At 39.0% G+C, this 57671-nt stretch carries 52 protein-coding genes (2 of these 52 cut by a window edge); 36 read left to right on the top strand and 16 right to left on the bottom strand.

Features of this window, described 5'->3' with window-relative positions:
• The 3 genes from AC1M86_RS13040 to AC1M86_RS13030 form a co-directional block, all read right to left on the bottom strand.
• On the bottom strand, window positions 1–513 hold the start of the coding sequence (locus AC1M86_RS13040; RefSeq protein ID WP_481587755.1) for a solute carrier family 23 protein. 783 nt of this gene lie to the left of the window's left edge; the window shows 513 of its 1296 coding nt (coding positions 1–513); it begins with the start codon at window positions 511–513; its stop codon lies beyond the left edge, outside the window.
• 303 nt (window positions 514–816) lie between these two features.
• Complete coding sequence (gene ppc / locus AC1M86_RS13035; protein ID WP_481608139.1) at window positions 817–3507, bottom strand: phosphoenolpyruvate carboxylase; 2691 nt, start codon at window positions 3505–3507, stop codon at window positions 817–819.
• A gap of 116 nt (window positions 3508–3623) precedes the next feature.
• Window positions 3624–4241: a TetR/AcrR family transcriptional regulator gene (locus AC1M86_RS13030; RefSeq protein ID WP_481608138.1), complete on the bottom strand. Its 618-nt coding sequence runs from the start codon at window positions 4239–4241 to the stop codon at window positions 3624–3626.
• Between the two features lie 142 nt (window positions 4242–4383).
• On the opposite strand from AC1M86_RS13030, the gene AC1M86_RS13025 reads away from it, so the two are divergent.
• The 4 genes from AC1M86_RS13025 to dnaJ all read left to right on the top strand — a co-directional run bounded on the left by AC1M86_RS13025 (window position 4384) and on the right by dnaJ (window position 10353).
• The gene (locus tag AC1M86_RS13025) at window positions 4384–5499 is read left to right on the top strand and encodes an efflux RND transporter periplasmic adaptor subunit (protein ID WP_481590647.1); all 1116 of its coding nucleotides are present in this window, start codon (window positions 4384–4386) and stop codon (window positions 5497–5499) included.
• Complete coding sequence (locus AC1M86_RS13020) at window positions 5496–8630, top strand: efflux RND transporter permease subunit (RefSeq protein WP_481608137.1); 3135 nt, start codon at window positions 5496–5498, stop codon at window positions 8628–8630. Before AC1M86_RS13025 ends, AC1M86_RS13020 begins: the two co-directional genes overlap by 4 nt.
• Before the next feature lie 135 nt (window positions 8631–8765).
• On the top strand, window positions 8766–9143 hold the full coding sequence (locus AC1M86_RS13015; RefSeq protein WP_035268802.1) for a hypothetical protein: 378 nt from the start codon (window positions 8766–8768) through the stop codon (window positions 9141–9143).
• Window positions 9144–9237: 94 nt separating this feature from the next.
• On the top strand, window positions 9238–10353 hold the full coding sequence (gene dnaJ / locus AC1M86_RS13010) for a molecular chaperone DnaJ (RefSeq protein ID WP_481608136.1): 1116 nt from the start codon (window positions 9238–9240) through the stop codon (window positions 10351–10353).
• Between the two features lie 247 nt (window positions 10354–10600).
• On the opposite strand, the gene AC1M86_RS13005 is transcribed toward dnaJ, so the two are convergent.
• Genes AC1M86_RS13005 through ubiG form a run of 3 tightly spaced genes read right to left on the bottom strand, consistent with a single transcriptional unit; the run spans window position 10601 to window position 12771 of the window.
• Window positions 10601–11347 carry a YciK family oxidoreductase gene (locus tag AC1M86_RS13005; protein WP_035268812.1) on the bottom strand — a complete coding sequence of 249 codons (747 nt, stop codon included), beginning with the start codon at window positions 11345–11347 and terminating at the stop codon, window positions 10601–10603.
• A gap of 24 nt (window positions 11348–11371) precedes the next feature.
• Window positions 11372–12058 (bottom strand): HAD family hydrolase, encoded by a 687-nt coding sequence (locus tag AC1M86_RS13000; protein ID WP_035268813.1) that lies wholly within the window; start codon window positions 12056–12058, stop codon window positions 11372–11374.
• Window positions 12055–12771 (bottom strand): bifunctional 2-polyprenyl-6-hydroxyphenol methylase/3-demethylubiquinol 3-O-methyltransferase UbiG, encoded by a 717-nt coding sequence (gene ubiG / locus AC1M86_RS12995; protein WP_035268814.1) that lies wholly within the window; start codon window positions 12769–12771, stop codon window positions 12055–12057. The genes AC1M86_RS13000 and ubiG overlap by 4 nt, the downstream gene beginning before the upstream one ends.
• Before the next feature lie 182 nt (window positions 12772–12953).
• Between ubiG and AC1M86_RS12990 the strand changes: the two genes are divergently transcribed.
• On the top strand, window positions 12954–13571 hold the full coding sequence (locus AC1M86_RS12990; RefSeq protein ID WP_180000355.1) for a thiol:disulfide interchange protein DsbA/DsbL: 618 nt from the start codon (window positions 12954–12956) through the stop codon (window positions 13569–13571).
• Between the two features lie 28 nt (window positions 13572–13599).
• On the opposite strand, the gene AC1M86_RS12985 is transcribed toward AC1M86_RS12990, so the two are convergent.
• The gene (locus tag AC1M86_RS12985) at window positions 13600–14244 is read right to left on the bottom strand and encodes a TetR family transcriptional regulator (RefSeq protein WP_180028924.1); all 645 of its coding nucleotides are present in this window, start codon (window positions 14242–14244) and stop codon (window positions 13600–13602) included.
• 176 nt (window positions 14245–14420) lie between these two features.
• Here AC1M86_RS12985 and AC1M86_RS12980 point away from each other — a divergent pair, with 176 nt between their 5' ends.
• Both AC1M86_RS12980 and AC1M86_RS12975 read left to right on the top strand, forming a co-directional pair.
• Window positions 14421–15443, top strand: coding sequence for a flavin reductase family protein (locus AC1M86_RS12980; protein WP_481608135.1), 1023 nt, complete (start codon window positions 14421–14423; stop codon window positions 15441–15443).
• A 33-nt stretch (window positions 15444–15476) separates the two neighbouring features.
• Window positions 15477–16619: a fatty acid desaturase family protein gene (locus AC1M86_RS12975; protein ID WP_481608134.1), complete on the top strand. Its 1143-nt coding sequence runs from the start codon at window positions 15477–15479 to the stop codon at window positions 16617–16619.
• Between the two features lie 15 nt (window positions 16620–16634).
• Here the strand turns inward: AC1M86_RS12975 and AC1M86_RS12970 are convergent, their stop codons facing one another.
• A complete protein-coding gene (locus tag AC1M86_RS12970; RefSeq protein ID WP_481608133.1) occupies window positions 16635–16874 on the bottom strand; it encodes a transposase in 240 nt (79 codons plus the stop codon).
• Window positions 16816–17217: a transposase family protein gene (locus tag AC1M86_RS12965; protein ID WP_481608132.1), complete on the bottom strand. Its 402-nt coding sequence runs from the start codon at window positions 17215–17217 to the stop codon at window positions 16816–16818. The genes AC1M86_RS12970 and AC1M86_RS12965 overlap by 59 nt, the downstream gene beginning before the upstream one ends.
• A gap of 142 nt (window positions 17218–17359) precedes the next feature.
• Here AC1M86_RS12965 and AC1M86_RS12960 point away from each other — a divergent pair, with 142 nt between their 5' ends.
• The 3 genes from AC1M86_RS12960 to AC1M86_RS12950 all read left to right on the top strand — a co-directional run bounded on the left by AC1M86_RS12960 (window position 17360) and on the right by AC1M86_RS12950 (window position 21400).
• On the top strand, window positions 17360–17938 hold the full coding sequence (locus AC1M86_RS12960) for a DJ-1/PfpI family protein (protein WP_481593763.1): 579 nt from the start codon (window positions 17360–17362) through the stop codon (window positions 17936–17938).
• A gap of 204 nt (window positions 17939–18142) precedes the next feature.
• On the top strand, window positions 18143–18859 hold the full coding sequence (gene rph / locus AC1M86_RS12955) for a ribonuclease PH (protein ID WP_035270511.1): 717 nt from the start codon (window positions 18143–18145) through the stop codon (window positions 18857–18859).
• Window positions 18860–19168: 309 nt separating this feature from the next.
• Entirely contained in the window at window positions 19169–21400 is a 2232-nt protein-coding gene (locus tag AC1M86_RS12950) for a phosphocholine-specific phospholipase C (protein ID WP_481608131.1), read from the top strand.
• A 61-nt stretch (window positions 21401–21461) separates the two neighbouring features.
• Here the strand turns inward: AC1M86_RS12950 and AC1M86_RS12945 are convergent, their stop codons facing one another.
• Together AC1M86_RS12945 and nadC are read right to left on the bottom strand one after the other, a co-directional pair.
• Window positions 21462–23792, bottom strand: coding sequence for a DUF6351 family protein (locus AC1M86_RS12945; protein WP_481608130.1), 2331 nt, complete (start codon window positions 23790–23792; stop codon window positions 21462–21464).
• Window positions 23793–24226: 434 nt separating this feature from the next.
• Window positions 24227–25072 carry a carboxylating nicotinate-nucleotide diphosphorylase gene (nadC, locus tag AC1M86_RS12940; RefSeq protein ID WP_481608129.1) on the bottom strand — a complete coding sequence of 282 codons (846 nt, stop codon included), beginning with the start codon at window positions 25070–25072 and terminating at the stop codon, window positions 24227–24229.
• A gap of 145 nt (window positions 25073–25217) precedes the next feature.
• Here nadC and ampD point away from each other — a divergent pair, with 145 nt between their 5' ends.
• Entirely contained in the window at window positions 25218–25787 is a 570-nt protein-coding gene (gene ampD, locus AC1M86_RS12935; protein ID WP_481608128.1) for a 1,6-anhydro-N-acetylmuramyl-L-alanine amidase AmpD, read from the top strand.
• 68 nt (window positions 25788–25855) lie between these two features.
• Window positions 25856–27409: a murein biosynthesis integral membrane protein MurJ gene (gene murJ, locus AC1M86_RS12930; protein ID WP_481608143.1), complete on the top strand. Its 1554-nt coding sequence runs from the start codon at window positions 25856–25858 to the stop codon at window positions 27407–27409.
• Between the two features lie 76 nt (window positions 27410–27485).
• Here murJ and bamJ (AC1M86_RS12925) read toward each other — a convergent pair whose 3' ends face one another.
• The 5 genes from bamJ (AC1M86_RS12925) to AC1M86_RS12905 form a co-directional block, all read right to left on the bottom strand.
• A complete protein-coding gene (gene bamJ, locus AC1M86_RS12925) occupies window positions 27486–28175 on the bottom strand; it encodes a BamJ family beta-barrel-assembly machinery protein (protein WP_481608127.1) in 690 nt (229 codons plus the stop codon).
• A gap of 47 nt (window positions 28176–28222) precedes the next feature.
• Entirely contained in the window at window positions 28223–28930 is a 708-nt protein-coding gene (bamJ, locus tag AC1M86_RS12920) for a BamJ family beta-barrel-assembly machinery protein (protein ID WP_481608126.1), read from the bottom strand.
• A 182-nt stretch (window positions 28931–29112) separates the two neighbouring features.
• Complete coding sequence (locus AC1M86_RS12915; protein WP_481608125.1) at window positions 29113–31305, bottom strand: polysaccharide biosynthesis tyrosine autokinase; 2193 nt, start codon at window positions 31303–31305, stop codon at window positions 29113–29115.
• A 17-nt stretch (window positions 31306–31322) separates the two neighbouring features.
• Complete coding sequence (locus AC1M86_RS12910) at window positions 31323–31751, bottom strand: low molecular weight protein-tyrosine-phosphatase (protein WP_481590661.1); 429 nt, start codon at window positions 31749–31751, stop codon at window positions 31323–31325.
• Window positions 31751–32854: a polysaccharide biosynthesis/export family protein gene (locus AC1M86_RS12905; RefSeq protein WP_481590662.1), complete on the bottom strand. Its 1104-nt coding sequence runs from the start codon at window positions 32852–32854 to the stop codon at window positions 31751–31753. Before AC1M86_RS12905 ends, AC1M86_RS12910 begins: the two co-directional genes overlap by 1 nt.
• 240 nt (window positions 32855–33094) lie before the next feature.
• Here AC1M86_RS12905 and tviB point away from each other — a divergent pair, with 240 nt between their 5' ends.
• The 24 genes from tviB to AC1M86_RS12785 form a co-directional block, all read left to right on the top strand.
• Window positions 33095–34372, top strand: coding sequence for a Vi polysaccharide biosynthesis UDP-N-acetylglucosamine C-6 dehydrogenase TviB (tviB, locus tag AC1M86_RS12900; RefSeq protein WP_481608124.1), 1278 nt, complete (start codon window positions 33095–33097; stop codon window positions 34370–34372).
• A 12-nt stretch (window positions 34373–34384) separates the two neighbouring features.
• The gene (locus AC1M86_RS12895; RefSeq protein ID WP_481608123.1) at window positions 34385–35407 is read left to right on the top strand and encodes an NAD-dependent epimerase/dehydratase family protein; all 1023 of its coding nucleotides are present in this window, start codon (window positions 34385–34387) and stop codon (window positions 35405–35407) included.
• 10 nt (window positions 35408–35417) lie between these two features.
• A complete protein-coding gene (locus AC1M86_RS12890; protein ID WP_481608122.1) occupies window positions 35418–36590 on the top strand; it encodes an oligosaccharide flippase family protein in 1173 nt (390 codons plus the stop codon).
• Window positions 36590–37183 carry an acyltransferase gene (locus AC1M86_RS12885; RefSeq protein ID WP_104500427.1) on the top strand — a complete coding sequence of 198 codons (594 nt, stop codon included), beginning with the start codon at window positions 36590–36592 and terminating at the stop codon, window positions 37181–37183. Before AC1M86_RS12890 ends, AC1M86_RS12885 begins: the two co-directional genes overlap by 1 nt.
• 103 nt (window positions 37184–37286) lie before the next feature.
• Window positions 37287–37835, top strand: a complete 549-nt coding sequence (locus AC1M86_RS12880) for an acyltransferase (protein ID WP_481608121.1) — start codon at window positions 37287–37289, stop codon at window positions 37833–37835.
• 31 nt (window positions 37836–37866) lie between these two features.
• Complete coding sequence (locus AC1M86_RS12875) at window positions 37867–38985, top strand: glycosyltransferase (RefSeq protein ID WP_481608120.1); 1119 nt, start codon at window positions 37867–37869, stop codon at window positions 38983–38985.
• Window positions 38982–40076: a glycosyltransferase gene (locus tag AC1M86_RS12870; protein WP_168390048.1), complete on the top strand. Its 1095-nt coding sequence runs from the start codon at window positions 38982–38984 to the stop codon at window positions 40074–40076. The genes AC1M86_RS12875 and AC1M86_RS12870 overlap by 4 nt, the downstream gene beginning before the upstream one ends.
• Entirely contained in the window at window positions 40073–41239 is a 1167-nt protein-coding gene (locus tag AC1M86_RS12865) for a glycosyltransferase family 4 protein (RefSeq protein ID WP_481608119.1), read from the top strand. Before AC1M86_RS12870 ends, AC1M86_RS12865 begins: the two co-directional genes overlap by 4 nt.
• Window positions 41233–41775 carry a serine O-acetyltransferase gene (locus tag AC1M86_RS12860; RefSeq protein WP_104498391.1) on the top strand — a complete coding sequence of 181 codons (543 nt, stop codon included), beginning with the start codon at window positions 41233–41235 and terminating at the stop codon, window positions 41773–41775. Before AC1M86_RS12865 ends, AC1M86_RS12860 begins: the two co-directional genes overlap by 7 nt.
• A gap of 16 nt (window positions 41776–41791) precedes the next feature.
• Window positions 41792–42394 carry a sugar transferase gene (locus AC1M86_RS12855; RefSeq protein WP_481608142.1) on the top strand — a complete coding sequence of 201 codons (603 nt, stop codon included), beginning with the start codon at window positions 41792–41794 and terminating at the stop codon, window positions 42392–42394.
• Window positions 42394–43071, top strand: coding sequence for a NeuD/PglB/VioB family sugar acetyltransferase (locus tag AC1M86_RS12850; protein ID WP_481608118.1), 678 nt, complete (start codon window positions 42394–42396; stop codon window positions 43069–43071). Before AC1M86_RS12855 ends, AC1M86_RS12850 begins: the two co-directional genes overlap by 1 nt.
• Window positions 43072–43087: 16 nt before the next feature.
• A complete protein-coding gene (locus AC1M86_RS12845; protein ID WP_481608117.1) occupies window positions 43088–44263 on the top strand; it encodes a DegT/DnrJ/EryC1/StrS family aminotransferase in 1176 nt (391 codons plus the stop codon).
• Between the two features lie 44 nt (window positions 44264–44307).
• On the top strand, window positions 44308–46161 hold the full coding sequence (locus tag AC1M86_RS12840; RefSeq protein WP_481608116.1) for a polysaccharide biosynthesis protein: 1854 nt from the start codon (window positions 44308–44310) through the stop codon (window positions 46159–46161).
• Between the two features lie 220 nt (window positions 46162–46381).
• The gene (locus AC1M86_RS12835) at window positions 46382–47551 is read left to right on the top strand and encodes a nucleotide sugar dehydrogenase (RefSeq protein ID WP_481608115.1); all 1170 of its coding nucleotides are present in this window, start codon (window positions 46382–46384) and stop codon (window positions 47549–47551) included.
• Between the two features lie 5 nt (window positions 47552–47556).
• A complete protein-coding gene (locus AC1M86_RS12830) occupies window positions 47557–49029 on the top strand; it encodes a lipopolysaccharide biosynthesis protein (protein ID WP_481608114.1) in 1473 nt (490 codons plus the stop codon).
• Window positions 49026–50102 (top strand): nitroreductase family protein, encoded by a 1077-nt coding sequence (locus AC1M86_RS12825; protein WP_481596452.1) that lies wholly within the window; start codon window positions 49026–49028, stop codon window positions 50100–50102. The genes AC1M86_RS12830 and AC1M86_RS12825 overlap by 4 nt, the downstream gene beginning before the upstream one ends.
• Complete coding sequence (locus tag AC1M86_RS12820; RefSeq protein ID WP_481608113.1) at window positions 50102–51241, top strand: polysaccharide pyruvyl transferase family protein; 1140 nt, start codon at window positions 50102–50104, stop codon at window positions 51239–51241. Before AC1M86_RS12825 ends, AC1M86_RS12820 begins: the two co-directional genes overlap by 1 nt.
• Before the next feature lie 24 nt (window positions 51242–51265).
• A complete protein-coding gene (locus tag AC1M86_RS12815) occupies window positions 51266–52105 on the top strand; it encodes a glycosyltransferase family 2 protein (RefSeq protein WP_481608112.1) in 840 nt (279 codons plus the stop codon).
• Between the two features lie 8 nt (window positions 52106–52113).
• Entirely contained in the window at window positions 52114–53181 is a 1068-nt protein-coding gene (locus AC1M86_RS12810) for a glycosyltransferase (protein WP_481608111.1), read from the top strand.
• Entirely contained in the window at window positions 53168–54334 is a 1167-nt protein-coding gene (locus tag AC1M86_RS12805; protein WP_481608110.1) for an EpsG family protein, read from the top strand. Before AC1M86_RS12810 ends, AC1M86_RS12805 begins: the two co-directional genes overlap by 14 nt.
• Window positions 54335–55108, top strand: a complete 774-nt coding sequence (locus AC1M86_RS12800) for a glycosyltransferase family 2 protein (protein ID WP_481608109.1) — start codon at window positions 54335–54337, stop codon at window positions 55106–55108.
• A gap of 54 nt (window positions 55109–55162) precedes the next feature.
• Window positions 55163–55780 (top strand): sugar transferase, encoded by a 618-nt coding sequence (locus AC1M86_RS12795; protein ID WP_481596446.1) that lies wholly within the window; start codon window positions 55163–55165, stop codon window positions 55778–55780.
• Between the two features lie 29 nt (window positions 55781–55809).
• Window positions 55810–56685 (top strand): UTP--glucose-1-phosphate uridylyltransferase GalU, encoded by an 876-nt coding sequence (gene galU / locus AC1M86_RS12790; RefSeq protein ID WP_481608108.1) that lies wholly within the window; start codon window positions 55810–55812, stop codon window positions 56683–56685.
• Between the two features lie 11 nt (window positions 56686–56696).
• Window positions 56697–57671: the 5' portion of a nucleotide sugar dehydrogenase gene (locus AC1M86_RS12785; RefSeq protein WP_481608107.1), read on the top strand. 282 nt of this gene lie beyond the right edge of the window; the window shows 975 of its 1257 coding nt (coding positions 1–975); its start codon is at window positions 56697–56699; the stop codon falls past the right edge of the window.

The raw sequence follows: 57671 nt of genomic DNA, 5'->3' as shown, positions 1-57671 counted from the left end.
ATTAAATGGATTACCCGCGACACTTTTTACCGTTACCGGTGCAAGATGCAGACCGATGATCATGACCACAGAACCTGTTACGACAGGAGGCATGAGCTTTTCAATCCATCGAGTACCTGTTGCCATCACCAGAAAACCAATTAAGGCATAAAGTACACCACAGGCAATAATTCCCCCAGCAGCTAATGCAATATTCGCATTTGCTCCAGCACCGGCATAGCCCGTTGCCGTGATGACTACACCAATAAAAGCAAAGCTTGAGCCTAAATAACTGGGCACTCGACCGCCAGTGATGAGGAAAAATAACAGGGTACAAATACCTGACATTAATATAGCAAGATTAGGATCAAAACCCATTAATAATGGTGCTAAAACTGTCGCACCAAACATGGCAAAAGCATGTTGAATGCCAAGAACTACACTTTGCGCAGGAGGTAAATATTCGGTCGTGCCAACAGGACGCGTATCAATATCATCCGTGAAGGGACGCCATTTAGGAAACCAACTGGTCATAAAGTGAGCACTCAATAGTTAAATTGTGCACATCATACGCCTGTTTTACGAGAAATCATCTGTTTCTTGAAAAATTATTAAAACTAATAGTCTGACTTTTATTGAATTTTTACCCATTGGTAAAAAAAATATGTTTTAAAAATAAAGTAAAATCAGCCTATTGCAATTCAGCTATATCAAAAAAATCTATATCCATATTGAGTAAAAAATTTATAGGTGCTTTGTTGTCATTACTGAAAATTAGAATAAAGTCTCTAAATTGCTCAAGCCCATAAAGGTACTTGAGCATAGACAGTCGTGAAATCAACCCGTATTACGTAATCCAGCAGCAATACCTGCGATACTTACCATTAATGCATGGTCAACCTCAGTTTGTTCGACAGTTCGTTCAGCTAAATATTCGCGACGTCTTTTCATGAGTTCTGCTTGTAACAGGTGTAATGGAAGAAGATAGGGTTTACGAATCTTCATGGCTTGATCAAGAACCTCATTAGAACTGAGTAATTTAGATTCACCTTTCATTGCCAATAAAGTTTGTACTGCGTCATGTAAGCGTTGGCGTAGTTCCGCACCCAATACTTTAAGATTTTCATCTTGGGTGAGATGAGATTCATAATACAATGCGACATTGCTATCTGATTTAGATAGCACCATCTCCAACATATCAATTAAAGTTTGGAAATAAGGCCATTGTTCTAACATTTCATCTAGCTCAGCTTTGTGACCTTCTGAAATGACTTGATTGATGGCTGCACCAGTACCTAACCATGCTGGAAGCATTAATCGAATTTGAGTCCATGCAAATACCCATGGAATTGCACGTAAGGATTCAATACCACCGCTGATTTTTCGTTTCGCTGGTCTTGAACCCAAAGGTAGCATCTGTAATTCAAGCTCTGGTGTCACGGTTCTTAAGTATTGGACAAAATGAGGGTTTTCGCGGACTGTTTGACGGTAAACATTCACAGAGAGTTCCGTCATCTTGTGCATCAAATCGCGCCATGCTGCCTTGGGTTCTGGTGGTGGGAGTAAAGTCGCTTCTAGGGTAGCTGCGGTATAAATTTCTAAATTTTGCAGTGCGATTTCTTCTAATCCAAATTTGAATCGGATCATTTCGCCTTGTTCGGTCACACGGATTGCACCTGAGATTGAGCCAGGTGGTTGTGAAAATAGTGCTTGTTGGGTTGGAGCACCACCACGACTAATTGAGCCACCACGACCATGGAACAAAGTGAGTTGTATACCATGTTGTTTGGCAATAGCTGTTAACTCTTCTTGTGCACGGTACTGAGCCCAATTCGCAGACATGAAACCTGCATCTTTTGCTGAGTCAGAGTAACCAATCATGACCTCGTGCTTGTTTTGAATATGTTGTTTGTACCAATGCATACTGAATAAAGTATTCATGGTCGAAGCTGCGCCATCTAAATCTTTTAACGTTTCAAATAATGGAACTACACGCAGAGGTTGCTTAATACCTGCTTCTTTTTGGAGTAATAGAACCGCCAAAACGTCACTTGGATATTCCGCCATTGAAATAATATAAGCACCTAGACTTTCAGCAGGTTGTTCTGCCAAAGTTCGCATGGTAGCGAATACTTCTTGAACATCAGGATGCTCAATAAGACTTTGAGCAGATTCATTAAGATGTTTAGGAAGTAAAGGGCGTTTGCTTTGCAGTTCTTGTAATAAGAAGTTTTGACGGGCTTGTTCAGTCCATGTCTCAAAATTGCCAAGTCCAAGATACTCAGTAATCGCTGAAATTGCTTGACGATGACGACCTGACTCTTGGCGAATATCTAGTTTTAATAACTCAATACCGAAACAATTCACGCGATAAATAAAATCGAGTAACTTTCCTTGAGCGATACCGGAAAGGTTTGAATCGACTAATGAGCGATAACATAACAATAATGGCTGCAATAACTCATCTTTGTGATGAATAATCTGGCTACGATCCACATCAGAATGTTGACCTTGTAATTTTGCAGTGAGCCATTCTCTTGTAATTTTTAAGCGTTCACGTGTTGTTCTTAAATATTCACGATAAGGCTCTGGATGAGGCTGACCTAAGGCAGTCTTTAGTTCATCACTGCACGCCTGAACAGAAAGCTCCCAACGTAAATCTTCAATATCTCGGAGGTAGAGATCCGCGGCTTTCCATCGAGATAACCATAAAACTTCTTGAGTCACTTTGTGTGTGACATTTGGGTTTCCATCTCGGTCACCACCCATCCAAGATGCAAACCGCACAGGTGCAATATCTAAAGGTAAAGCTTGAGAACAATGCTCTTGAACCAATTGATTCAATTCACGGACAAACTTAGGAATAGCGTTCCATAAAGTTTGCTCAATGGTAGTAAAACCCCATTTTGCTTCATCAATTGGGGTTGGACGATGTTGGCGAATTTCATCGGTTTGCCATGCTGAACAAACCAATTGTTTTAATTCAGAAAGAACTTGAGCGCGCTGTTTGGGGGTCAGCTTTTGCTGATCAAACTTAGATAAACACTCGTTGATCCCATCATATTTTTGGATCAAGGTGCGACGACTAACTTCCGTAGGATGTGCGGTGAGTACAAGCTCAATATTTAGCTCACAAATTTGTTGATAAAGGGTTTCCGCTGAAATCAGCTGTTGTTGAAATTTTTCAAAAAGGGGAATAAGGACATTCGCTGCAGCGCCGTTTTTATCAAACTCATTTTGGCGACGGCTACGTACCACATGATATTGTTCTGCAATATTGGCAAAGTTCAGAAAATGTGAAAAAGCGCGTGTCAGTGGAAGAATCTCATCATCTTTTAAACTTAAAAATAAACTTTCTAATTGTTTTTCAGCTTCGCTATCACCATCACGTGCACCTTTCGCGAGTGCACGAATTTGTTCAACTTGATTAAACAAATCTTGTCCAGCTTGTTCTTTTAAAGTCTCTCCTAAAAGATTACCGAGTAAGCGTACGTCTTCACGTAATGGAGCATCAATTTGTTGAATCATTTTTTTCTCCTTTTCTTGTTCTTTTGACTATACCGCTTATTCATGACATGCCAAGCGATTGCAAAATAATTTAAAGAAAATTAGGTGAAAAATACGCCATTTAAGAATGGAGAGAGCTATTTTTTGTATTTCAGCATAAATAATTCGATGGCTTGATGAATAATTTCATCACATTCTGCTTCACTGGGAACCTGACGAACACCTAACAATACTTCATGATGTCGATGCCCTAAGAGTAAAGAAAGGAGCAAATGTGTTTGCTTTTCAGCATCATCTTTCTGGATAAATCCGTACTCAATCGCTTGAGCAAAAAAATCAGTCCAAACCACAAATAACCGCTTATGAGATGCATTATAAAAAGGTTCAGCCAAAGGATTTTGTTCTGCTGCCAATTCTAATAATAAATGCTCAAGCTTAATGGCTTCAGGAAGATTGACAATTTGCAGCGCTAAACTACATACCTGATAGAAGTCTTCTAAAAAATTGGATTCAGGGTGTAATTGGATTCGCCGAGCATTGATTGATTCTTCGCACGTTTCTGCAATTGCATAGGTAAATAACGATTCTTTATCTTGAAAATGGTTATACACCGTCAGTTTAGTCACGCCAGCTTCTTTGGCAATTTGATTCATGCTTGAACCATGAAAGCCCTGTTTTAGAAACAAACGTTTAGCTGCCTCTAATATTTGTTTCTTTTTAACTAAATCCTTAGGACGTCCAATATTCATTTGCACAAAAAAATCCAAAAAAAACAGTTTAGGTCATACCTTGAAAAATGATTTTTAATTACTGTACCATGCGGTATATTAATTAAAAAATAATCAAATTAATATCCTTAATTTGATTTGCCTAAAAATTGACATAAGAGCAGTGCACATGAGTCCTCAAAAATTTGCCACATACAGTCTAATGCTCATTTGTAGCGTGATACTCACCGCGTGTAGTAAGGATAAACCCACAGAGGAACAAATTCCATTTGTGATGGTTGCCCAGCCGAATACTTCCCAAGATGAACTGAAAAGTTATGCAGGAGAAGTTCAGGCGAGACAGCAAACGGCATTGGCTTTCCGTGTTGGAGGACAAATTACTGAACGCTATGTTGATGTTGGGGATCGAGTCAAAGTCGGGCAAGTCTTAGCAAAATTAGATGTGAAAGATGCTCAACTGCAGTTAAATGCTTCAAAAGCTCAGTTAGAAAGCGCGCAATCTGCAGCCAAAATTGCCGAAGAAGAATACAAACGCTTTAAGCAGTTATTACCTATTAATGCGGTGAGTCGTTCGCAATATGATGCCGTAGAAAATCAATATAAATCGGCTATGTCCAATTTAAAACAAGCACAATCAAATTATGCAGTGAGTAGTAATCAGACGGGATATAACCAACTTATTGCCAATAAAAATGGCGTCATCACTGAGCGTAGTATTGAAGTTGGTCAAGTGATCGCAGCAGGGCAGGCAGCATATCAACTGGCGATAGATGGTGATCGTGAAGTGGTGATTGGTGTGCCAGAACAAGCAGTATCAGAAATTAAAACAGGTCAAAAAGCTTGGGTTACGCTATGGTCAAAACCAGAGGAGCGTTTCGCCGCATATGTGCGTGAAATTTCACCTGCTGCCGACCAATCTAGAACATTTAGTGTCAAAGTTGCTTTGACTGAAGGGCGTTCAGCAATTCAACTTGGACAAAGTGCGCGAGTATTTTTTTCAAATACCAGTTCAAATGTGATTAATGTTCCTTTGACCAGTGTATCTGCAACAGAAGATCAGCCTTATGTTTGGGTTGTGAATCCAGATCACAGTATCCGTAAGGTGAATGTTCAAATAGGTGCTTATGGTCGTGATACGGTACCTGTGACTCAAGGTTTAAAAGCTTCTGATTGGGTCGTGGTTGGCGGTGTACACTTACTGCGAGATAAACAAAAAATTAATCCGATTGACCGTCAAAACCGTGCAGTGAATGTGAAAGCAGGACAAGTTGGAGCGAAAATATGAACTTTAACTTGTCAGAATGGGCGTTAAAAAATAAGGGACTGATCCTTTATTTCATGATTTTGATGGGAATATTGGGTGTTTATTCCTACTCAAAACTATCACAAAGTGAAGATCCTCCATTTAGTTTCAAAGTAATGGTGGTTCAAACCTATTGGCCAGGTGCGACAGCGGAAGAAGTTTCATTACAAGTAACTGATCGCATTGAAAAAGAATTAATGAGTACGGGGCTCTATGATCGTATTGCAGCCTATTCTCGTCCTGGTGAATCAATGGTGACCTTTGTTGCCAAAGATTCGCTGCGTTCCCATGAATTACCGAATGTTTGGTATCAGGTTAGAAAAAAAATTGGAGATATCAAACACCAACTTCCTAGCGGTGTTCAAGGTCCATTCTTTAACGATGAATTTGGTGACACCTTTGGGAATATTTATGTCTTAACGGGTGATGATTTTGATTATGCCGTGATGAAGGAATATGCCGATCGCTTACAGCTGCAACTACAACGTGTGCAAGATGTCGGGAAAGTTGATTTAGTCGGCTTGCAAGATCAAAAAATTTGGATAGAAATTTCAAATACGAAAACCGCTCAATTGGGTATTCCAGTTTCTGCAATTCAAGAAGCATTACAAAAACAAAATACTATGGCGAGCGCAGGTTTCTTTGAAACAGGCTCAGATCGTATTCAAGTGCGTGTCAGCGGACAATTGAAATCAGTCGAAGATCTCAAGAACATGCCATTACTGGTTGGTGATAAGACCATTCAATTGGGCGATGTGGCTGAAGTTTACCGTGGCTTTAGCGAGCCAGCTCAACCGCGTATGCGCTTTATGGGTAAAAATGGTATTGGGATTGCAGTGTCTATGCGTAAGGGAGGTGACATCATTGCGCTAGGGAAAAACCTAGAAAAGACCTTCAACGATCTACAACAAACTTTACCTTTAGGGATGGAACTGAAAAAAGTTTCAGATCAGCCTGTAGCGGTGCAACGCAGTATTCACGAATTTATCAAAGTGCTCGCAGAGGCCGTGATTATTGTCTTATTGGTCAGCTTCTTCTCTTTAGGTTTCCGTACAGGATTAGTGGTCGCTTTCTCTATTCCCTTGGTCTTGGCAATGACGTTCGCAGGCATGAATTTCTTTGATGTTGGACTGCACAAGATTTCTTTAGGCGCGTTAATTTTAGCACTTGGACTTTTGGTTGATGACGCCATCATTGCAGTTGAAATGATGGCCATTAAAATGGAACAAGGATATAGCAGATTAAAAGCCGCAGGTTTTGCTTGGAAGTCGACCGCATTTCCAATGTTAACGGGGACGCTGATCACTGCAGCTGGATTCTTGCCGATTGCCACTGCTGCGTCGAGCACAGGTGAATATACTCGCTCAATCTTCCAAGTTGTAACCATTGCTTTAGTGGTGTCATGGTTTGCAGCGGTACTGTTTGTTCCTTATTTAGGTGACAAATTACTGCCTGATTTTAATCAAATGAATCAGAAAGCTCCGTGGTATCAACGCTTATGGGCAAGATTACGTCAACAACCAGAGCCACAACCCGTCGTTCAACACCATGGTGAGCATCACGATCCATATCAAACTAAGATGTATCAAAAATTTAGATCTTGGGTTGAGTTATGTATTACTTATCGTAAAACCGTCATTGCTGCGACGGTTGCGATATTTGTCTTGTCAATTTTGATGTTTAAATTTGTTCCACAACAATTTTTCCCACCATCAAACCGTGCTGAAATATTAGTGGATCTAAAACTAGAGGAAGGTGCTTCTCTAACAGCGACAGAAAATGCGGTTAAAAAAGTAGAAAAATTCTTGTCGACTCAAAAAGGGATCGATAATTACGTCGCTTATGTTGGTACAGGTTCTCCACGTTTCTATTTACCACTTGATCAACAATTGCCTCAGGCGAGTTTTGCACAATTTGTGGTTTTGGCTTCCTCATTAGATGAGCGAGATGAGATTAGAAAGAATCTGAGTGAAGAAATTAGTAAGTTATTGCCTGAAGTACGGACACGTGTATCGCTATTGGAAAATGGGCCACCAGTCGGTTATCCAATTCAATACCGTGTTTCTGGTGAAGATTTAAATACTGTTCGCCAACGAGCACAATTAGTGTCACAAGCAATCAGTGAAAATCCAAATACCGCCAATGTTCATTTAGATTGGGGTGAGCCGAGTAAAATTATTTCACTTGAAATTGATCAAGATCGTGCGCGTCAGTTAGGCGTATCTAGCTTAGATTTGGCGAATTTCTTAAATAGTTCAATAACAGGTGCTGCGATTAATCAGTATCGTGAGAAACGGGAGTTAATTGATATTCGTTTACGTGGCGATCAAGCGGAACGTGTTGATGTAGCATCGTTACAAAGTCTCGCTGTACCGACGAGTCAAGGTACAACAGTTCCATTGGCACAGATTGCGAATATCCAATATAAGTTTGAAGATGGTCTGATTTGGCATCGTAACCGTTTGCCGACGATTACTGTACGCGCAGATATTCGGACTAAACTCCAACCAGCTACTGTGGTTGGTGAATTAACTGAATCTATTGAGAAAATTCGTGCCGAACTTCCAAGTGGTTATCTGGTAGAAGTGGGAGGCACTGTGGAGGAATCTGCACGTGGGCAAACTTCAGTAAATGCTGGCATGCCGTTATTTTTGGCTGTGGTCTTTACCTTGCTCATGATTCAGCTCAAGAGTATTTCACGTTCGTTTATTGTTTTCTTGACCGCGCCTTTGGGTTTAATTGGCGTGGTATTGTTCCTGTTAATATTCAATAAGTCTTTCGGGTTTGTGGCGATGCTAGGTACCATTGCTTTATCTGGAATGATTATGCGTAATTCGCTTATCTTGATTGATCAGATCGAGCAAGATATCAAAGCGGGTCATTCTCAATGGGAAGCGATTTTAGAAGCGACAGTACGCCGTGCCCGTCCAATTATTTTGACTGCATTGGCTGCTGTGTTGGCGATGATTCCGCTTTCACGCAGTATCTTCTTTGGTCCAATGGCAGTAGCAATTATGGGTGGACTCATTATCGCAACATTATTAACGCTGTTCTTCTTGCCAGCACTCTATGCGGCATGGTTTAAAGTAAAAAAAGAGTCAAAAACCGCGTAGTTTTATGTGAATACTAGGTGCGAAGCATTGAAAAATTCAATATAGTAGTCCCTAGTTTTTAACACAAAATAACACAGTGGGCTGAGTACATAAAAAAACTGAATGTGCACTCGGTTGAGGTATAAAAAAGCATCCATGGGGCGAGACAATTTAACAAGACATCGTCGATTAATTACGATGTCTTATGTATTCATGTTTCTTGCATTGTTCACTGGTATCAGTGCTGCAATCGCCTATTTTTTAGCGCAAAAAGTGGCTCAAGCGCAAGACGCTGAAGTCTGGATCCATGCTCAAGCATTATGGATTGCACGAAATGTTGTGCTATTTATGATGATGGCCGCATTTGCTGCTCTTTGGTTTATTCCTGCCTGCTTTATCTATTGGGATAGTGTGTTATGGGTGAAAGGGTGTACGGTGATTGGTGTCATTTTTACCACAATTGCATGGCTATTTCTCCTAAATGCATGGCTTAAAGGCTTAGTGAAATATCTCCAGAAAAAAGCCGCTTTTTAAAATAATGATTTAATTTACTTGTAATCTCGGAATATGACCCCAACATATTCCGCAGAGAAGTCATATCAAATTTTTTTGTGGAGCATCGCCAGACATGGCTAAACGTGATTATTATGAGGTTTTAGGGGTTTCTAAAACAGCTAGTGATGATGAAATTAAAAAAGCCTACCGTAAGTTGGCGATGAAATATCATCCAGACCGTAACCCTGATAATGCTGAAGCAGAAGAAAAATTCAAAGAAGCTGCTGAAGCGTATGAAGTTTTATCTGATAGTGAAAAACGCAGCATGTATGACCGCATGGGACATAATGCGTTTGAAGGCGGCTTCGGTGGCGGAGGCGGTGGTTTCGGTGGCGGTTTTAGCGCTGAAGACATTTTTAGTCAGTTTGGTGACATTTTCGGTGGTGCGTTTGGTGGAGGCGGTCGCCAACAGCGTCAAAGACGTGGTTCAGACTTACGTTATGTGCTTGAGCTCAGCTTAGAAGAAGCTGTACGTGGCGTAAAGAAAACAATTACTTTTACTGCGCCAGCACCATGTGAAGTGTGTGATGGTAAAGGTTCTAAAAATCCGAATGATGTTGAAACTTGTAAGACTTGTCACGGAGCTGGTCAAGTCCGCATGCAGCAAGGTTTCTTCTCAGTTCAGCAAACGTGTAGCACATGTCGTGGTCAAGGTAAGATTATTAAAAATCCTTGTGGCACTTGTCATGGTTCAGGTGTTAAAGATCGTCAACAGACACTTGAAGTTACCATTCCTGCAGGCGTAGATAATGGCGATCGCGTTCGTTTAACTGGAAAAGGTGAAGCGATTCGTGATGGTCAATCAGGTGATCTATACGTAGAAGTTAATGTTCGTGAACATGAAATCTTCCAACGTGATGGCGCGGACTTGTATATGGATGTGCCGATTAGTATCGCTGATGCTGCATTGGGTAAAGAAATTGAGATTCCAACCCTTGATGGTCGTGTGAACTTGAAAGTACCTGAGGGAACACAAACAGGTAAAATGTTCCGTCTACGTGGCAAGGGTGTAAAACCAGTACGCACAAGTATGCAAGGTGATTTACTTTGCCGTATCGTGATTGAAACACCAGTCAACTTAACTGCACGTCAACGTGAACTTTTAAAAGAGTTACAAGAATCTTTAGATGGTGAGGACAGTAAATCTTCACCTAAAAAGAAATCATTCTTCGATCGTTTATTTGACTGATCAGAATGAAATAAAAACCCGACATTATTGTCGGGTTTTTTATTGAGTGATAAAAGTTTCAGATATTTAAAGCTAGAAAAGTGATACTACCATTAGACAATTTCTTAGTTTATGGATGTGTTCAAAAGTTGTTGAGACTTACTTATTTAAGCTTTCAAAATCAAAAGGTAAATTTTAATGGGTTTTGTTGGAACTATAATCTAAAAAAAGAGGATCTGAAGATCCTCATCATGTAATTTTGAAAAAACTAATCCTGAGCATCAATACTCTGACCATTCATCCCTATACTGTCTTCGCCCATTAAATATAAATAAGCTGGCATGATTTGTTCAGGCGTTGCCAATACTTTCGGATCTTCATCAGGATATGCTTTAGCACGCATAGCTGTTCGTGTTGCACCAGGATTAATACAGTTGTAGCGAATATTTGGATAGACATTTTCTTTTGCAAAAATTTGACTGACCGCTTCAATGGCAATTTTTGAAACTGAGTATGCGCCCCATTTCGCACGTGCTTCACGACCGACACCTGAGCTTGCAAAAACAACAGAGGCATTTTGAGATTTTTCTAATAATGGAAGTAAATGTTGGGTAAGAACAAAAGGTGCTCTTAAATTTACAGCCATTACATCATCCCACACTTCAGCAGGGTAGTGGGCCAATTCAACGCGCTCACCTAAAATCCCAGCATTGTGCAAAATCCCATCTAAACGACCAAATTGTTGGTCAAGCGTTTCCACAAGACGTTCGTAATCATATGCTGTTGCAGTAGAAAGTTGAAGTGGCAAAATTGCAGGTTGAGGAGCACCTAAACTTTCAATTTCGTCATAGATCACTTCTAACTTGTTCAGCGTTCTACCATGAAGAACGACGGTCGCACCATGTAAAGCATAGCTCAACGCTGCTGCGCGTCCAATGCCATCACCTGCACCCGTAATTAAAATTACTTTATCTTTCAATAAATCTGGGCGAGGTTGATATTCTGAATATTTCATGTGCGACCTCCTTCATTGTTCTAATTAAGCTGTTTTTTGGTGAGATTCGATCAATTCGATTAAGTGTTGATGTAATTCTTGTACATCATTCACTATACAATCTGCCTGCCAAGAATCTAAGTCATCTTTGTGTTCTAATGGTAAATATCCGTAAGCAGCCAAAATCGTGTACATATTTGCGCTTCGACCTGCATCAATATCACGTGGATGATCACCAACATAAATGCATTGTTCAGCTGGAACATTAATTTGTTGAGCAGCGAGATACATTGGTTCTGGGTCAGGTTTAGTGTGCTTAACATCTTCTGGGCATACGAGAACGGCACAACGTTCAGTTAAGTTTAAGGCTTGAAGTAGTGCCTCACTCAGCCAACGAGGTTTGTTTGTCACAATTCCCCATGGAATATCCCGTTGTTCCAAGTCCTCAATTAAAGGATACATTCCTGCAAAAAGATCTGTATCCACAGCAATATCAGCACCATAGATATCTAGAAAGCGCTGACGATGTGCAAGGAAAATAGGATCATCAACCTGTAATTCAGGATAAACCAATTTCACCATCGCCCGAGCCCCCTCGGAGACCTGAGTTCGGATCAGGGCTGCATCTACGATCTCTCGACCTTCTTCACGACACATTGCTTGAATAATACGAATAAAATCCGCAGCAGTGTCAATTAAAGTCCCATCTAGGTCGAAAAGTACGGCCTTCATTCATTCACCTCATTATGGGTGTAAACCATATAGTTCACATCGACATTTGGGGCTAACCAATAATGTTTAGTTAATGGGTTGTAATGTAAGCCTGTCATATCTTTAAGTTTTAAACCTGCGTTACGAATATCATGCGCTAATTCAGAAGGTTTAATAAATTTATGATAGTCATGAGTTCCTTTTTTCAAAAGACGTAACACATACTCTGCACCGATAATCGCAAATAAATATGATTTTGGATTACGGTTAATTGTGGAGAAGAATACATGACCGTTTGGTTTCACCAGTTTTTGGCATGCTTGAATGATTGACGCTGGATCTGGTACATGTTCCAACATTTCCATACAAGTTACGACATCGTATTGACCAGCTTGTTCTTCAGCCAATTGCTCAACTGGAATTTGACGATATTCGATATTGGTTACGTTTTCTTGTTCTGCATGCAGACGTGCGACATTTAATGGTGCTGCGCCCATATCGATACCGAGGACATCGGCACCACGGCGTGCCATACTTTCAGCCAAAATACCGCCGCCACATCCCACATCTAGGACTTTTTTGCCACTAAGACCACCTGCATGTTCATCAATCCAATTCAATCGTAATGGATTGATTTGATGGAGAGGGCGAAACTCAGAGTGTTGATCCCACCATACTGCAGCAAGTGCTTCAAATTTAGCAATTTCTTGTGGGTCAACATTCAGTTGAGTCATTACAGCCACCTTAGCAAAGTTCGTTTTAATGGGTAGAATTTATATCAGATCTTAGTGTATCGCTAATTCCAAAAAAAGCGATAAATCTTGTAAAAAAGTTCACAGAATCAAAACGATTTTCTCATATTTGTTTTATAGTGAAACCATATGCTAATCAGAATGATTTAGAGGATAAAAACTTAATGAAAAAGGTGGTTTTTAGTGGCGTTGCCGCTGCGGTGCTGATGGCACTTTCAACAGGTGCAATGGCGAACTTTGTTGAAGGCAAAGATTATACGGTCGTGCAAAACCCAGGAAAGGTTGATGTCGCTGGTAAATTGGAAGTACGTGAGTTCTTTTGGTATGGCTGTGGTCATTGCTTTACTTTAGAACCTCATATGCAATCTTGGTTACGTAAAATTCCAAAAGATGTGAATTTTGTCCGTACACCTGCTGCAATGAACAAAGTATGGGAACAGAATGCACGTGGCTACTACGTTTCTGAAGCACTTGGTGTTCGTAAACGTACACATTTGCCTTTATTCCACGCGATCCATGACAAAGGTCAGCAGATTTTTGACCAAAAATCACAAGCGCAATTCTTTACGAAGTATGGTATCCCAGAAGCGAAATTCAATAGTTTATATAATTCTTTCGCAATTACTGCCAAAGTCTCTCAAGCAAATAAATTAGCGCAACAATATCAATTGACGGGTGTGCCAGCTGTTGTAGTAAATGGGAAGTATGTCGTACAAGGTGATAATGGCCGCGTGTTACAAGTGGTTGATTATCTATTGGATAAAGAGCGCAAAGCTAAATAATAAAAAACCCGCATTGAGCGGGTTTTTTTTATGCCTCAGTAGTATTCCAATTCAAAATCCCTTTAAAGATTAATCGTATTTGGGTAATGGACTGTTTTTTGAGTACTAATTTTTGTAATTCAAGCTCCATACCTGAATATTGACGACCTAAGCTAATCCAAGACATTGCCCATGTGAAACATAAATTAATTAAAATATTCGACAACATTTTTAGGTCATCAGCATGATGAAAATTTTGTACGATTTCGAATTTTTGTAGGTCATTGGCCAAATCAGAATTTAGAAACTCAATTTCACGAGCAATCGCACGTCTTACCACTTCAGAGCCACCCCAGCGCTCTGCGATCATAAAAATCCAAGGTTGGGTATTTAAATCGATGGCTTCAAAAAAAAGTTCCATGCTAGTTTCGGCTTTAGCATCAGGGTGGGCTAAACCTTGACCGAGCTGATGAAGTACGGTTTTCAAATATAACGCGACTTGATCCACTAACTCTTGGCCTAATTCATCCATATCTTGAAAATGTCGATAAAAGGCTGTTGGCACCAAACCAACCTCACGTGCAACTTCACGCAGACTAATACTGCTAAATGAACGGCCAGATGTGCTTAAGCGCAAAGCGGCATCCAGTAAAGCCTGACGACTTTGTTGTTTACGTTCATCGCGTATAGACATCTTAAAACCTGAGAAGTGAAGTCGAGATGAGTCTATCAAAAAAATATAAAAATTAAACGACGAATGTCAGTGAACATGTGTTGACTCAATTTTAAAATTAATATAGTGTACACATGTTCACTATTAGAACACTTGTTCACTCAATTAAATTGAAATACAAAAGAGGAACGTTTGAGATGAGTAGTTATCTGTCATATCGTCCTGAATGGATTCGAGAAGATTTCGTCGATTTTATCGCTGAAAAAATACATCCCACTTTGGCTTGGAAAAAAGTCAAAGCATCGCTCGTGAGTCGTCAGGTACTTAGTCACGATTTCTATGAAATTCATTTATGTCCAAATCACAATTTCGATTTTCAACAGATTGAGGCAGGGCAAAGTGTTTTAGTCACAGTCGTAGTTGCAGGCGTGCGTTTACAACGTAGTTATTCGATTGTGGAAATTTCTGCGACAGGCAATGTGGTGATTGCTGTCCGAGCTCAAGGAGTAGTATCGAATTGTTTAAGCCAATTGGAGATAGGTTCTGTCGTGGAAATTTCTCAAGCGCAAGGTGAGTTTACGCTTGAGCCGACTCAACAGCCAATTGTGTTGTTGGCGTCAGGGAGTGGCATTACCGCCATTTATGCATTGCTTACGAAGGCTTTAAACATATTATCTGTACCTATCGATTTAATTTATTTCTGTCGAGATGATGCGTTCCACGTGAAACTACAACAGCTCGCTTCAAAACATGATCATTTTAATTATCACTATTTTAATACACGACAACATAAACAATATCTGACATTGGCGTTGTTAGAGCAGTTAATGCCAAGTTTTAGGCAAGCACAGATTTATGCATGCGGTGCAACTTCGATGATGCAAGCTGTAAATCAAATTTGTCATGAAACGGGGATCAGCAATCAGCTCAAACAAGAGTTTTTTCAAATCCGTGTAGATGAAGAAATTGAAAAACAATCCGTCACGTTTATCCGTAGTCAGAAATCGTTTGAAGCTCAAAAAAGTTTATTGGTGAGTGCTGAAGAGGCTGGATTAAGACCCGCTCATGGATGCCGAATGGGTATTTGTAATGCATGTGTCTGTAACAAAGTGAGTGGCGCTACTAAAAATATGCTCACAGGTGAAATTGAACATGAGCCAAATCGACAAATTAAATTATGTATTAGTCAGGCAGTAAGCCCTGTTGTGATTAATTTGTAATTTAACGGTATCGTATAAGACTGGAGAAAAATAATGAATATGTCACTTAATACAACATGGCAATCAAAATCTAAACATCTGACCGCTGAGCAAATTGAAGCGTTTGGACAACGCGTTGAGCAGATTAGACTCAGTATTATGAATGATTTGGGTGAACAAGATGCCAAGTATATTTATAAGATTCGCAACTTTGTTCGCTATAGCGAGATTGGCTCACGTGCATTGCTGATGTTTGGTGGTTGGATTCCACCTGTTTGGTTGGTGGGTACAGGATTACTGGGCGTGTCCAAAATTGTTGAGAATATGGAGCTTGGACATAATGTGATGCATGGTCAATTTGACTGGTTGAATGATCCTAGTTTAAACGGTGCGACATATGATTGGGATACTATCTCAACAGGCGATGACTGGAAATATACTCATAACTATGTACATCACACTTATACCAATATTGTGGGGATGGATCATGATGTAGGTTATGGCTTACTTCGTGTCTCAGCAGCTCAACGTTGGGAACCAAGATTTTTATTAAATATTCCATTAGCGATTCAATTGATGGTGTTTTTTGAATGGTATGTCGGTGTTCAAAATCTACACTTGGAAGACGCGCTTGTTTATAAAACCAAATCTTGGAAACAAGTGTGGAAAGATGCTGAAAAATTAAGAAAAAAAGTACGACGTCAGGTGGTGAAAGATTATGTCTTTTTCCCGATTATCGCTGGTCCAAATGCGCTTCCTGTCTTCGTAGGAAATGCAGTTGCAAATGTGATTAGAAGTTTATGGTCATCTGCAGTGATTTTTAATGGTCATTTTACTGAAGATGCAGAAACATTTGAGATGGATAATACCGAATATGAAACGAGAGCAGAATGGTATTTACGTCAAATTCGAGGTTCAAGTAATTTTACGGGAACTTCATGGCTGCATATTTTGAGTGGTAATTTGAGTCATCAAATCGAGCATCATTTATTCCCTGATATGCCTGCAAATCGCTATGCAGAAGCTGCGCCAAAAATTAAAGCATTATGTGAGGAATATGGCATTCACTATAATGAAGCAAACTTTATGAAACAATTCTGGAGCGTTTGGGTTCGTTTAGCTAAATGTTCTTTACCAAATGATAAAACAGCTAAAATTTCTCAATCTATAAGAAAACTAAGAGGAATATTTGCTTGAGGACCACTATTTAGTTTAATTCATGAAAGGCATGGAGCATTGATCTGCAAGAATAAAAGCACCTTTAGGAGTCTGATTCAGGTTGCGTTTGAAAAGCTCGAAATCATGTACAGCACTATGACTCGTGCATAAACTCAGAACTTGCTGTGTTCTATAATGGATAATGGCTTGTACTTTAAAAGTATGTGCCTTCTTCTTACCACCAGAGCTTTTCTTCTGTTTTTTTAGGTCTTTGTATTGGAATTTCTGTGGCATCTACGATCACCACATTCCAGTCGATACCTTCGCCTTCAGGCAAACTATTGGGTAAATTAAATAGATTGGACTTGATCAGGCAATCCTCTACGTGGCGGACGATTCTTGAAGCAGTTGGCTCTGATACACCATAACCCGTTGCGACATGAAACAATGTTCGATATTCACGCCAATAACTTAAGTACAGCAGGATTTGATCTTCTACACTTAACTTAGATAGTCTACCTTTAGCAGGTACAAGCATTTTTAGCTGTTCAGCCATTAAATCAAAGGTTGACCATGAGATGCCTGTATATCGCTTAAACTGTGTTTCAGAAAGCTTCTTTGAGTCGATGTATTTCATTCGCAAATTATGCATGAATATTTAAAATTATTCGGTACAAATAGTCAGCAAGGGATAGATCTTTTTTTGATTTATGAAAGAGATCTAGTATCTTATTTCTGAGTACTATTATTTCGAAAATTAAAAGTATAGATGTGAAAAAATGAATATTGGAATCTTATTATTTGATGAGGTTGAGGTCTTAGATTTTGCAGGGCCCTATGAAGTCTTTGCTATTACTACAGATAATCATAATAAAAAGCTTTTTAATGTGTTTACTGTGGCACAAAAACATGAAATTAAAGCAAGAAATGGTCTTGCAGTAAAAAGTGATTACCTCTTAGACAACTGTCCATCTATAGACATTCTCGTGATCCCTGGAGGATATGGTGCTGAAACAGTCGAGCTATATAATACTCATCTATTGAATTGGATAAAATTAAAACATGAAACGTCAAATATCACATTCTCAATTTGCACGGGAGCATTCATCTTAGCGGAGGCAGGGCTACTAGATGGGCTAAATGCTACTACTCATTGGATGGATATTTCACGTCTAGAGGCAGAATACCCTAAAATTACAGTTATGAAAGATGTTAGGTTTGTAGATGAAAATAAGATAATAACTTCTGCTGGGATATCATCAGGGATCAATGCTTCTCTATATGTCGTATCTAAAGTAACGAATAGAGATGTTGCATTGAATACAGCAAGAAGAATGGAATTTGAAACTGACTTATAGATTTTCTAAAATTAAAATAAGACACCTTATGCGAAGTTGGATTAAATCGCTTTTTCTTTTGCTCTCAATGAGCTTTTAGGTATGACTTAATTCTTTCAAAATTTAAGTTTGTCAGATTTAAAACACGGACTTATAACAAAGTTAGATGCCATCAATCTGCTATAATGTACCCAATCTTTTTTTAAGTAAAAATTAGGACGTATTATGCGTATTGACCAGCGTGCATTAGACCAGTTACGTGACGTTAAAATTACTCGAAACTATACACGTTATGCAGAAGGTTCAGTTTTAGTTGAATTTGGTCATACCAAAGTTCTTTGTACTGCCAGTGTTGATAATTCAGTACCGCGCTTCTTGAAAGGAAAAGGCCAAGGTTGGGTGACTGCTGAATATGGCATGTTGCCACGTTCAACCCATACACGCAGTGACCGTGAGGCAGCTCGTGGTAAACAAAGTGGACGTACTCAAGAAATTCAACGCTTAATCGGCCGTAGTCTACGTGCCATGGTGGATTTGAAAAAATTGGGTGAGAACACGATTACAATCGACTGTGATGTTATTCAAGCCGATGGTGGTACACGTACAGCGTCTATTACAGGTGCTGCGGTGGCCTTGATTGATGCTATGAATTCATTACTTGAGAAAAAGAAAATCAAACAAGATCCACTCAAAGGTTTGGTGGCTGCAATTTCTGTTGGTATCTATCAAGACGAAGTACTACTCGACTTATGTTATGAAGAAGATTCAAACTGCCAAACAGACTTGAATGTGGTGATGACTCAGGCGGGTGAGTTTATTGAAATTCAAGGTACTGCGGAAGATAAACCGTTCACGCGTACGCAATGTAACGCAATGCTTGAAATGGCTGAGAAAGGCATTCAAGAGTTAATTCAAAAGCAACAACAAGCACTAGGTTGGTAATTCGCATCTGATAGCATGCCTTGATTGTAAAAAAGCACCTTGATAGAGGTGCTTTTTTTTATTTCATAGATTTGCAATTGAAGCTTAATTGCAGCGTCACGAAAAAAGCGTATCACTGAGTTCGCATAAAACGAGAAGGATAACTACATGCGAGCTTATTTTTTTATACTCATCCTTACACCGAGTATTTTGTTAACAGCTTGTGGGGGAGATGATGATCACCAAACGTCCAAACCGCAACCTTCAGATCCAAGCTGTGAAATCCACTGTGCTCCATAACCATAACAAGAATAAAAACAGGATAATTGTATGAACCGTCGTGACTTTATTTTAAATTCGACAAAGACATTATTGGGTGCATCTGCATTAGCGAGTTTTCCGCTGAGTATTCAAAAAGCTTTAGCAATTAATGCAAAAGTGGAAACTGGCACTATTCAAGATGTGAAACATGTGGTGATTTTGACTCAAGAAAATCGTTCTTTTGATAACTATTTTGGAACATTCAAAGGAGTACGTGGTTTTGGTGATCGATTCACCATTCCATTGAGTGGCAAAAGAGCGGTGTGGGAACAGTATGATGCCAACAAAAATAAAATTTTGCCTTATCACCTAGACAGTTCATTGGGCAATGCTCAACGTGTTTCGGGCACACCTCATTCATGGAAGGATGGTCAAGCCGCTTGGGATTGTGGGCGTATGGGCAATTGGGTGGAACATAAACAACCTCAATCCATGGGTTATTTTAAGAAACAAGAACTCGAGTTCCAGTTTGCGCTGGCGGAAGCATTTACTTTATGTGATGCCTATCATTGTGCCATGCACGCGGGAACTAATCCTAATCGTAAATTTATTTGGACGGGGACCAATGGGCCAACTGCTGCAGGTGTCGCGAGTGTAGTCAATGAGTTTGATAGTATTGGCTCATCAATGATCGGTTACGACTGGACCACGTATCCTGAACGATTACAGCAGGCTGGGATTAGTTGGAAGGTTTATCAAAATATGCCCGATAATTTTACGGATAATCCTTTGTCGGGATTTAAGCAATATCGCAAAGCCAATGAATTATCTGGTAAGCCAGTTAGCCATGCCAATATTTTGTCGCCTGAATATGATGAGCGTATTGATCAACGACAACCTCTCTATAAGGGGATTGCCAATACAATGCCTAAGGACGGCGGTTTATTAGGACAATTTAAACAAGATATCTTAGACGGTAAATTGCCACAGGTGAGCTGGGTGGTCGCACCGGCAGCGTATAGTGAACATCCGGGACCATCAAGTCCTGTTCAAGGCGCGTGGTACATTCAAGAACTGTTAAACACTTTAACGGCAGATCCAGAGTTATGGAGTCAGACGGTTTTACTGGTCAATTTTGATGAAAATGATGGTTTCTTTGATCATGTACCATCGCCATCTGCACCATCAAGAGAAATCAATGAAGCAGGTGATATCGTTAAAGTTCATGGTAAAACCACGTTATCAGAACAAGAGATATCATATGAATATTTCAATCACCCACCTGTATCAGGTTCGATAGCACAGCCTGAATTAAAATTTAAAAATGGTAAGAATGAAAACTTCTGGCATGGTGTGTATGGTCCAGGAGTACGTGTTCCAATGTATATCATTTCACCGTGGAGTCGTGGGGGATGGGTCAACTCTCAAGTCTTTGATCATACTTCAATTATTCAATTTCTTGAGCAACGTTTTGGCGTGCAAGAGCCTAATATTAGCCCTTATCGTAGAGCAGTCTGTGGTGACCTTACGTCGGCGTTTGACTTTAAGACACCTAACTTTAATGTTCTGCCAACACTCCATGGGCAAAGAACAAAACAAGAAGCTGACAATACGCGTCGTTCGCAAGAGCAACTTAGTAAGGTTCCAGTCCCAGCAAATCAACAATTTCCTCTGCAAGAAACTGGAATACGTCATTCTCGAGCATTACCTTATTTATTACATACTAGCGCGCGCGTACAGGTTGCAACCCGAAATATTCAACTGATTTTCGCAAATGGTGGGGAACAAGGTGTGGTTTTCCATGTCTATGACAAACTAGATTTAAATGCTATTCCTCGACGTTTTATGGTGGAGGCAGGGAAACAGCTTGAGGATGTTTGGGAGCTAGTAGATGATCAATATGATCTTTGGGTACTTGGACCAAATGGTTATCATCGAGCATTTAAAGGAAATCTTCACCATCAAATTGAAAGAAATCATTTGCCAGAAATTCGAATTTGCTATGAAGCTTGTCAACCTAAAATAATTTTAAAAATACGGCATGATGGTACTGAAGCCGTGGAGATGATGGTCAAGGACAATGCGTACTACAATCAAAAAATGTGGACTGTCAAAACTCAATCGAATGAGGCTGAACTTCATCTCGATTTAACGGAGTCTTGGGGATGGTATGATTTTAATGTTGTGATCGCCCAACAGCAGAGAGAGCAGGCTTATGAACGTCGATTTGCTGGACGTATTGAAACAGGGCAGCACACATGTACTGATCCTATGATGGGATTATTGCAACCTAAACCTTAAACATGAAGTAAAAAAAGCCGTGAATATTCACGGCTTTTTTCAGAATTGAAAAATTCAGGTATTAAGACAGTTGAAATGAATTAGAGATCCAACCCTTCGGAAGTTGAGGCATTATAAGCTCCTCAGGGCGATTTGGATCTTCATCCAGTTGTTTACCACCGTAAATGACATCATTGTTCTGTCCATTTTGATTTTGATACGTTAACCACGGATAGGTTTTACCAAACCCAACAGGATCTTGGGTGTAATCACAAACACCATCTGGAAAAACTTTTTGTAATCGAGCCCATTGCTCATCTGTAAAGTTAATATTGGGGTAAAGACGACGTGTGAGTGGTTGTAGTTTACATTTATTGGCGTAGGTACTAATTTGATCACCTGCTACCATTCGCGGTGTTTTATAGACCGGTACACGAAGGTTATTGCAGAACCCAGATCTTCGAATCGTTCCTAATGTGATACATGAGTCGTTAAGATTTACTTTATTGCGAGTGAGTTTCTGTGGTAGAGGTAAAGTGCTTGTATCATTTTTTACGCGATCCAACCATTGGTTCATATCATCGAAACTGATTTCTAAACATTTAAGATCGCCAATCATAATGGTATCACCTCCATAAAGAAGCTGATTGTTATGATGTCCGTGTGCTTTGTCTAAACGTGCTCTAATCGCGAATGCTCGGTAAGCATCATGGAAGATCGCTGGATCTGGACCACGACAATCAATAATCGCCACTTGATCTAAATTATTGGCAACATTGATTAAACCAGTTCGATAAGCATTTTTTAAACCTTGCTCCGTGGCATATAACCGTTCGGGAATTGGATTAATATCAATATCAACTCCACCGAGGCGTTCATTTAATAAAACAAATTTTTCAGCATTGATCACACCATCAAATAAGGTTTGAAGCCCGTATTGCACACCGACATTATCAATTGGTAGGTTAGCAAACCCAATATTTCGCTGGTTTTCGACAGGACTCCAAATTTGTCTAAGCTGTTGTGTATTTGGATCAACTTCAGTTGGATTTCTGAGACCCAACAAATTTACAGCAGCCTCTTGAATTGAACAGCGTGTCCCATTCGGATTTGAGGTGGCATTGTACAGTTGTGTTTCTGATATTCCGCTACAAATTGTATTTGGTCGAGCAACATCGAATTGCGCAAGTTCACTGACATAACCATTAATCTCAGAAATATGACCTTGAATATGGTTAATTTGATGAGGGAGGAAAGAGCGGCCTTCTGCTGTTTTAAAATAATTGATCATAATATGATAATCAGCAAACTGAGACGCTGTACTCCATGCATCAGGGAAGGAGCACGTTACTAACAAACCTTGGTATACACCTGGATAAGCGTTAGCTACCCATTGAGATGCGAGCGCGCCACCTGAGCAGCCTTGTCCAATCGTGTAGTCTAAAGTGCCGTATTGTTCGATAAAACGTTCTTTGGCCATAATGATTGATTCAGCTTGAACCGCCAAATTACAGTTATGTCCACTGTTGGATAGCGCCGTAGACATGACGCCATAACCTTTGCCCAAAGCCTTGATGGTAATATCTGGCAAAATAGAAGTTGATGTCGCAACCACGGTAGGTGCAGTTGCAGACTGATAATCATTTCCGCAACTTTGCCCATGGGTTACTAACAGCTTATTATTAAATTGGGGCTGTGGATTCAACGCAGTCCAAGGCTGATTAGGATTAAACAATACAGCAAACCGATATTCATCACGATTTTGATAGCCGACTTCTTCTCGAATGATAAATGGTACTTCTACGCCTGTATCGGTCTTAATTTTGGAAATTAGACCCGCCGAAGGTGGTTTCTCAGGATTGTAGGTCTGTAAAGTTCCGACCAAATTCCGATAGTAGTAATTATATTGAACAGGTTTACGACAAAATAAATCAGTCGAGCCGTTGGTACAGGTCCATGGATTAATTTGAGGTCCAGATAAAAGAGGGCCTGTGGTACTGAAATTTTTTAAATATAAATTTTGAATTTCATTTGGTGTTTCAATTTTAAGTAGATTTTCCCCTAACCGTAATCCATCTAATAGCACTCTATTCTGAGCATTAGAAAAGCGAGATTTGATGTCCTGTCCATTTAAATGAATGCTTATATTTGAGTCATTAAAATTAATCGATGGGTCTAATTCGATCAATACATCATTATCTGTCACAAGATCGGGGCGAGTTGATAAAACAGTCACGAATTCTTTTTCAATTTTATTCGTTGGATTGTCAGGATCAGTTGGATTGGTCGGAGTTGGCTGTGATCCATTACCACCGCCTGAATTCCCCCCAGATTCGCTGGAGCTTTTACAACCGAGGAGTAAGCTGCTACTAATCGCGACGCTTAAAAGCGTATAGATCATTTGCGTTTTCATGTGATTTCCCTAATGTACAACATGGTGGATGCAATCGATCCGATGACTGCATTTCTTTTTATTTATTCACTGACATTCAGCATGGTCTATGCGTTGACACCCTCCTATTATTTAGACAATGCGAACTCATGGCTTTAATTGTATTTATTGACTTCACTATGAATGAAAATTAGGCAGCATTCCATGACAGAAAATTGAATAATTGTAAAATTAAGGCAAATAATTAATTGAAATTTAATGATTTACTTTGCATTCTATAGGTATATTATGATTTTGATTAAAAAATAATCTTAAAGCGTGGAAGGTATCAACTAGGACCTTATAAATTCAAATTTTTTTGTATTCTTGCGATAAAGTTAATGTAGCATCACAGTTTTAAGCAAATAAAAAAAGGAGCAAAGCCCCTTTTTTATTGAGAGATAGGATTGAATCAATTAAGCGTTAAAGCGCATAGATAAATCGATGGCTTTTACATCTTTAGTCAGTACACCCATTGAAATAAAGTCGACGCCTGAAGTAGCAACTTCACGTAAGTTCTCGATGGTAATATTACCTGAAGCTTCTAATTTACAACGACCAGCCACATGCTTGACTGCATCAATCATTTGTTGTTGGCTGAAATTATCTAACATAACGATATCCGCACCAGCATGTAAAGCTTGGTTTAACTCATCCCAAGTTTCAACTTCGACTTCCACAGGTTTACCTGGTGCAATGGCATGCGCTTTGTCGATTGCTTGCTGAATGCCACCTGCAGCCATAATATGGTTTTCTTTAATTAAAAAAGCATCGAATAAACCTAAACGATGGTTTTGACCACCACCTACACCCACCGCATATTTTTGCGCAATACGTAAGCCTGGTAATGTTTTACGTGTATCAAGCAGTTTGGTATTTAAACCTTCCAAATGTTTCACATATTCAGCCGTTTTTGTAGCAACAGCAGAAAGGGTTTGTACAAAATTAAGTGCTGGGCGTTCAACGGTTAACAGACTGCGTGCTGAGCCGGCAAGTTTTAAAATTGCCTCATTGGCTTGAACTTGATCGCCATCTTGCTTTAACCAAATCACATCAACGCTTGGATCATAGGCTTTAATTAAAGCATTCACCCACGGTTGCCCTGCAAGAATCATCGTTTCGCGACTGATAATGGTTGCTGTTGCTTGTTCATCTTCAGGTGTCAGCAATGCGGTGATATCACGCTCACCAATATCTTCTTGCAATGCTTGTTGGATATTGATTTGAATTGATTGTTCAAGCAAAGATTGCGGTATGCTCATAAAATCCCTATTGTAGGCACCAGAAAAATGAGCAATATATTACCATTGCACCTCAAGTAATGGTGCTGTTTTTTTCGTCCAAGTCTTTTCCAAAGATGAGCGTGGATGAATTGTCATAAGTTGCAAACACGGATTGAGATCACACATGTCGAATGTACCCAAGCTTCAAGTGGTAGATGGTGTATTACAAGGTGCAAGATTTATTGCTTCACCAAATTTTAATCAAAGACCAGACCATACTGACATTCAACTGGTGGTCATCCACAATATTAGCTTACCGCCCTCACAGTTTGGAGGAGGCTATATTGAGCAGTTTTTCCAAAATAAATTAGATTGGAATGCACACCCTTATTTTAAAACCATTGAAGGGATGCAGGTCTCAGCACATTTATTGATTTTAAGGTCAGGCGAAATTTTACAGTTTGTTAATTTTAAAGACCGTGCTTGGCATGCAGGACGCTCTACGTACATGGCAAATCCAGAATGCAATGATTATTCGATTGGCATTGAATTAGAGGGTAGTGATGATCAAGATTTTACGAAACAACAATATCAAGCTTTAGTTGAGGTCGTGGCAACACTTCAACACGCTTATCCTAAAATTAAAAGTCATATCGCAGGGCATTCAGATATTGCACCTGGACGAAAGACCGATCCAGGACCGCATTTTCAATGGTGTTATTTTAGAGATCAATTAAAACAACGAAAAATATGATGCTTTGTCGAATGAAATAACAATTTAAAAGCGAAGTTTTATTACAATATCGTCAATCTTTTAAAGTGGTGAATATGATGGCGCTTTGGCGATCCACCTTTATTGTGAGTGCAATGACCATGTTGTCTCGTGTCATGGGGCTTATTCGAGACATGGTGCTGTTAAATGTGTTTGGGGCAGGGAAAGACTTCGATACTTTTGTCGTAGCGTTCCGTATTCCCAACTTTTTTAGGCGTCTTTTTGCCGAAGGTGCATTTTCCCAAGCATTTATTCCTGTTCTCACAGAATATAAAACCACCAAACTCCATGCTGAAGTTCAGATCTTAATTAGTCGGGTATTTGGATGTTTGCTTACCGTAATGACGGCATTAACTTTGCTGTGTATGATTGTTGCACCTGCGATATTGTATGTTTATGCGCCAGGATTTCATGCCGATGCAGCCAAATTTGATTTATCAGTCGACTTATTCCGTCTCACCATTCCCTACCTGATGTTTATGTCGCTGACGGCATTTGCCAGCAGTATCTTAAACAGCTATGGCTCGTTCACCACACCTGCATTTGCGCCAGTATTGTTGAATATTGCAATGATTGCAGGGGCTTTGTGGCTGTCACCATATATGGAAACACCCATTATGGCATTGGGTTGGGCAGTGGTGTTTGCTGGCATTTTGCAATTAGCCCTACAAATTCCGGAGCTTTGGCGCAAAAAACTCCTGATTCCACCCAAAGTTGATTTTAAGCACGAAGGTGTCGAGCGTATTTTAAAATTAATGTTGCCTGCACTGTTTGGGGTTTCAGTCACACAAATTAATTTGCTGCTCAATACCATTTGGGCGTCTTTTATGCAAAATGGTTCTGTGTCATGGCTTTATACAGCAGAACGGATGACCGAATTGCCTTTAGGCTTAATTGGTGTAGCCATCGGAACGGTGATTCTGCCTGCACTCTCTGCGCGTAAAGCTGAACAGGATCAAACTAAATTTAAGGCTATGTTAGATTGGGCTGCACGTGTCATCGTATTTGCTGGTATCCCAGCCAGTATCGCTTTATTTATGTTGTCTACACCGATTATTCAAGCGCTGTTCCAACACGGTGCTTTTGATGCACGAGCGACAGAAATGACCGCTTTGGCATTACAATGTATGAGTGGTGGTGTTTTGGCATTTATGTTGATTAAAGTCTTTGCTCCTGGATTTTATGCGATTCAAGATACCAAAACCCCAGTACGTGTTGGCCTAATGGCTGTTGCAGCCAACGCCATCCTCAATGTGGTTTTTATTGGTATCTTCAAATGGATGGGCTGGGAAGAACTCCATATGGCATTGGCGTTGTCATCTACAGGTTCTGCTTTAGTCAATGCAGGGATGCTATATTTCTATTTACACAAGCGTGAAATATTCCGATTTGGTCCGCACTGGAAAAAGTTATTTTTCCAATTTATGGTGGGCAACGCCGTGATGATCGCAGCCCTATGGTATGGCCTAAGCTGGTATAACCCAGATGTAGCACCGTGGATTCGTGTATTTGAAGTGCTTGCTCTTTGTGTATTAGGTGTGGTTGCCTATGTAATGGGTTTATTTGCGACTGGCTTTAGACCAAGACAGTTAAAACACGGCTAATGCTTCAAACAGACTCTCAATAAAAACATAAAAAAACATCGCTTCCGCGATGTTTTTTTTATAAGTCATGTGAACCTTAAGGCAAAACTTTTAAAAGTTCGACATCAAAGATTAAGGTGCTGTTCGGCTCAATCGCATCGCCCGAACCGATCTCACCATAGGCCAAATCAGCAGGAATAAAGAAGCGGTATTTAGCACCTTCCTTCATGAGTTGTAAGCCTTCAGTCCAACCCGGAATGACTTGACTCACTTGGAATTCAACCGTTTGATTACGCGCGATCGAACTATCGAATACTGTGCCATCGATCAAACGCCCTTCATAATGAACTTTCACTTTTGACGTCGCTTTAGGTGTTTTGCCTTGACCTTGCTGAATCACTTGATATTGCAGCCCTGTTGGTCGTGTGACGATACCTGCTTTCTTGGCATTCTCTTGTAAAAATTGCTGCCCAGATTTTAAATTTTCTGCAGCTAATTTTTGAAATTCAATCAGCTGTTTCGATTCGCTTTGCTTTTTGTATTTGGTTAAAGCCTGCGCCATTTCTTGATCGGTTAAACTCGATTTTTGACCGGTTGAGCCTTGTTTCAATCCTTCAATAAAAGCATCCAAATTAATATCTTTTAATGTATCCGCATTAGTGCGTCCCATCACATAGCCATAGCTATATCCGAGCTGATCTTTTTCAGTACTTTTATTGCTAATGTTTGCCGCAAATGAGGCAGAGCTGAGGATCAGCAGACTGCTTAATATAGAGATTTTTTTCATCATTCAAATCCAAAAAAGGAGAGCTGAAGGCTCTCCTTTTGATTAACTTATTTGACTTCGATTAAGTCAACATCAAAAATGAGTGTGCTGTTTGGTGGAATCGTACCAGGAACACCCTGTTCACCATAAGCCAGATTTGATGGAATATATAAGGTTGCTTTACCGCCTTCCTTCATCAATTGTAGGCCTTCGGTCCAACCAGGGATGACCTGATTCAACGGAAATTCAATCGGTTCACCACGTTCAACCGAGCTATCAAAGACTTTGCCATCAAGTAATTTACCGGTGTAATGCACTTTAACCACGGAGTTTGCAGCAGGTTGTTTGCCTGTACCTTCTTTGCTGACGAGATACTGCAAACCAGAAGCAGTTGTTTTAACATTCGGTTTTTTTGCATTTTCAGCAAGGAAGCTATTGCTTTGTGCATTGGCAGCTTTAGAGTCTTCGACTTTCTTTTCTTCTAATTCTTTTTGTAAAGCCACATAAGCAGTTTGTAGTTCTTCATCGGTATAGGCACGTTCTTTTTTAGCATGCGCTTCACGGACACCGACAATAAACGGATCAATGGCAACTTCAGGAGGAGTTTGGCTGGCAACTTCATAACCCAGTGCATAACTGATTTTATCAATCGGTTTTGCATCAGCAGTCATGCTAGAAACTGTCGCAGATGTTGGATGTTGACTTGCATAATAAACAGGGACGAGCGCAGCACCGCCTAAAACGACAGCAACAGCGATGGGTAAAGCTTTACTCATGAGATTTCCAATTTTTTTCAATTATATGTGCGACATTCTAAAATCGCGGAACCAAAACAGCATAGCGTCAATTCACTTTCAGCGATATAGAATTTCAATGAAATCAACAAAATTTCACAAATATAAAGTGTTTGATCGGCATAAAAAAAGCCTGAATAGATCAGGCTTTTATTCAACAATAATTAATCATTGTCCTTTGAGGCTTTATATGCATACGCATAGTTATAGCCATATCCGTAACCATAACCGCCAGCACTACGTTGAATGTCATTTAAAATAAAGCCATTTACTTTCACACCGGCTTGTTCGAAACGATTGACTGTGATTTCGAGTTCTTTCATTTGTGTCTTCGCATAGCGAGCAATGACCAGATTTACACCTGCATATTGCGAAATGATAATACCGTCAGTCACCGCAAGTATAGGTGGCGTGTCAATGATCACATGATCAAACTGTGTTGAAAGCTGTTCAAGCAACTGTTTGAAATTTTCAGAACTCAACATCTCCGATGGATTGCTCGGACTCTTACCACGAGTGATCACACTTAAACCAGAGACTTCAGTGTCTCGAATAATATTTTGTAGAGAGTGCTGATCAGTCATGTAATCAGTCAAACCTGGCTGTGTGTCGATATTGAAATATTTGTGTAGATAACCACGACGTAAGTCAGCATCAATAATCAAAACACGTTTGTCGGCTTGCGCTAATATTGTTGCTAAATTGGTTGAAATAAATGATTTACCCACTTCAGGTGCAGGACCAGAAATCATAATCACATTATTTCGAGCTGAACTCAGCGCAAAATGAATCGCCGTGCGCATACTGCGTAAACTTTCAATCGCAATATCATCGCTATTCTTAATGGCAAGAATTGGGATTTTCTTATGCTTTTTCAGCATCTTAATTCGGCTTTCTTGTACTGGCGAACGCGGTACTGTTGCATAAACCGGTAGATCTAATTCATTTTCAATTTGACTAGAATCTTTGATGCCTGAACGCATCATATTACGTAACAGCGCCAGAAGTGTCCCGAGGAAACCGCCAACAAATATCGATAACACTAAAACAATCAGTTTCTTGGGTTTAATTGGTTCAATTGGTTCTACGGCCGTATCAACAATACGAACATTGCCAATTTCCCCCGCTTTCGCAATACGAAGTTGTTGGTACGAATTCAGCAAAGCTGTATACAACTGTTGTTTGACTTCAACTTCACGGAATAACTGTAGATAGCGACGTTGCAAGTCAGGGAGTTGTTTTAAGGTGCCATCCAATTCATTGATTTTTTTATTGATCGCACCAAGTTGAGCGTTCATTTGTTGCATGATTGGATGTTCATTGGTGTATTTCGCACCCGCTTCAGCCACTTTTTGCTCAAGTTCAGCTTTTTGTGTTTCTAAAGCAACGCTTTGTGTTAAATACAATTCAGATTCTTTGGTGACATCAACCGTATTAAAGCCTTGACGGAATTTGTTAAATTCACGTTCGGCGACATCCAGTTGTTGTTTTAGTTCTGGGAGTTGTTCATCCAAGAATTTCAATGTTTGAGCTGTTTCAGCAGAACGTCGTTCTACATTTTGCTGACTATACGCATTTAAAATCGTATTCAGGACTTTTGTAATGTGCTCTTTATCTTGACCTTGATAGTTTAGCCCTAGAACTCCAGTCATTTTCCCTTTTTCAGCCACTGAATAGTTGGCCAAAAGTGATTTCATCGCAGCTGGTAAAGATTGTTTGGTGATGAGATAGCCGTCATTCAATTGATCTTGTGTGCGAATCTCAACTTTCCATACGCCATCACGGGTAGAGCTTTGATTGAGTTGGTTTACTGAACCTTTTAGCACCACTTCTTCGGTTTTTATATCCGTCAGGGTAAATTGTTTCTCAGTAAAATTAAGTGCCAATGCACGGTCACGAAATTTCTGAGGAACATGGAAATGGGGAATCGCAAAAGATTGTTCGTCATCGTTAAAAATTACAGATTGACGTGAATAGTTGGTCGAATAGTCATGTGGTGCAAACAACCGATCGAAAAATGAGTTTTGAGTTCCTTCAATTTTCAAATCAAGATTCAATTGATTGATCACTGAGCCGAGGACTAATCGAGATTTCAGGATTTCAATTTCTGCTTGAGCAGGTTGTTTCTGCTCAATCATACTTGATAGATCACCCAAAAGTGCTGCAGAGGCACCTTTGCTTTCTTCAACTTGAACCAAAGCATCTACAGAATAAGTATCTGGTGTTGTACGTAAGTAGAGTAGGGCACAGACCAGACTCAAAATCACACATAAGGCAATCAATTTCCATTGTGCGATTAATGAAAAAAATAATTCTTTTAAATCAATTGTATCTTCGGTATTCGCGGTTTGACTCATAATCTTTATTCAAAATATTAAAGGTGTTTTTTCCAATCAGCGATACAATTCTGAATCAACTGACAGGTGTCATTAAAGAATGCTTGATCGTGTTGATAGGGATCCGCAATATTTTTTTCACGCCAGTGCCCCAAGCGAAAGGTTTTTCCTTTTGCGTATGGCCATGTTTGTTCGATATGCTTCTGTTGGTTCTGGCTCATGACAAGAATCAAATCCGCATTTTTGACCAATTCAGCATTCAGTTTACGCGCCACATGATCTTGCATATTTATACCGAAGTTTTGCATACATTGTAATGCTTTATCATCTGCTGGATGGCCAACTAGACCAGAAATACCAGCAGAGTGAATTTTTCGATCAGGGTATGCATCTTTTAGGAAATACTCTGCCATGGGGCTTCGACAGATATTTCCAATACAGACCACTAAGATATTTTTAAAATTCATTAATTCCCCAAACGATCTAAATTATATAAAGCATTGGAGAAAGGAATAACCTGGTTGACCACACGTTGCCAGCGCGTTAGACCCGTTGCATCGACATAAACAATATCATTACTTTGCATTTTAAACTGATTGGCGAGACCAAAATTAGCAATGCTAGACAGATCCATATGGAAGATTTCAGTCATCGGTGAGTCACTTTGACTTCTAACGACGTAAATTTTACTGCTGCTTGCTGACAATGGATTCAGGCCTAAGCTCTCCCCAATCACATCACTCAAAGTCATGCCTTGATCACGCATCGGCAGGGACTGGTTTTTACCTGACTCACCCATGACATAGATTTTTTGGTTTTCGCGAGAGTTGACATAAATCGTATCGTTAGCTTGCACCAAAAGATTGTGTAGCGAAAACCCTGCTTTCTCAAGTTCAATCGAATTTAAATTATAAGTTTGACCATTTCGAACGAGGCTAATCGATGTATTCGCACCAAATTGTGTGTTGACGCCACCAGCTAAGCCAAGCGCCGTATAGATACTGGTGGGTTGATCATTTAGTGTATATTGACCACCTTTCATGACATTGCCCTGTACTGAATAACGTTGACCTTGGTAAGACAAAACTCGAGCGATGACATCAGGTGTTTTTAAATAACGGGCAAGTAACTGACGAAGTTCTTGATTCACTTGATCTAAACTTTTGCCAGCCGCTTTATAACGTCCAATAATCGGAAATTGAATATACCCACGAGAGTCGATTTGATAGCCGTTAGATTTAATGGCTTCTTCATTATTAATGGTATTGGTGGGCGGTGTAATTTCTGGATATGCCCATAGATAAATGGATAATACGTCACCAGCACTGAGTAGATATTGTTTTTGATTTTGTAGAAACAAATGTCCCAAATCTTGGTGAACATTGACTTGTGCAGGTTGAACAGCAAAAAGGGACTCTTGAGTGAGTTTGATGACATTGACTTGAGTGCCCAAATCCGTCTGAAAAACACCTTCTTCAGGTAAGTCATAGGTTTGAAGACCTGAGGTAACAGCACATCCTGTAAAGCTTAAACTTAATGCCAACAGCAAACTATAACGATAGTGACTCACTCGTATTCCTATATTGTATACATTTATGATTATTCAAAAATTAATCTTAACTTAACTAAATAAAGTTAAGCGACATTTTATACCAATTAAAACAATAAATATATCTTAACCAAGCTATCTTTATGTTTTAAATGCAGAAAGTATAACTTCTCTGACTTAAAGGAGTTTAATAAGAGTAATTTTTATCAAACTATTAATGATGTAGAATATCCATTTTAGAGCATATATAAGGCTTCAGAGATGTATGATCTCTATAATCTAAAAATTGCCATTATCGGATTGGGTTACGTCGGTTTACCGCTCGCTGTTGAGTTTGGTAAAAAAGTTCCTGTCGTGGGCTTTGATATCCATCAAAAACGCATTGATGAGTTGCGTAAGGGGCATGACCATACATTAGAGGTTTCATCAGAAGAGTTAGCGCAGTCTACGCAGTTGATTTATAGTGCGAATTTAGAAGATCTAAAAGACTGTAATTTATATATTGTCACAGTGCCAACACCAATTGATGAATATAAACAGCCAGATCTTATCCCACTTGTTAAAGCATCGCAAAGTATTGGGCAAGTTCTGAAAAAAGGCGATGTGGTGGTCTATGAATCTACGGTATACCCAGGTGCGACAGAAGAAATCTGTATTCCTGAACTAGAAAAAGCATCAGGTCTTAAATTTAACCAAGACTTCTTTGCAGGTTATAGTCCTGAGCGTATTAACCCAGGTGATAAATTGCACCGTGTCACCAATATTTTAAAAATCACTTCAGGTTCAACGCCAGAAGTCGCTGACTTTGTCGATGAAGTTTATAACTTGATTATTGAAGCTGGTACCCATAAAGCAGCGAGTATCAAAGTCGCTGAAGCAGCTAAAGTGATTGAAAACACCCAACGTGACGTGAACATCGCGCTGATCAATGAGCTTGCAGTGATCTTTAATAAAATGGGCATTGATACCGAAGCGGTGCTGCAAGCTGCTGGTACGAAATGGAACTTCTTACCGTTTCGTCCGGGGCTAGTCGGTGGTCATTGTATCGGTGTAGATCCGTACTACTTAACCCATAAAGCGCAAGCGATTGGTTATCACCCTGAAATTATTTTGGCAGGTCGTCGTTTAAATGATGGCATGGGTGCTTATGTGGTGACGCAGCTTGTTAAAGCCATGCTAAAAAAACGCATTCAGGTGGAAGATGCCAAAGTCTTGATTTTAGGTTTAAGCTTTAAGGAAAACTGCCCTGATATCCGTAATACCCGCATCATTGATATCGTGAATGAACTCAAAGAATATCATATTGATGCCGATGTCTATGACCCATGGATTGATGCTCAAGAAGCTAAGCATGAATATGGCATTCAGCCAATTTCGACTTTAGAAAATGACAAATATGATGCCGTGATTTTAGCCGTGGCACATGAACAGTTTAAAGCCATGGGTGCGAAAGCCATCCGTGCTTTAGGTAAATCTGAACATGTACTGTATGACTTGAAATATGTGTTATCTCAAGCCGAATCTGATTTACGTTTGTAAGAGGACATACCCATGAATCAATATCAACAGGTATGTGAGCAACTTAAGGCACAGCCAAAAACTTGGCTGGTGACAGGGGTTGCTGGCTTTATCGGCTCAAACCTTTTAGAAACATTACTTAAATTAGATCAAACGGTAGTAGGTTTAGATAATTTTGCTACAGGTCATCAGCATAATTTGGATGAAGTTCAAAGTTTAGTAACTGCTGAGCAATGGGCAAAGTTCCGCTTTATTGAAGGGGATATTCGTCAGTTTGCAGATTGCCAAAAAGCCTGTGCAGGTGTGGACTATGTGTTGCACGAAGCAGCTCTTGGTTCAGTCCCGCGCTCTATTGCCGATCCAATCACGACCAATGACACTAATATCAGTGGTTTTTTAAATATGCTGACCGCGTCACGTGATGCTGGTGTAGCAAGCTTTACTTATGCAGCGAGTAGCTCAACTTATGGTGATCATCCTGCATTGCCAAAAGTGGAAGAGAACATCGGTAATCCATTGTCGCCATATGCCGTGACCAAGTATGTCAATGAACTGTATGCCGATGTGTTTGCCCGTAGCTATGGTTTTAAAGCGATTGGTTTGCGTTACTTTAATGTGTTTGGCCAACGCCAAGATCCAAATGGGGCCTATGCGGCGGTGATTCCAAAATGGACAGCTTCAATGATCAATGGTGAAGATGTCTTTATTAATGGCGATGGTGAAACCAGTCGTGACTTCTGCTTTATCGACAACACCGTTCAAGCCAATATTTTGGCGGCGACGGCATCGGATGAAGCCAAGAATCAGGTTTACAATGTAGCAGTCGGTGACCGTACGACATTGAATGAATTATACCGTGCCATTCAAGTAGCACTTGCGGAAAATGATGTGCATTTTGAACGTGATCCGGTGTACCGTGATTTCCGTGCTGGTGATGTCCGTCATTCACAAGCGAGTATTGCCAAAATTCAGCAATATTTGGGCTATGCACCTGAATTTAAAATTGCCGAAGGCATTCAACTGGCGATGCGTTGGTACGTAAATAACTTAAAATGATCTTCAGCAGATGATTGCGAAACTGTTCGCAAAGTATCAGTCGATTGGGCTGATTACCTTAAGTTTATTGGCAGGTGCGATAATGACATTTATCGCACTTCCTGTTTTAACGCGCCTGTATTCTGTTGCGGACTTTGGTGCATACGGCATTGCTTTAGCGATTGTTAGTGTTTTATCCACGGTGGCGAATTTACGTCTGGATCAAGCTTTATTGGTCGCTGAGGAGCAGGATAAAAAAAGCCTGATCTTTGAAGGGGCGGTGTTCTCAACGGTCATTGCCATTATCAGTGGCATTGTCATTAGTTTTATTTTAAATGTTGAAATGGCAGGGGCTGTCGCGACTGGTGTGCTTGCCAATACCCTGATTCAAAGTCTGTATAACTATCAATTTTCCGCACACAAAGAATATTTCTGTGCAGGTTTAAATATTTTCCGCAGTGCGATTGTGGTGGCGGTGCAACTGTCTTTACCGCTTGTGATGCAAATTAGTTTAGTAAATAGTTATAACATCAGCTCGATCATTATGATTGTGGCGGTGCTGATTTATCTGTTGAAACATCAACTCTATCAAGTCAGTTGGCAGGCATTTAAAAACTATAAAGATTTTATCTTTGCCAATACCCCACATGCCTTGCTGAATAGTTTTTCGCATAACTTGCCTTACTATGTGGTGTCGCATTTTGTTGGTGTGCAGGCGATGGGTTTTTATGCCATTGTTGAGCGGACTTTACGTGTGCCGATCAATCTGATTTCGCAAACCTTGCGTCAGTTCTTTATTCGCAAATTTAAAACCACAGAATCCAATCAAAGTGCTTTAAAGGCGAGTGTACTGCTCAGTCTGGTTTCACTACCTTTATTTGCCATTTTCTTTATCTTGCCTGAATCTCTATATTTATGGGTTTTTGGCAGTGAATGGGTCGGGATCTCAAGCTATTTCCAAATTTTCGCCTTGGGCTATTGGGCGATTTTCTGTAATCCACCTAGCTCGGCTTTTTTAATTGCTAAGCGCAACAGCCAAGTTCTATTTAAACTGCAAATCGTTGAACTGATTATCAAGTTCGCATTATTTGTAGGCTTATATGTTTTATTTGACGATAAAATTTATATGCTGTTAGCGGTGCCTGTGGCACTGATTATCTATAACTTTGCCATTTTATATGTGGTGTGGAGAAGCAAAAACTGATGTTTTTTAAATTCTTAAAACTGATGAATTGGTTCACTGCACAATGTCGTCAGCAATTTTATAACGTGGCGTTTGGCACGAAGTTTCGCTATTTCGGCAAGGGCTGTACGGTTGATATCAGTGGAACAGTGAAGATCGGCAACAATGTTTATATTGGCGATCATGTCAGTCTCATTGTTGAAAATGGTGCAGTGCTTGAGATTGCCGACAATAGTTTTATTGGTGAAAACTGCTACATCAAATGCTTTGGTGGCAAAGTCATGATTGGCAAAGATGTCAGCATCAATTCTAAGTCCTATATCAATGGCTGTGGGGGTGTGACCATTGGCGATAACACCCGTATTGGCACGCAAAGTATTATGATTGCCAGTAATCATAAATTTGGTGAGCCTGATCTTTTGGTCAAAGATGCGATTACCAAACTCGGTGTCAGCCTTGGTGAAAATATTTGGCTAGGCGCGCGCGTGACCGTTTTAGATGGTGTCACCATTCCAAGCAACAGCGTCATTGGTGCCTGTAGTTTAGTGTCTAAACCATTGGATGATGCTGGGGTTTATGTCGGTAGCCCCGTCAAGAAAATCAAAGCGCTTTAAGGCAAGCTTCATGTGTCTTTGACACGCATATCTTCAAGTGCATTTTCAGCGTAAAATATTCAGAGATTTTTCCCTCTTTTGAAACCTGACATAGGTCATGTATATGGCATTTATTGTTTCTGCTTTTCGACAGCTGTTTGATTTGGCTTATTTTATGGCCAAAGGCAGTGTTGCATATGCACGTAAAAAAGGGGTCAAAGTGGGTGAAAACTGCCGAATTTATATTAAAAATTGGGGCTCAGAACCGTTTTTAGTCTCCATCGGTGATCATGTCACGGTCACTTCAGGCGTGAAGTTTATTACCCATGATGGCAGTACCTGTTTGGTCAAAGATGCTCAAGGTAAACGCTATCAACGCTTTGCCCCGATTCAGGTCGGCTCACACGTGTTTATTGGTGTAAATAGCATTATTATGCCGGGCGTGAGCATTGGCTCGAATGTGGTGATCGGCGCAGGTTCGGTGGTGACCAAAGATATTCCCGATAACGCCGTAGTAATTGGTGTGCCTGCCAAAGTAGTCTCAAACTTTGCCGATTATCAAGCCAAAATTCAAAATACCTGTGCCAGTGATAGTGACTTGATTGGCATCACCGATTACCGTGCCCGTGTGGAACGTGCCATGGTGATTCAAGCCTCAAAAACTCCGCATTAATATTCTCCCATTTTAAATTTTAGGTCTGATTATGTTGAATAAAGTCATGTTCTTTTTGCCAAGCTTAGGTGGTGGCGGTGCAGAACGTACAGTCATTCAACTCGCCAATAGTTTTGCTGAACAAGGCCTGAAGATCCATTTGGGCGTGTGTGATCTAAATGGTGAAAAAGCCAAATTGTTGCCAGAAGTCAGTCCTAAAATTGAGTTGGTGAATTTTAATTGTGGTCGGGTGATGAATAGCATCACTCCCTTAAAAATTAAAATCAAAACCGAACGATATGATTGCTTAGTCGCCACCCAAACCCATACCAATATTGTGGCAGGCATTGCCAAAAAACTAGCAGGTGTTAACACGCGTTTGATCTTTCGTGAAGTGTCGACGCCGTCGAAAAATATCAAGTTGCAGGGCGTCGCCAAATTTGTATTGAAAACCTTGGTGAATTGGACGTATCCGATGGCACAGCAAGTGGTCTGTGTCTCTAAAGGTGTCGAAGCCGATTTTCGTGAATATTACGGCTATAAGAATAAAAATTTGAGCACCATTTATAATCCCGTACTCGATGATGCCTATTTCGAAAAGCTCAAAGCACCTGTGACACATCATTTTTTTAATGACAGCAACAAGGTGATTTTAGCCGTCGGGCGTTTGACTGAAGCCAAGAACTTTGGCTTTCTGATTCGTTCATTTAAAGCCTTACACGATCAGTATGCAGATACACGTCTGATTATTTTAGGTGAAGGCGAGTTACGTGCTGAGTTTGAAGTCTTGGTGGCTGAATTGGGTTTAAACGATGTGGTGGATTTACCTGGTTTTGATGCCAATCCCTATGCCTATTTTAAATATGCATCTTTGTTTGTTTTAAGTTCCAATTGGGAAGGTTTGCCAGGGGTGCTGATTCAGGGATTGGCATCGAAAGTCAAAGTGGTCAGTACCGATTGCCCAAGTGGTCCACGTGAAATTTTAGACCACGCCAAATTTGGCTTATTGGTCGAATGTAATGATCAAGCAGGTTTGACTCAAGCGATGCAAAAAGCGATTTTTGCGGATTATGTACACTATTCAGATCGTGACTTTAACGCGCATATTCAGCAGTTCCATAAACAAACCGTGTTGAAGCAGTATTTGCGCATGATGGAGTCTGCATCATGAGTAAACCTTTAATGGTGCATGTGATTACCAACTTTGCAGGGGTGGGTGGTGCTGAAATGATGTTGGCACGCTTGATTCAATATACGGAAGATCATTATCAGCATGTCATTATTGCTTTGATGAAAACATCGGAGGTGCATCAAAGCACGCTTGATCGTTGCCAGTCATATTATGCGCTCAGTTGGAATGGCATAAATACACTTGGAATCATCAAAAAACTGCGTGGACTACTCAAACAACTACAACCTAAAACCGTACAATGTTGGATGTACCATGCCAATGCGTTGACGAGTTTAAGTGTCATCGGTTTAGCCCACAAACCGAATGTCGTGTGGGGTATTCATCACTCGCTTGCATCACCGAAAGATGAATCGATCAGCACCAAAATTGCACTCGGTTTAAGTCAAATTTTATCGAAACAGCCAAGTGCCATTATTTACTGTGCACATTCATCGAAACAGCAACATACTGGTTTTGGTTTTAAAAATGCTCAACAGCATGTGATTGCAAATGGCGTATTTCTTGATAAATTTCAGCCGAATTTACAGCTCAATCAGCCAACGGTGATTGGGTTTGCTGGTAATTATCGACATGCCAAAGGTTATCCGTATTTGTTTGAAACTATGGGCTTGCTAAAAGATGAAAACATCGTCTTTAAAATTGCGGGTGGTGGGGCAAGTTTAGAGAATCCTGACGTTAAAGCTTTATTTGAACAATATCAGTTAGATGCTAAAAAGATTCATCTGCTTGATCAAATCTCCGATATGCCTGCCTTTTATCAATCGATTGATGCATTCCTGATGACCTCAATTACTGAAGGTTTCCCGAATGTGTTGGTCGAAGCGATGGCATCTGGTTTGCCGTGTATCAGTACAGATGTCGGCGATGCTAAATACATTGTACAGGATTTAGGCAGTATTGTTCCGCCACGTAATGCCCAAGCGTTGGCAGAGGCGATTTTACAATATGCACAAAAAACTGAAGTAGAAAAACAAGCTTTAAAACAAGCAACCCGTGAACGTGTTGAACAGAATTTCAGTATTGCGACCGTTAGCCGTCAATATATGCAGGTGTGGAGCCAACAGGCATGAAATTTTTAATGATCAGTAGTTTTTTGCCGTCGGTGCTGAACTTTCGTGGCAAATTATTGGAAGCGATTTCTGCCAAAGGCTATGAGATTCATATCATGGCACCTGAGTTTGCAAGCTTTCCCGAAGAACGGCAAAAACTGCAAGCACTCGGCTATCACTTGCTTGAAGTTCCGATGCAACGCACGGGTACCAATCCACTTGCGGATTTAAAACTGCTAAAAAAACTGTATCAGCAGATTCGTCACATTCAACCCGATTATGTACTGTCCTATACCATTAAACCGGTGATTTATGGCACCTTGGCATCATGGTTGGCAAAAGTCCCGCATCGTTTTGCGTTAATTACCGGTCTCGGTTACGCCTTTCAAAATGTCGAATCAGGTAAGCGCAGTCTGTTCCAAAAAATGGTACATGGCTTATATGCCCAAGCCTTAAAACATAGCGACAAAATCTTTTTCCAAAATCCGGATGATTTAAAACTGTTCCAAGACATGCATTTGCTTGAAGCCGATAAGCCGACTGTGGTGGTGAATGGTTCAGGGGTCAATGTACAAGACTTTGATGTGATGCCCTTACCGAAAAATGCACAAGGACAGGTCAAAGCATCTTTCTTGCTGATTGCACGCCTGCTCGGTGATAAAGGTGTACGTGAATATGCGGAATCGGCACGCATCATCAAAGCGCAATATCCTGAAGCAGAATTTCATTTGGTCGGTTGGATTGACGATAATCCATCTGCGATTACCCATGCTGAACTTGATCAATGGATGGCTGATGGTTGTCTCAAATATTGGGGTAAACTCAGTGATGTCCGTCCTGCGATTGCACAAAGCTCTGTGTATGTATTGCCATCTTATCGTGAAGGTACGCCACGTACCGTACTAGAAGCCATGGCAATGGGACGTGCGGTGATTACCACTGATGCGCCGGGTTGTCGTGAAACCGTATCGCATGGTGTAAACGGCTATTTGGTCGAAGTAAAATCAGTCGATGATTTGGTGAAAAGCATGCAATATTTTATTGAAGATCCAAAACTCATCGAGCTGATGGGGCAACGCTCCCGTGAAATTGCCCTAAATAAATATGATGTGCATCAGGTGAATAAACATATGCTTGCTGAAATGGGAATCATCGATATCAATTTAGAGTCTGGTGCATGTTGATTAAATACATCAAAAGCGATTTATATCGTTATACGGGAAAAGTCAGTTTTAAATTGTTTATTAAAAACTACCTATTTAATCGCGGCTTTAATTTTTCATTTTGGTTACGTATTGCCAGTTCAAAAACGTTTTTAGCAAAACTTGCTTATCCCATTTATTATTATAAAAGAAAGCAATATGGGATCGATATTCATACCACGACTAAAATTGGCTATGGCTTATATATTGGACATGGTGGACCTTTAGTCATTAATCCCACAGCAGAGCTTGGGCATAACGTCAATTTATCTCAATTCACAACGATTGGCGCCAATGGTGGTCGTCGAGCAGCCAAAATTGGTAATAATGTTTATATTGGACCTCATGTTTGTATCGTGGAATCAATTACGATTGGTGATAATTCAACGATTGGCGCGGGTAGTGTGGTGACGAAAGATATTCCTGAAAATGCTACGGCTGTAGGAAATTATGCCAAAGTGATTCACATGAATAATGCAGGTCAATCTGTAAATAGACGTTGGACAGATCTTGACTAAGGGGCAGAGGAATTCAATGTTAAAACGTATTATTGATATCACCATTGCTTCCACGGCTTTAATTCTGCTGTCACCGGTGTATTTTATTGTGGCACGGAAGGTGAAAAAGAATTTGGGTTCGCCTGTGTTGTTCCGTCAGGTAAGACCGGGTTTACATGGTAAACCATTCGAGATGATTAAGTTTCGCACCATGAAAGATGCGCTAGATGCTGAGGGCAATCCATTACCCGACAGTGAGCGTTTAACGCCATTTGGTAAAATGCTTCGTGCAACTAGTTTGGATGAAATGCCTGAACTATGGAATGTGATTAAAGGCGACATGAGTATCGTGGGTCCGCGACCACTTTTGATGGAATATTTGCCTTTATATAATGAGCAACAAGCTAAACGCCACAATGTGCGTCCGGGCATCACCGGTTATGCGCAAGTGAATGGCCGTAATGCCATTTCATGGGAAAAGAAATTCGAACTTGATACATGGTATGTTGAACATCAGTCGCTATGGCTCGATTTTAAAATCATGCTGAAAACCATAAAAAAAGTGATTGCTAAGGATGATATCAGCGCTGAAGGCGAGGCAACCATGACTAAATTTACCGGCACACCGGAACAACAATAATGACAACTCTTTATGCGATTTATGGTGCTTCAGGCTGTGGGCGTAGTCTGATGCCCATTGCTCGTCAACAACTGTCACGTCAGCAATTGGCGCGTGAACAAGATCAATCTGAAATTGTCTTCATCGATGATGCTTTGACAGAAATAAGTTCGGTGAATGGTCATCGTGCTATGAATTATTCAGCCTTTTTAAATGAATCAGCATCGACAAAATGCGTGCAAATTGCGATCGCCAATAGTCGTGTACGCGAAAAAATCGCCCAACGTTTAGAAGCCGATGGCATTCAGCTTTGGTCGATCTCTGCCGATAACGTTATTTTCATGGATGAAGTATACATCGCGGAAGGTTCAGCCTTAAGTCCATTTGTCACCATCACCTCCAATATTAAAATCGGCAAATGCTTTCATGCCAATTTATATAGCTATGTGGAGCATGATTGTGTGATTGGGGATTTCGTTACCTTTGCGCCAAGCGTAAAATGCAACGGCAATATTCATATTCATGACCATGCCTATATTGGCGCAGGTGCCGTGATTAAGCAGGGCACACCTGATCAGCCTTTAGTGATTGGCAAAGGTGCGATTGTCGGCATGGGCGCCGTGGTCACCAAAAGTGTCCCTGCAGGTGCAACAGTGGTGGGTAATCCTGCGCGGATTGTCACGACTTCACAACAATAAGTTTTAGGAAAATTCCATGTTAAACAGTGCATTTGAGCCTTGGCCAAGCTTTACCCAAGCAGAAGCCGATGCGGTATCAAAAGTCCTTCTTTCCAATAAAGTTAACTATTGGACAGGTCAAGAATGCCGTGAATTTGAAAAGGAATTTGCACAGTTTGTTGGAACCCAACATGCCGTTGCGGTAGCCAATGGTACAGTGGCACTGGATTTAGCGCTCAAAGCCCTAGACATTGGCGCAGGCGATGATGTGATTGTCACTTCACGGACATTCTTGGCTTCAGCAAGTTCGATTATAACCGCAGGTGCCAATCCAATTTTTGCCGATGTCGAACTCGACTCACAAAATATCTCACGCCGTACCATTGAAGCGGTGATCACGCCAAAGACCAAAGCCATTATTTGTGTGCATTTGGCAGGTTGGATGTGTGATATGGATCCAATCATGCAATTGGCTGAGGAAAAAGATATTTTCGTGATTGAGGATTGTGCCCAAGCGCATGGTGCGATGTATAAAGGCAAATCCGCAGGTTCAATCGGTCATATTGGCGCATGGTCATTCTGCCAAGACAAGATTATGACCACGGGTGGTGAAGGTGGTATGGTCACCACCAATGATGAACATCTTTGGAAAACAATGTGGTCCTACAAAGATCACGGCAAAAACTTTGATAGCGTCTATAACAAACAACATCCACCGGGTTTCCGTTGGTTGCACGACTCATTTGGCACCAATTGGCGCATGATGGAAATGCAAGCAGTGATTGGTCGTTTGCAACTGAAACAAATGCCGGAATGGACAGCAAAACGCAATGCTAATATGGCACGGATCCAAGCGGTATTTGAACATAGTCCTTATTTCACTGTGCCTAAACTAGCAGCTGATTATGTACATGCTGCTTATAAATGTTATGTACATGTCAATGTGGATACCCTGCCTGAAGGTTGGTCGCGAGATCGTATTATGGCGGAAATCAGTGCGCAAGGGGTGCCATGTTTCAGCGGTTCATGCTCAGAAGTGTATTTAGAAAAAGCCTTTGATGAGACACCGTGGCGTCCAGAAACACGTTTAGTCAATGCAAAAGCTTTAGGCGAAAGCAGTCTGATGTTTCTGGTGCATCCAACCTTGTCTGAACACAGTATGCAAACTATGCTGAAAGTGATGCAGTCTGTGGTTCAATATATTTCGGCATAATGATGCGCTGATTTGTCTATATATACCTTTAGAATGAGCATATAGTGAAAAACATCATCCGATCGCTTGCCTCTTTACCCCGTCCCCAAAAACAAATATTTTTGGTGATGATGGACATCTGTGCTTTACCGATCATGATGTGGTTGGCTTATGCGATTCGTTTGGCCCGTCCGAATGTACAGATCATGCAAGGGCTTGAGGCATGGTATATCTATGTGGGTGTGTTTGGCATTGGGGCGTTTATTTTACTCGGTGTATATAGTGCCATTGTACGTTCATTCAATGAAGACTATTTACTCCGTATTTCCATCGGTACCTTTATTCAGATCGTGGCGTTATATACCATTAAAAAGCTGAATATTGCCTTTATTCCCATGAGTATTCCACTGATGTACGGCTTTATGCTGTTTTCGTATATGTGGTGGAGTCGAGCACTGATTCGCTATTTGACTTTAAAAACCTTTGCACTTAAGCAGGGAAGACGCCGTGTTGCGATTTATGGGGCAGGACTAGCAGGACAACAAATTGCAGCAGCCTTAAAACGTTCAGACAATTATCTGCCTGTATGTTTTATCGATGATAAACGTTCTTTACAAGGGCAATCTTTGAGTGGCTTAAAAATTTATGCGTCGCAAAAAGCACAGCAAAAATTGGGCAAATTTGGCATTGAAGAAGTTTTGCTTGCAATGCCTTCTGTTGGGCGGGCACGTAAAAAAGAAATTATTGATACTTTTGATACTTCAGATGTGAAAATCATGGAGTTGCCAGGCGTCACCCAATTGGTCGATGGTCAGGTGCAAGTATCTGATATTCGTGAAGTGGATATTATTGATTTGCTTGGACGTGATCCTGTACCACCGAAACCTGAGCTTTTAGAAAAGAACATTAAACATAAAGTGGTGATGGTGACTGGGGCAGGCGGGTCGATTGGTTCTGAACTGTGCCGTCAGATCGTCAAACATGAGCCTAAAATGCTCGTGTTATTTGAGATGTCTGAATTTGCGCTGTATTCGATCGATCGTGAATTACAAACTTCAGGTGTGCAGGTTGTTCCAGTTTTAGGCTCTGTGACAAATCAAGTAAAATTGGAACTTATTTTGCAGCAATATAGTGTTCAAACGGTCTATCACGCAGCCGCTTATAAGCATGTACCTTTGGTAGAAGCCAATCCTTTTGAAGGGATTTATAACACCTCGATTGGTACACAGCGTAGTGTGGATGCAGCTGTCGCACAAGGTGTAGAAACTTTTGTGCTGATTTCGACCGATAAAGCAGTACGTCCAACTAATGTGATGGGTGCTTCAAAACGTATGGCGGAGTTGTATTGCCAAGGTTTGGCATCAACCAATCCTAAAACACAAATCAGTATTGTGCGTTTTGGCAATGTACTCGGTTCATCAGGTTCGGTTGTGCCGTTATTTAAGAAGCAAATTGCTCAAGGCGGTCCTGTGACAGTGACCCATCCTGAAGTCACACGTTACTTTATGACGATTCCTGAGGCTGCACAGTTGGTGATTCAAGCGGGTGCCATGGGGGCTGGCGGTGATGTGTTCCTACTTGATATGGGAGAATCGGTAAAAATTGTAGATTTGGCTCGACAAATGATTCGCCTGAGTGGCTTTCGACCGATGGATGAAAATGGAATTGGCGATATTGAGATTCAGTTTACAGGGTTACGTCCGGGTGAAAAACTCTATGAAGAATTGTTGATTGATGCTGAAAATGTAGAAAAGACTGGACATGAAAGAATTTTAAAGTCTTTTGAGAAGTTTTATGGAATAAATGAAATGCGTAATATTTATCAGAATTTTGAGTTGGAATATATGGCTGAAAGTTTTGATAATATTGGTAGTATTCTTGAAAAACATGTAGATGGATACATAAATAAGAGGAAATAAATTGTGACTTTTATATTAAATTGTATATTTATATAAATGAACTTAGAATTTTTAATAAAAAAATATGTATAATCTTGTCCGTTAAACTCTAAACTTAATAATCATTCTTTGATGATTATTGGTATTTTACTAATTTTCAGTATAAAGCATTATATAAATAGTTATACATGGATTGATTTCTAATTGTGTATCTATTTTGGAATAAGAGCGGTGACAATAGATGTCTAAAATAACAGTTGTAGGTACTGGCTATGTTGGTCTTTCAAATGCGATGCTTTTTGCAGTAAAGCATCAGGTAACGGCACTGGATATAGATGAAAACCGCGTTAGATTATTGAGAAAATTAGAGTCACCTATTCAGGATGAAATAATTGAGCAATATCTATTAAAAAGAGAAATTCACTTTAATGTGACATTGGATAAGGCTGAAGCTTATTTAGGTGCTGAATATATTATTATTGCGACACCAACCAATTACGATGAAAAAACCAATTATTTTGATACAAGTTCAATTGAACAAGTTTTAAATGATCTAAATGAAATTAATAGTAATGCAATTGTAATAATCAAATCGACGATTCCTGTTGGTTTTACTGCAAAAATGCAGAACTTATTTCCAAATTTAAAAATTGTATTCTCTCCTGAATTTTTACGTGAAGGTAAAGCTTTATTTGACAACTTATACCCTTCACGCATTGTGGTTGGTGATAAGTCGGAAATTGGTACTAAAATAGGTCAATTATTTCAGTCAGCTTGTCTGAAAAATGATGTTGCTGTTCTGCTTATGGATGCGACAGAAGCTGAAGCTGTTAAACTATTTTCAAATACATATTTGGCTATGCGTGTGGCTTATTTTAATGAATTAGATAGCTATTGCGCACTTCGGAATTTAAATGCCAAAGATATTATTCAGGCAGTTGGATTAGATCCTCGTATTGGCACGCATTATAATAATCCGTCGTTCGGTTATGGTGGTTATTGCCTGCCTAAAGATACCAAGCAGTTGTTGGCGAATTATCAAGATGTGCCGCAAAGTTTAATCTCTGCAATTATTCAATCAAATACAACACGCAAGGACTTTATTGCTGAACAAATTATAACTAGACAGCCTAAAACTGTGGGTATTTATCGGTTGGTGATGAAAGCTGGAAGCGATAATTTTAGACAGTCTGCGATTCAGGGTGTAATGAAGCGATTAAAAGCAAAAGGCATTCAGGTTATTGTTTATGAGCCAAACTTAAAAGAAAGTACATTCTTTCATTCCCAAGTTGTCAATGATCTATCTGAATTTAAACAGCAAGCAGATATCATTGTCACAAACCGTATGGTTACTGATCTAGAAGATGTTCTTGAAAAAGTCTTTACTCGTGATTTGTTTGGTGCAGACTGATTGCTATGGCGGAAAAAATTTCTAAGTCAGACTTAGGAAAGAAAGCGGTTAAGAGTGGTGCCTTAACGATGATGGCGCAATTGATTAAAATTGTGCTGCAACTTGCTTCTATCATCATTCTTTCTCGTTTGCTATCGCCAGATGATTTTGGTCTGATCGCCATGGTGGTGGCGATCACCTCATTTATGCAATTGTTTCGTGATATGGGATTATCAACTGCATCTATTCAAAAAGGTGATTTAACCTATGATCAAACCAACGCATTATTTTGGTTAAATATAGCTATTGGTGCGCTATTAACAGTATTAACGATGTTATGCGCTCCATTGATCAGCTGGTTCTATGAACGCCCAGAATTGCAGGCTGTACTTATGGTGTTGTCCAGCACTTTTTTGATTTCCAGTGCGGGGGCACAGCATTCAGCTTTAATGCAACGAGAAATGCGATTTAGGCCTAAAGTCATCGCTGACATTGCAGGGGCAGTAGCTACTTTAGTGGTATCAATTGTCATGGCTTTCTATGGCTACGGCTTTTGGGCATTGGCTTGGGGTACGGTCATTGGGGCAATAATTACTACTGTGATGTATTTTCTTGGCTCTAAATTTCGCCCCAGTCGTCCTAAAAAAACAGCAGGAATGCGTGAGCTTGTTGGCTTTGGTGCGAATGTTACTATTTTTGAATTAGTAAATTATTTTCATCGGAACTTGGATAATATCCTCATTGGCAAGGTCTGGGGGGCTGTGACCTTGGGGTTTTATAGCCGCGCTTACCAAATGATGATGTTGCCAATAGCAAGTCTTAGACAGCCAATTAATTCTGTGGCATATCCCGTACTTAGTAAATTACAGCACGATCCTATCGCTTTTAAAGCATACTACCAAAAAATAGCAACTTTGTTGGCATTCTTATCTATGCCATTAATGGCATTTTTAGTCGTGAATGCTACAAATGTTGTAGCTGTTGCTATGGGCAAAGGTTGGGAGAAACTGATTCCTATTTTTGTATTGTTGGGAATCAGTGGCTTTATACAGCCTGTTGGTACATTACGCGGTCTAGTTCTTCTAAGCCTAGGGAAATCACGATTATATGTACTATGGGGTGTGGTCAATGCCATTATAGTGAGCATTGCTTTTGTTGTTGGTGTGCGCTGGAGTGCTGAGGGTGTCGCAGCAGCTTATGCTATTGCTAATTACTTATTAATTTATCCATCACTGTATTTCTTTTTTAAAGATACTCCGATCAAGCCGCGTGACTTTTTTTCATCTATTGCTGTTCCCGCGATTGCCTCGCTTGCATCTGCAATTATGATGTATTTTGTTCAATTGCAATGGATGGCAGAGATTAGCAAGCCGTTAATACATCTGCTTGTTAGTGGTTTTATGTATCTGATTTTATTTATTATAGCAGTTTTAGTTTTGCCAAAAGGCAGAAATATTTTACGGCAATATTTGAAAATAATAGGGACGATAGTCAAATGAGTCTACCTAAAAAATTGTTCCAATCTCTCAAAAAAATCATTAAAGCAATATTAGAAAAGCTTGATGATATTGCTACAAATGTTGCAGCAAATAGTATCTTTTTGTCCAATTTGTATTATGCATTTCAATGGCGATTTGGCTGGGAGCATCGTGCGGTATTGAGTGGCAAAAAAATTTATGCTCAATCGCTCAAAAATCCAATTTTTAATACTAGTTTACTACGCCGTAATACACACAGGCTTGAAAAAGGATTATTGATGCGTCCGCGACGTGTCCCATTTGGTTTGAACTATATAGAAGAAACGGTAGATGCATATATACGAGCTGTTGCATCTAATGTGGTTGAGGCTCGTGAATTAGCATGGGCACGGGATGTGTTGCAGGAATATATGGCAATCACTCCAAGTCATCCTGTGGTTGATCCTCTGCGTGAACCCGTTGCCCAAGCATCATTATCTGTGCCACAAGATGATAACGAATGTTCAAAAATTCCTTATTTACGCTCAACGACGACCAAACCAGATATTAGCTACGATCAATTATTAACTTTAGCCAAATACCGCCGTTCAGTACGTTGGTTTGAGGATAAGCCAGTATCTCGTGAAATCATAGATAAAGCTATTGACGTTGCCGCTTATTCACCAACTGCATGTAATCGACAACCTTATGAGTTCCGTATATTTGATGATAAGCAACTGGTATCAGAATTAGCCAAACTTCCAATGGGAACAGCAGGCTTTGGTAAGCAAATACCTTGCATTGCAGTAGTAGTTGGGAAATTACGTAATTATTCTCATGAGCGTGACCGTCATTTAATTTATATTGATGGTTCGTTGGCAATTATGTCATTTATAAATGCATTAGAAGTGCAAGGAATAGGATCATGCTGTCTAAACTGGCCAGATGTTCCTAAACTAGAATCTAAAATGGCAAATTTATTGAATCTAGCTACAGATGAGCGTCCTGTCATGCTGATTGCTTTTGGTCATCCAGATCCAGATGGTATGGTAGCCAATTCCACAAAAAAACCATTAAATCAAATTCGTACATATAATAATTTAGGTGAAAAGTAATGAAACAAGTCAAAGCTCCGATTTTTGAAATTCATGGTACAGGAGTCCATAACCGTGGCGCAGAGTTAATGGCTATCGCAATTTCTGAAAAAGTTCGATCGAAGTATCCTGAAGCAAAAATTGCAGTTGCATCAACTTTTGGTAGCCTAGCCGATATTAAGCGTTATGGTTTTTTAACTACTACAGTATTAGAGTCTAAGAAACAAAAGACAATTATTTCATATATTATGTCCATTTTAAGTAGTAATACGATTGGACCTAAAAAAATTGATATTGTATTGGATGCTTCAGGCTTTGCATTTTCAGATCAATGGAGTGATTGGGCGGCAAGAAAACTTACAAATAAGATGAATAGTGAAAGTAGACTACACCAAAAATTAATCTTATTGCCACAGGCATTAGGTACGTACGAGAAACCAGCTGTCAATAAATGGGCACTAAATCTATTTGAACGTGCTTCCTTAGTGTTCGCGCGCGATAATAGATCGTATGAATTGACTAAAGAGTTAATTCATAACACAGATAAGCTTAAACAATGCCCAGATTTCACCATAAATGTTAAACCTATAGCTAAGCCTGATATTAAGTTACCAGAAAATTTTGTGGCAATAGTTCCTAATGTAAGGATGTTGGATAAAATAGTAGATAAAAATGAGTATATTGATTTTTTGAAAAAATCAATTGATTTGATAAATTTAAATAATATAACACCAGTTTTTATATTACATGATGGTTATGAAGATATTGAAGTAATAAAATTATTAGGTAGTAAATATGAAAATGTCGCTATTATTCAAGACCAAGATCCGCGAGTTTTGAAGTGGATTTTAGGGCAATCAAAATTTGTTATTGGTTCGAGATTTCATGCTTTAGTGAGCTCACTATCACAAGGCGTGCCTTGTATTGGTGCAGGTTGGTCCCATAAGTATCCTGAATTATTTAAAGATTTTGATAATAGCGAAGGATTAATTGATGATCTTAAGGATATAGATAAATTAGAGTTTCTGATAGAGAAGTTATCTCAAAATAAATATAGAGAGGATAAATCAAGAGACATCAATAGTGCTGCAAACAGAATTAAGACTGAAGTGAATCAAATGTGGGAATTAGTTTTTAAGCAAATAGATAACTTTTATTAATATAGTCTAGGTCAAAACATTGAAATGAAAGCTAATATTGAACCACTAGTTACAGTCTATATACCAACTTATAATCGTATTGAGCTTTTACAAAGAGCTATTAAGTCTGTGCAAAATCAAACATATCAAAATTTTGAAGTAATTGTTGTAGATGATTGTTCAACTGATGACACACATAGTTATTTAAAACGGTTAGCACAAGAGGATGAACGTATACGATATTTTTTTAAAGAAAAAAATAGTGGAGCTTGCATAAGTCGAAATATCGCTATTGAAAATGCAAAAGGAGAATATATTACAGGATTGGATGATGATGATTACTTTGTTAAAAATAGATTAGAGTCATTTGTAAAAAATTGGGATGATAGTTATTCATGCCTATTTAGTTTTAATATTCTAAAAAAAGGCAAGATGAGATCAAATAAGCGATTTGCAATGAAGGATATAGTTAAGTCTGAAGATTTACTAAAAGCCAATTTTATAGGCAATCAAATATTTACCAAAACAGAATATTTGCAAAAAGTGGGTGGATTTGATTCACAGATGCATGTGTGGCAAGACTTGGAATGTTGGTACCGTATTTTAAGCTTAGGTCCAGGTAAAAGAATAAGAGAAGATTTATATGTCGTAGATATGAGCCACCCTCATGAAAGAATTACAAACAAAAAAGGTGAAAAAGTAATTAAATCATTTGATTATTTTGTAGATAAGCACTCGTTAAATATTATACAACAAAAAAATTTAGAAACACATATGACTAATTATGCTGGTATAGATTTAAATGCAAAAGTCTATCTTCGAAAGTTTTTCAATTATAAAAGTGTTGGTAATTTATATGCTTTCTTGAAAAGTATATTTGGTTGAGAGATTTTATGAAAAAAATAGCTTTTGTTGTTCACAAATTTGATTTTGAGACTCGTGGTGGGGTATTAAAAGTTGTCTCATTATTATCTAATGAATTTGTTAGAAAACATAAAGTCGAAATATTGAGTTTGGGGCCTATTAACAAGTATCCATACTTTGTTGATGATAGAATTGAAGTGGTAAGCTTAAATATTGAGAAGTATGACACTAGATTTTATTCTGGAATGCTAAAAATATTTTGGTTTATTGTGTCATTGTATAAAATTATTTCAAATATAGATGGCTCTAAAGTCTATATGACAACCTCTCCGCCTTTAAATTTATTATTTTCTATTTTAAAAATTTTTAAACGAAAAGTTAAAGTTATTGCATGTGATCATACTTCCGCAGTTTATAAGTCTAAAGGTTCTTTTGGTTTTATTCGAAATATTCTTTATAAGAATTTAGATAAAATTATAGCCTTGACTGAGGATGATAATTTAATTTATAAAAAAAATAAGATTAATTCTGTATATATACCAAATCCAATTGAAAAAGTATATGGTATTACAGAATCTAAAAGGAATAGATTAATTTATGTGGGGCGGTATTCAAAAGAAAAGCGTCCTGAACTGGCATTAGAGTCATATTATAAAAGTAAATTGTGGGAAAGTGGTATTTTATTCTATATGTATGGTTTCGGAGAAATGGAATCAGAATTGATTAATTTTATAAGGAAGTATTCAATTGAAAAATATGTTAAATTAATTAATTCGGAATCAGACCCTAATATAATCTATAAAGATGTATATGCACTATTGTTGACATCTAAAGTGGAAGGTTTTGGGATGGTATTGCTTGAGGCGCTTTCTAGAGGAATACCGTGTGTTGCTTTTAATGCTCCTTATGGTCCTAAAAATATAATTAAAGATAATGTAAATGGATTTTTGGTTAACGATGAGGCAGATATTTATAAATTCTTGGCATTTGATAAAATAAAAGTGCTAAATGAAAAATCTATTATAGCATCTATTGGTGTTTTTAATTTAGAGAATGTTTCATTAATGTGGGAGTCTTTATTTAATGAAATTTTTTGATTTAGTCACATTTAAATTGTCTCTATTAATTTTTTTTGTAATTTTGCTATTAATGTATACACCATTATTTTGCTTTGTTGTTGTTGTTTCTATGCTTTTTTTGGTGCCAAGTCATTATATTGGTAAGATTAGGATGGTCTTGGCTGTTATATGTTATTTTTGCATCGTAGTTATTTTTTATTCAAAAGATTACACATTTTCAGATATTATTGATTATAGGGTTTACTCTCAGGCAAATGATATATTAAAAAATATGAATTTTTTTGATGTTTTTGAAATTTTTCCATTTGAACCGGGTTGGGCATTGGTTTACTGGTTTTTACATAAATTAGGAATTGCTTTTAATGGTATTAATGTTTCACTAGGGAATACAATTATTTCCTTACTTATATTTTTTATTTGGTTTGAGTGTCATGGTATTAAATTAGTTAAATATGAATTTCGTGGTATTGTAACAGCCACTACTTTATTATTTATGTCTTTTGTGACTTTAGGTTTTTTGCAACGTCAAGCTATTTCTATTGCTATTTTGTTGTTTGCGATAAGTAATTATAATAATAAAAAATTTTATATTTATTGGTTGTTTTCAGCTGTTTTTCATAATACAAGTCTGTTTATTGGGTTGCTTTATAAATTTATAATAGATTTAAAATTTTCTGTAAAATTAGTTTTGCTAACAGCTTTGTTTTTTTTATTTGCTAGGTTGTTTTTTTTAGATATTATGCTTTTTTTAAATAAGTTTGATTTTTTTGCTTATAAGTCAAATTTCTATTTAAGAATTAGCGGTTTTCAAATTGCGTCATATAGATTAGCATTATATGGAGTTTTTTTGTCTGTATTGGCATTTTTTTATGTGAAAAGTGTTAATAATTATATGCGCAATATAATTATTTTTACATCTATATGTTTTGTTGGTTTGCTGGGTATTAATCTTGCATCTGAAAGGGTGAACTTTATCATAATTTACTGTTTGGGTTATTTTGTTTCGTTATTGTTGGTCGAGAAGAATATAAGAGCTTTGTTAATATTGAATTTATTTATGACTGTTTTGTTTATGTTGGAAAAAACAGGATTTATCAATTCCGATTTCACCTTGTGGGAAAAGTATGACTGGATCGGTACTACTCCATTTTATTACTTAAAAGGAATTTAAATGTTTTTAGTATCAATTGTTACTCCATCGTTTAATTCATCGAATTTTATTAAAAAAACAATAGAATCTGTAATAAAACAATCCTACAATAATTGGGAGCTAATTATTGTTGATGATTGTTCAACTGATGATTCTTGTTTGATTATTAATAATTTTGTTCAGATAGATCCGCGGATAAAATTAATAAAACTAGAAGAAAATTCTGGTGCTGCCGTAGCACGTAATATAGGTATTGAAGCTGCAAATGGCCGTTTTATTGCATTTTTAGATAGTGATGATACATGGCACCCTGAAAAATTAGAAAAACAAATTAACTTTATGCTTAAAAATAATTATAATTTTACATTTACTCATTATCATCAGGTAGATGAGAATGGAAAAAAAATTGGCGATCTAAGCTTTCCCATAAAAGTTAATTATTATAATCTTTTGAAAACTTGTGTTATTGGTTGTTTAACAGCAATGTATGATACAAAAAAAATAGGCAAAGTTTACTTTCCTCTAATACGGAAACGCCAAGATTTTGCTCTATGGTTAAAAATTTTAAAGCAGGTAGATTATGCGTACTGTTTACCTGAAGACCTTGCAAGTTATACAGTACGATCAGATTCTATTTCTGCAAACAAGTGGAAAGCAGCACAATTTAACTGGAAGCTTTATCGTGAAATTGAAAAATTAAATCTTATATCTAGCATTTATTATTTTAGTCATTATGCTTTAAGAGGTATTATAAGATCTAAATTTAAAAATATTGCTAAATTACTTAATATTTAGTGAATAAGGTAATTTGATTTTTAGATTAAGGATTAAATAAGGGAGATACATAAAATGAAACGTTTAGTCGATATTGTGATCGCTTTAATAGCATTAATTATTCTATCTCCTATCTTTTTAATCGTTGCTTACAAGGTTCGTCAGAATTTAGGTTCTCCGATTTTCTTTCTTCAAGAAAGACCAGGTAAAGATGCCAAAATATTTAAAATGATTAAATTTCGTTCAATGAAAGATGCTTTTGACAAGAATGGAAATCCTTTACCTGATGAAAAACGCATTACACCATTTGGTCAAAAATTACGTGCTACTAGTTTAGATGAAATGCCGCAACTTATTAATGTATTGAATGGTGATATGAGTATTGTAGGTCCACGACCACAAATGAAAGAATTCTTAGATCATTATACACCTGAACAAATGCGCCGACATGAGGTTAAACCAGGTATGACAGGTTTAGCACAAGTCAGCGGGCGTAATAATTTATCTTGGGAAGAAAAATTTGCGCTAGATGTACAATATGTGGAGCAGCAGAGCATTTTGCTAGATTTTAAAATTATGTTAAAGACTGTAAAGGTTATGCTCAATAAAGAGGGTATTAATGCGCCTGATCAAACAGTAGGTGCAGAACGTTTTTCAGGATCTTCTCAAGAAGCTAACTCAAAAAATCCTTAATTTATTACATCATCTCAGTGAAAGTTATCATGATCAAAAAAGCAATTCTCCCAGTGGCAGGCTTAGGTACCCGTTTTTTACCTGCAAGTAAATCTATCCCTAAAGAAATGGTGACTGTTGTTGACCGTCCAGCCATTGAATATGTCGTAAAGGAAGCTGTTGCTGCAGGTATCGAAGAAATTATTTTAGTTACCCATTCATCTAAAGCATCTATTGAAAACTATTTCGACCGAAGCTTTGAGCTTGAAACGACTTTAGAATCGAAGAAGAAATTTGATTTACTCAAAGAAATTACCGAAATTTTACCGTCTCATGTGAGCGTGATTAGTTTACGCCAACCGCAACCATTAGGTTTAGGTCATGCTGTACTCTGTGCAAAAGCGGTTGTTGGTGAAGATGATTTTGCAGTTCTTTTACCGGATGTTCTTGTTAAAGACTCATCAGAACGCAATGATTTAAGTTTGATGATTCAACGCTTTGATGAGACTCAAGCATCACAAATTATGGTCGAAGCTGTACCTGATCATATGGTTGATCAATATGGGATTGTCGATGTTGCATCTACACCTGCAGAAGGTCAAAGCATCCAAATGCAAGGCATTGTAGAAAAGCCAGTGGTTGGTACTGCACCATCAAATCTTTCTGTGGTTGGTCGTTATATTTTGCCTGCGAAAATTATGCAATTACTTGAGCAAACTCCAAAAGGTGCGGGCAATGAAATCCAACTGACCGATGCGATTGCAATGCTACAACAAACCGATACAGTTGAAGCCTATCGTATGAAAGGTCAAACTTTTGATTGTGGTAGTAAGTTAGGATATTTAAAAGCAGTGCTGCATTATGGTGTCGATCATCCAAAATTAGGTCAGGAATTTAAGGAACTGATCAAAGACCTAAAACTATAAAAGAGACAGATATGAAAGTTGCAGTATTTGGACAGACGCTGTATGCAGGTGTTTTTGCAGGGTTAATGGCTGAAAGTGGTCATCAGGTCTTTTGGTGTGATGTTTTAAAAAAACCAACATTAGAGCAAGCCTATACCCAAGATGAAGCGGTTAAGCGACTGCTTGATCAACAGCAAGCCAATGGTTTTTTAAAAAACTGCAACTTTTCCCATATTCCTTTAGATATCAATGCTTATTTTTTTAGTTTTAATCCCACTGAAGAAATTCAAGCAATAGAGATCTTAAAAGAATTAAAATCTCGAACCATTATTCATCCTAAACTGATGATGAATGCATCTACTCTAGGACTGCATGGTACTGAAAAATTTGCACAAATTTTATCAGAAGATGATTGGGTTTATCTGCCTGATATTATCCAAGAAGGTAACGCTTTAACTAGCTTGACTCAGACCAAGCAGCTCATCGTAGGTACTTCATCTGAACGTGCTCAAACCAAAATTAAAGAGCTACTTAGACCATTATTCCCACGGACACAGCAATATCTATTTATGCCTGTATTAGATGCGGAATTTACCAAACTGAGTATTTCTGGCATGTTGGCGACACGCATTAGTTATATCAATGATTTGGCTATTGTCGCGGAAAAATTGGGTATTGATATCGAGCAAGTACGTCAAGGCATGGCTGCGGACAGTCGTATCGGTTCATCTTATTTATATCCAGGTGCAGGTTTTGGTGGGGAAAACTTCTCCCATGATATTTTGACATTGACTCAAACAGTATTAGGTACGGGTGCAAAGAGTCAACTACTGGCACAAGTCTGGGATATTAACGAACAACAAAAAGAAATTCTATTCCGCAAATTATGGAATTATTATCATGGCGATTTAAACGGTAAAACTGTTGCGATTTGGGGGGCTTCTTTTAAAGAAAATACCGCGCGTATTCAGCAATCTCCGATTCATACCATGTTAAAAGCCCTTTGG

This window comes from Acinetobacter sp. ANC_7654, assembly GCF_056779855.1.
The sequence above is the reverse complement of the archived record's forward strand: the minus strand, read 5'-3'. Positions and strand labels throughout refer to the sequence as shown.

What these genes read in the sequence shown, in the direction of transcription:
- ppc (WP_481608139.1), bottom strand. Translation starts at nt 3,507, where the DNA reads ATGATTCAACAAATTGATGCTCCATTACGTGAAGACGTACGCTTACTC.
- AC1M86_RS13025 (WP_481590647.1), top strand. Translation starts at nt 4,384, where the DNA reads ATGAGTCCTCAAAAATTTGCCACATACAGTCTAATGCTCATTTGTAGC.
- AC1M86_RS13020 (WP_481608137.1), top strand. Translation starts at nt 5,496, where the DNA reads ATGAACTTTAACTTGTCAGAATGGGCGTTAAAAAATAAGGGACTGATC.
- AC1M86_RS13015 (WP_035268802.1), top strand. Translation starts at nt 8,766, where the DNA reads ATGGGGCGAGACAATTTAACAAGACATCGTCGATTAATTACGATGTCT.
- dnaJ (WP_481608136.1), top strand. Translation starts at nt 9,238, where the DNA reads ATGGCTAAACGTGATTATTATGAGGTTTTAGGGGTTTCTAAAACAGCT.
- AC1M86_RS13005 (WP_035268812.1), bottom strand. Translation starts at nt 11,347, where the DNA reads ATGAAATATTCAGAATATCAACCTCGCCCAGATTTATTGAAAGATAAA.
- AC1M86_RS13000 (WP_035268813.1), bottom strand. Translation starts at nt 12,058, where the DNA reads ATGAAGGCCGTACTTTTCGACCTAGATGGGACTTTAATTGACACTGCT.
- ubiG (WP_035268814.1), bottom strand. Translation starts at nt 12,771, where the DNA reads ATGACTCAACTGAATGTTGACCCACAAGAAATTGCTAAATTTGAAGCA.
- AC1M86_RS12990 (WP_180000355.1), top strand. Translation starts at nt 12,954, where the DNA reads ATGAAAAAGGTGGTTTTTAGTGGCGTTGCCGCTGCGGTGCTGATGGCA.
- AC1M86_RS12985 (WP_180028924.1), bottom strand. Translation starts at nt 14,244, where the DNA reads ATGTCTATACGCGATGAACGTAAACAACAAAGTCGTCAGGCTTTACTG.
- AC1M86_RS12980 (WP_481608135.1), top strand. Translation starts at nt 14,421, where the DNA reads ATGAGTAGTTATCTGTCATATCGTCCTGAATGGATTCGAGAAGATTTC.
- AC1M86_RS12975 (WP_481608134.1), top strand. Translation starts at nt 15,477, where the DNA reads ATGAATATGTCACTTAATACAACATGGCAATCAAAATCTAAACATCTG.
- AC1M86_RS12970 (WP_481608133.1), bottom strand. Translation starts at nt 16,874, where the DNA reads ATGCCACAGAAATTCCAATACAAAGACCTAAAAAAACAGAAGAAAAGC.
- AC1M86_RS12965 (WP_481608132.1), bottom strand. Translation starts at nt 17,217, where the DNA reads ATGAAATACATCGACTCAAAGAAGCTTTCTGAAACACAGTTTAAGCGA.
- AC1M86_RS12960 (WP_481593763.1), top strand. Translation starts at nt 17,360, where the DNA reads ATGAATATTGGAATCTTATTATTTGATGAGGTTGAGGTCTTAGATTTT.
- rph (WP_035270511.1), top strand. Translation starts at nt 18,143, where the DNA reads ATGCGTATTGACCAGCGTGCATTAGACCAGTTACGTGACGTTAAAATT.
- AC1M86_RS12950 (WP_481608131.1), top strand. Translation starts at nt 19,169, where the DNA reads ATGAACCGTCGTGACTTTATTTTAAATTCGACAAAGACATTATTGGGT.
- AC1M86_RS12945 (WP_481608130.1), bottom strand. Translation starts at nt 23,792, where the DNA reads ATGAAAACGCAAATGATCTATACGCTTTTAAGCGTCGCGATTAGTAGC.
- nadC (WP_481608129.1), bottom strand. Translation starts at nt 25,072, where the DNA reads ATGAGCATACCGCAATCTTTGCTTGAACAATCAATTCAAATCAATATC.
- ampD (WP_481608128.1), top strand. Translation starts at nt 25,218, where the DNA reads ATGTCGAATGTACCCAAGCTTCAAGTGGTAGATGGTGTATTACAAGGT.
- bamJ (WP_481608127.1), bottom strand. Translation starts at nt 28,175, where the DNA reads ATGAAAAAAATCTCTATATTAAGCAGTCTGCTGATCCTCAGCTCTGCC.
- bamJ (WP_481608126.1), bottom strand. Translation starts at nt 28,930, where the DNA reads ATGAGTAAAGCTTTACCCATCGCTGTTGCTGTCGTTTTAGGCGGTGCT.
- AC1M86_RS12915 (WP_481608125.1), bottom strand. Translation starts at nt 31,305, where the DNA reads ATGAGTCAAACCGCGAATACCGAAGATACAATTGATTTAAAAGAATTA.
- AC1M86_RS12910 (WP_481590661.1), bottom strand. Translation starts at nt 31,751, where the DNA reads ATGAATTTTAAAAATATCTTAGTGGTCTGTATTGGAAATATCTGTCGA.
- tviB (WP_481608124.1), top strand. Translation starts at nt 33,095, where the DNA reads ATGTATGATCTCTATAATCTAAAAATTGCCATTATCGGATTGGGTTAC.
- AC1M86_RS12895 (WP_481608123.1), top strand. Translation starts at nt 34,385, where the DNA reads ATGAATCAATATCAACAGGTATGTGAGCAACTTAAGGCACAGCCAAAA.
- AC1M86_RS12890 (WP_481608122.1), top strand. Translation starts at nt 35,418, where the DNA reads ATGATTGCGAAACTGTTCGCAAAGTATCAGTCGATTGGGCTGATTACC.
- AC1M86_RS12885 (WP_104500427.1), top strand. Translation starts at nt 36,590, where the DNA reads ATGTTTTTTAAATTCTTAAAACTGATGAATTGGTTCACTGCACAATGT.
- AC1M86_RS12880 (WP_481608121.1), top strand. Translation starts at nt 37,287, where the DNA reads ATGGCATTTATTGTTTCTGCTTTTCGACAGCTGTTTGATTTGGCTTAT.
- AC1M86_RS12875 (WP_481608120.1), top strand. Translation starts at nt 37,867, where the DNA reads ATGTTGAATAAAGTCATGTTCTTTTTGCCAAGCTTAGGTGGTGGCGGT.
- AC1M86_RS12870 (WP_168390048.1), top strand. Translation starts at nt 38,982, where the DNA reads ATGAGTAAACCTTTAATGGTGCATGTGATTACCAACTTTGCAGGGGTG.
- AC1M86_RS12865 (WP_481608119.1), top strand. Translation starts at nt 40,073, where the DNA reads ATGAAATTTTTAATGATCAGTAGTTTTTTGCCGTCGGTGCTGAACTTT.
- AC1M86_RS12860 (WP_104498391.1), top strand. Translation starts at nt 41,233, where the DNA reads ATGTTGATTAAATACATCAAAAGCGATTTATATCGTTATACGGGAAAA.
- AC1M86_RS12855 (WP_481608142.1), top strand. Translation starts at nt 41,792, where the DNA reads ATGTTAAAACGTATTATTGATATCACCATTGCTTCCACGGCTTTAATT.
- AC1M86_RS12850 (WP_481608118.1), top strand. Translation starts at nt 42,394, where the DNA reads ATGACAACTCTTTATGCGATTTATGGTGCTTCAGGCTGTGGGCGTAGT.
- AC1M86_RS12845 (WP_481608117.1), top strand. Translation starts at nt 43,088, where the DNA reads ATGTTAAACAGTGCATTTGAGCCTTGGCCAAGCTTTACCCAAGCAGAA.
- AC1M86_RS12835 (WP_481608115.1), top strand. Translation starts at nt 46,382, where the DNA reads ATGTCTAAAATAACAGTTGTAGGTACTGGCTATGTTGGTCTTTCAAAT.
- AC1M86_RS12830 (WP_481608114.1), top strand. Translation starts at nt 47,557, where the DNA reads ATGGCGGAAAAAATTTCTAAGTCAGACTTAGGAAAGAAAGCGGTTAAG.
- AC1M86_RS12825 (WP_481596452.1), top strand. Translation starts at nt 49,026, where the DNA reads ATGAGTCTACCTAAAAAATTGTTCCAATCTCTCAAAAAAATCATTAAA.
- AC1M86_RS12820 (WP_481608113.1), top strand. Translation starts at nt 50,102, where the DNA reads ATGAAACAAGTCAAAGCTCCGATTTTTGAAATTCATGGTACAGGAGTC.
- AC1M86_RS12815 (WP_481608112.1), top strand. Translation starts at nt 51,266, where the DNA reads ATGAAAGCTAATATTGAACCACTAGTTACAGTCTATATACCAACTTAT.
- AC1M86_RS12810 (WP_481608111.1), top strand. Translation starts at nt 52,114, where the DNA reads ATGAAAAAAATAGCTTTTGTTGTTCACAAATTTGATTTTGAGACTCGT.
- AC1M86_RS12805 (WP_481608110.1), top strand. Translation starts at nt 53,168, where the DNA reads ATGAAATTTTTTGATTTAGTCACATTTAAATTGTCTCTATTAATTTTT.
- AC1M86_RS12800 (WP_481608109.1), top strand. Translation starts at nt 54,335, where the DNA reads ATGTTTTTAGTATCAATTGTTACTCCATCGTTTAATTCATCGAATTTT.
- AC1M86_RS12795 (WP_481596446.1), top strand. Translation starts at nt 55,163, where the DNA reads ATGAAACGTTTAGTCGATATTGTGATCGCTTTAATAGCATTAATTATT.
- galU (WP_481608108.1), top strand. Translation starts at nt 55,810, where the DNA reads ATGATCAAAAAAGCAATTCTCCCAGTGGCAGGCTTAGGTACCCGTTTT.